Origin of the sequence: Pseudomonas sp. NPDC087612 (assembly GCF_044743505.1) — a bacterium.
Lineage (GTDB): Bacteria > Pseudomonadota > Gammaproteobacteria > Pseudomonadales > Pseudomonadaceae > Aquipseudomonas.
Window position 1 is genome coordinate 190,872 of the sequence record NZ_JBIUWO010000004.1, and the last position, 55,734, is coordinate 246,605.

The 55,734-nt window shown below is 63.1% G+C and carries 52 protein-coding genes (2 of these 52 running past the window's edge); 30 read left to right on the forward strand and 22 right to left on the reverse strand.

Annotated elements, in window-relative coordinates; genetic code table 11:
• From ACIOVF_RS09770 to lpxC, 4 genes are all read left to right on the forward strand, one after another.
• Window positions 1-525, forward strand: the 3' portion of a protein-coding gene (locus ACIOVF_RS09770; RefSeq protein ID WP_038998876.1) for a cell division protein FtsQ/DivIB. Its footprint begins 345 nt before the window's first position; the window shows 525 of its 870 coding nt (coding positions 346-870); its start codon lies beyond the left edge, outside the window; the stop codon is at window positions 523-525.
• 15 nt (window positions 526-540) lie between these two features.
• Window positions 541-1,800 (forward strand): cell division protein FtsA, encoded by a 1,260-nt coding sequence (ftsA, locus tag ACIOVF_RS09775; protein WP_010220793.1) that lies wholly within the window; start codon window positions 541-543, stop codon window positions 1,798-1,800.
• Between the two features lie 56 nt (window positions 1,801-1,856).
• A complete protein-coding gene (gene ftsZ, locus ACIOVF_RS09780; protein ID WP_045197340.1) occupies window positions 1,857-3,044 on the forward strand; it encodes a cell division protein FtsZ in 1,188 nt (395 codons plus the stop codon).
• 112 nt (window positions 3,045-3,156) lie between these two features.
• On the forward strand, window positions 3,157-4,068 hold the full coding sequence (lpxC, locus tag ACIOVF_RS09785; RefSeq protein WP_028943297.1) for a UDP-3-O-acyl-N-acetylglucosamine deacetylase: 912 nt from the start codon (window positions 3,157-3,159) through the stop codon (window positions 4,066-4,068).
• Between the two features lie 123 nt (window positions 4,069-4,191).
• Here lpxC and ACIOVF_RS09790 read toward each other — a convergent pair whose 3' ends face one another.
• Window positions 4,192-4,659 (reverse strand): DUF721 domain-containing protein, encoded by a 468-nt coding sequence (locus ACIOVF_RS09790; RefSeq protein ID WP_195884961.1) that lies wholly within the window; start codon window positions 4,657-4,659, stop codon window positions 4,192-4,194.
• A gap of 283 nt (window positions 4,660-4,942) precedes the next feature.
• Here ACIOVF_RS09790 and secA point away from each other — a divergent pair, with 283 nt between their 5' ends.
• From secA to ACIOVF_RS09810, 4 genes are all read left to right on the forward strand, one after another.
• A complete protein-coding gene (gene secA / locus ACIOVF_RS09795) occupies window positions 4,943-7,675 on the forward strand; it encodes a preprotein translocase subunit SecA (RefSeq protein WP_045197346.1) in 2,733 nt (910 codons plus the stop codon).
• Between the two features lie 126 nt (window positions 7,676-7,801).
• A complete protein-coding gene (argJ, locus tag ACIOVF_RS09800) occupies window positions 7,802-9,019 on the forward strand; it encodes a bifunctional glutamate N-acetyltransferase/amino-acid acetyltransferase ArgJ (protein ID WP_045197349.1) in 1,218 nt (405 codons plus the stop codon).
• A gap of 81 nt (window positions 9,020-9,100) precedes the next feature.
• The gene (locus ACIOVF_RS09805) at window positions 9,101-9,733 is read left to right on the forward strand and encodes a glutathione S-transferase (protein ID WP_401289088.1); all 633 of its coding nucleotides are present in this window, start codon (window positions 9,101-9,103) and stop codon (window positions 9,731-9,733) included.
• Window positions 9,730-10,674 carry a Nudix family hydrolase gene (locus ACIOVF_RS09810; protein WP_045197354.1) on the forward strand — a complete coding sequence of 315 codons (945 nt, stop codon included), beginning with the start codon at window positions 9,730-9,732 and terminating at the stop codon, window positions 10,672-10,674. Before ACIOVF_RS09805 ends, ACIOVF_RS09810 begins: the two co-directional genes overlap by 4 nt.
• A gap of 72 nt (window positions 10,675-10,746) precedes the next feature.
• Here ACIOVF_RS09810 and ACIOVF_RS09815 read toward each other — a convergent pair whose 3' ends face one another.
• From ACIOVF_RS09815 to ACIOVF_RS09825, 3 genes are read right to left on the reverse strand one after another with little or no spacing between them, the layout of a single operon-like run.
• Window positions 10,747-11,307: a cob(I)yrinic acid a,c-diamide adenosyltransferase gene (locus ACIOVF_RS09815; protein ID WP_093379841.1), complete on the reverse strand. Its 561-nt coding sequence runs from the start codon at window positions 11,305-11,307 to the stop codon at window positions 10,747-10,749.
• 2 nt (window positions 11,308-11,309) lie between these two features.
• Window positions 11,310-13,322, reverse strand: a complete 2,013-nt coding sequence (locus tag ACIOVF_RS09820; RefSeq protein ID WP_401289091.1) for an ATP-binding protein — start codon at window positions 13,320-13,322, stop codon at window positions 11,310-11,312.
• Between the two features lie 51 nt (window positions 13,323-13,373).
• Window positions 13,374-14,291, reverse strand: coding sequence for a putative 2-dehydropantoate 2-reductase (locus tag ACIOVF_RS09825; RefSeq protein ID WP_213603338.1), 918 nt, complete (start codon window positions 14,289-14,291; stop codon window positions 13,374-13,376).
• A gap of 113 nt (window positions 14,292-14,404) precedes the next feature.
• Between ACIOVF_RS09825 and ACIOVF_RS09830 the strand changes: the two genes are divergently transcribed.
• From ACIOVF_RS09830 to ACIOVF_RS09840, 3 genes are all read left to right on the forward strand, one after another.
• On the forward strand, window positions 14,405-14,890 hold the full coding sequence (locus ACIOVF_RS09830; protein ID WP_045197363.1) for a YajQ family cyclic di-GMP-binding protein: 486 nt from the start codon (window positions 14,405-14,407) through the stop codon (window positions 14,888-14,890).
• A gap of 116 nt (window positions 14,891-15,006) precedes the next feature.
• Window positions 15,007-15,849: a mechanosensitive ion channel family protein gene (locus ACIOVF_RS09835; protein WP_045197365.1), complete on the forward strand. Its 843-nt coding sequence runs from the start codon at window positions 15,007-15,009 to the stop codon at window positions 15,847-15,849.
• A gap of 166 nt (window positions 15,850-16,015) precedes the next feature.
• The gene (locus ACIOVF_RS09840; RefSeq protein ID WP_045197366.1) at window positions 16,016-17,266 is read left to right on the forward strand and encodes an MFS transporter; all 1,251 of its coding nucleotides are present in this window, start codon (window positions 16,016-16,018) and stop codon (window positions 17,264-17,266) included.
• Window positions 17,267-17,290: 24 nt separating this feature from the next.
• On the opposite strand, the gene ACIOVF_RS09845 is transcribed toward ACIOVF_RS09840, so the two are convergent.
• Entirely contained in the window at window positions 17,291-18,832 is a 1,542-nt protein-coding gene (locus ACIOVF_RS09845; protein ID WP_045197368.1) for an AmpG family muropeptide MFS transporter, read from the reverse strand.
• Window positions 18,833-18,875: 43 nt separating this feature from the next.
• Window positions 18,876-19,229 (reverse strand): MGMT family protein, encoded by a 354-nt coding sequence (locus ACIOVF_RS09850; protein WP_045197370.1) that lies wholly within the window; start codon window positions 19,227-19,229, stop codon window positions 18,876-18,878.
• A 152-nt stretch (window positions 19,230-19,381) separates the two neighbouring features.
• On the opposite strand from ACIOVF_RS09850, the gene ACIOVF_RS09855 reads away from it, so the two are divergent.
• From ACIOVF_RS09855 to groL, 5 genes are all read left to right on the forward strand, one after another.
• Window positions 19,382-20,389 carry a DUF481 domain-containing protein gene (locus ACIOVF_RS09855; protein WP_045197889.1) on the forward strand — a complete coding sequence of 336 codons (1,008 nt, stop codon included), beginning with the start codon at window positions 19,382-19,384 and terminating at the stop codon, window positions 20,387-20,389.
• A gap of 108 nt (window positions 20,390-20,497) precedes the next feature.
• A complete protein-coding gene (locus ACIOVF_RS09860; RefSeq protein ID WP_401289098.1) occupies window positions 20,498-21,229 on the forward strand; it encodes a HugZ family protein in 732 nt (243 codons plus the stop codon).
• Between the two features lie 64 nt (window positions 21,230-21,293).
• Window positions 21,294-21,794: an FxsA family protein gene (locus ACIOVF_RS09865; protein ID WP_045197374.1), complete on the forward strand. Its 501-nt coding sequence runs from the start codon at window positions 21,294-21,296 to the stop codon at window positions 21,792-21,794.
• Between the two features lie 257 nt (window positions 21,795-22,051).
• The gene (locus tag ACIOVF_RS09870) at window positions 22,052-22,345 is read left to right on the forward strand and encodes a co-chaperone GroES (RefSeq protein ID WP_003260750.1); all 294 of its coding nucleotides are present in this window, start codon (window positions 22,052-22,054) and stop codon (window positions 22,343-22,345) included.
• 47 nt (window positions 22,346-22,392) lie between these two features.
• Entirely contained in the window at window positions 22,393-24,045 is a 1,653-nt protein-coding gene (groL, locus tag ACIOVF_RS09875; RefSeq protein WP_045197377.1) for a chaperonin GroEL, read from the forward strand.
• A gap of 62 nt (window positions 24,046-24,107) precedes the next feature.
• Here the strand turns inward: groL and ACIOVF_RS09880 are convergent, their stop codons facing one another.
• Window positions 24,108-24,836, reverse strand: coding sequence for a phosphatase PAP2 family protein (locus tag ACIOVF_RS09880; RefSeq protein ID WP_401289103.1), 729 nt, complete (start codon window positions 24,834-24,836; stop codon window positions 24,108-24,110).
• A gap of 188 nt (window positions 24,837-25,024) precedes the next feature.
• Here ACIOVF_RS09880 and colR point away from each other — a divergent pair, with 188 nt between their 5' ends.
• From colR to ACIOVF_RS09905, 5 genes are all read left to right on the forward strand, one after another.
• Window positions 25,025-25,708, forward strand: a complete 684-nt coding sequence (gene colR, locus ACIOVF_RS09885; protein ID WP_045197381.1) for a two-component system response regulator ColR — start codon at window positions 25,025-25,027, stop codon at window positions 25,706-25,708.
• Window positions 25,698-26,993 (forward strand): sensor histidine kinase, encoded by a 1,296-nt coding sequence (locus tag ACIOVF_RS09890; RefSeq protein WP_401289106.1) that lies wholly within the window; start codon window positions 25,698-25,700, stop codon window positions 26,991-26,993. The genes colR and ACIOVF_RS09890 overlap by 11 nt, the downstream gene beginning before the upstream one ends.
• A gap of 138 nt (window positions 26,994-27,131) precedes the next feature.
• Window positions 27,132-27,812 (forward strand): class I SAM-dependent methyltransferase, encoded by a 681-nt coding sequence (locus ACIOVF_RS09895; RefSeq protein WP_045197385.1) that lies wholly within the window; start codon window positions 27,132-27,134, stop codon window positions 27,810-27,812.
• 7 nt (window positions 27,813-27,819) lie between these two features.
• Window positions 27,820-28,530 carry a lipopolysaccharide kinase InaA family protein gene (locus ACIOVF_RS09900; RefSeq protein ID WP_401289110.1) on the forward strand — a complete coding sequence of 237 codons (711 nt, stop codon included), beginning with the start codon at window positions 27,820-27,822 and terminating at the stop codon, window positions 28,528-28,530.
• The gene (locus ACIOVF_RS09905) at window positions 28,530-28,757 is read left to right on the forward strand and encodes a hypothetical protein (RefSeq protein ID WP_045197388.1); all 228 of its coding nucleotides are present in this window, start codon (window positions 28,530-28,532) and stop codon (window positions 28,755-28,757) included. The genes ACIOVF_RS09900 and ACIOVF_RS09905 overlap by 1 nt, the downstream gene beginning before the upstream one ends.
• A 54-nt stretch (window positions 28,758-28,811) precedes the next feature.
• On the opposite strand, the gene ACIOVF_RS09910 is transcribed toward ACIOVF_RS09905, so the two are convergent.
• The 9 genes from ACIOVF_RS09910 to ACIOVF_RS09950 all read right to left on the reverse strand — a co-directional run bounded on the left by ACIOVF_RS09910 (window position 28,812) and on the right by ACIOVF_RS09950 (window position 42,244).
• Window positions 28,812-31,859 carry a multidrug efflux RND transporter permease subunit gene (locus ACIOVF_RS09910; protein WP_093379860.1) on the reverse strand — a complete coding sequence of 1,016 codons (3,048 nt, stop codon included), beginning with the start codon at window positions 31,857-31,859 and terminating at the stop codon, window positions 28,812-28,814.
• 13 nt (window positions 31,860-31,872) lie between these two features.
• Complete coding sequence (locus tag ACIOVF_RS09915) at window positions 31,873-33,021, reverse strand: efflux RND transporter periplasmic adaptor subunit (protein ID WP_045197392.1); 1,149 nt, start codon at window positions 33,019-33,021, stop codon at window positions 31,873-31,875.
• 125 nt (window positions 33,022-33,146) lie between these two features.
• Window positions 33,147-34,244 (reverse strand): DUF1513 domain-containing protein, encoded by a 1,098-nt coding sequence (locus ACIOVF_RS09920; RefSeq protein ID WP_045197394.1) that lies wholly within the window; start codon window positions 34,242-34,244, stop codon window positions 33,147-33,149.
• A 2-nt stretch (window positions 34,245-34,246) separates the two neighbouring features.
• A complete protein-coding gene (locus tag ACIOVF_RS09925) occupies window positions 34,247-35,311 on the reverse strand; it encodes an imelysin family protein (protein ID WP_045197396.1) in 1,065 nt (354 codons plus the stop codon).
• 15 nt (window positions 35,312-35,326) lie between these two features.
• Window positions 35,327-36,754 carry a di-heme oxidoredictase family protein gene (locus ACIOVF_RS09930; RefSeq protein WP_045197399.1) on the reverse strand — a complete coding sequence of 476 codons (1,428 nt, stop codon included), beginning with the start codon at window positions 36,752-36,754 and terminating at the stop codon, window positions 35,327-35,329.
• 220 nt (window positions 36,755-36,974) lie between these two features.
• The gene (locus tag ACIOVF_RS09935) at window positions 36,975-38,312 is read right to left on the reverse strand and encodes an imelysin family protein (RefSeq protein WP_093387302.1); all 1,338 of its coding nucleotides are present in this window, start codon (window positions 38,310-38,312) and stop codon (window positions 36,975-36,977) included.
• Window positions 38,313-38,462: 150 nt separating this feature from the next.
• Window positions 38,463-40,514: a bifunctional diguanylate cyclase/phosphodiesterase gene (locus ACIOVF_RS09940; RefSeq protein WP_045197401.1), complete on the reverse strand. Its 2,052-nt coding sequence runs from the start codon at window positions 40,512-40,514 to the stop codon at window positions 38,463-38,465.
• Between the two features lie 344 nt (window positions 40,515-40,858).
• Window positions 40,859-41,455 carry a superoxide dismutase gene (locus ACIOVF_RS09945; protein WP_045197403.1) on the reverse strand — a complete coding sequence of 199 codons (597 nt, stop codon included), beginning with the start codon at window positions 41,453-41,455 and terminating at the stop codon, window positions 40,859-40,861.
• Between the two features lie 189 nt (window positions 41,456-41,644).
• Complete coding sequence (locus ACIOVF_RS09950; protein ID WP_045197405.1) at window positions 41,645-42,244, reverse strand: LysE/ArgO family amino acid transporter; 600 nt, start codon at window positions 42,242-42,244, stop codon at window positions 41,645-41,647.
• A gap of 122 nt (window positions 42,245-42,366) precedes the next feature.
• Between ACIOVF_RS09950 and ACIOVF_RS09955 the strand changes: the two genes are divergently transcribed.
• The 3 genes from ACIOVF_RS09955 to ACIOVF_RS09965 all read left to right on the forward strand — a co-directional run bounded on the left by ACIOVF_RS09955 (window position 42,367) and on the right by ACIOVF_RS09965 (window position 45,244).
• Window positions 42,367-43,257: a LysR family transcriptional regulator ArgP gene (locus tag ACIOVF_RS09955; protein WP_401289119.1), complete on the forward strand. Its 891-nt coding sequence runs from the start codon at window positions 42,367-42,369 to the stop codon at window positions 43,255-43,257.
• A gap of 52 nt (window positions 43,258-43,309) precedes the next feature.
• Entirely contained in the window at window positions 43,310-44,314 is a 1,005-nt protein-coding gene (locus ACIOVF_RS09960; RefSeq protein ID WP_045197409.1) for an NAD(P)-dependent oxidoreductase, read from the forward strand.
• A gap of 87 nt (window positions 44,315-44,401) precedes the next feature.
• Window positions 44,402-45,244 carry an ATPase gene (locus tag ACIOVF_RS09965; RefSeq protein WP_401289123.1) on the forward strand — a complete coding sequence of 281 codons (843 nt, stop codon included), beginning with the start codon at window positions 44,402-44,404 and terminating at the stop codon, window positions 45,242-45,244.
• A gap of 61 nt (window positions 45,245-45,305) precedes the next feature.
• Here ACIOVF_RS09965 and ACIOVF_RS09970 read toward each other — a convergent pair whose 3' ends face one another.
• From ACIOVF_RS09970 to ACIOVF_RS09980, 3 genes are read right to left on the reverse strand one after another with little or no spacing between them, the layout of a single operon-like run.
• Window positions 45,306-46,355, reverse strand: coding sequence for an alkene reductase (locus ACIOVF_RS09970; RefSeq protein WP_401289126.1), 1,050 nt, complete (start codon window positions 46,353-46,355; stop codon window positions 45,306-45,308).
• A 17-nt stretch (window positions 46,356-46,372) separates the two neighbouring features.
• Entirely contained in the window at window positions 46,373-47,542 is a 1,170-nt protein-coding gene (locus tag ACIOVF_RS09975; protein ID WP_045197415.1) for an MFS transporter, read from the reverse strand.
• Window positions 47,543-47,555: 13 nt separating this feature from the next.
• Complete coding sequence (locus ACIOVF_RS09980; RefSeq protein ID WP_038998919.1) at window positions 47,556-47,858, reverse strand: helix-turn-helix transcriptional regulator; 303 nt, start codon at window positions 47,856-47,858, stop codon at window positions 47,556-47,558.
• Between the two features lie 154 nt (window positions 47,859-48,012).
• Between ACIOVF_RS09980 and ACIOVF_RS09985 the strand changes: the two genes are divergently transcribed.
• The gene (locus tag ACIOVF_RS09985) at window positions 48,013-48,585 is read left to right on the forward strand and encodes an ACP phosphodiesterase (RefSeq protein ID WP_401289131.1); all 573 of its coding nucleotides are present in this window, start codon (window positions 48,013-48,015) and stop codon (window positions 48,583-48,585) included.
• On the opposite strand, the gene ACIOVF_RS09990 is transcribed toward ACIOVF_RS09985, so the two are convergent.
• Complete coding sequence (locus ACIOVF_RS09990; protein ID WP_401289134.1) at window positions 48,582-49,367, reverse strand: lysophospholipid acyltransferase family protein; 786 nt, start codon at window positions 49,365-49,367, stop codon at window positions 48,582-48,584. The genes ACIOVF_RS09985 and ACIOVF_RS09990 overlap by 4 nt on opposite strands.
• On the reverse strand, window positions 49,367-50,122 hold the full coding sequence (olsB, locus tag ACIOVF_RS09995; protein ID WP_038998922.1) for an L-ornithine N(alpha)-acyltransferase: 756 nt from the start codon (window positions 50,120-50,122) through the stop codon (window positions 49,367-49,369). The genes ACIOVF_RS09990 and olsB overlap by 1 nt, the downstream gene beginning before the upstream one ends.
• 133 nt (window positions 50,123-50,255) lie before the next feature.
• On the opposite strand from olsB, the gene ACIOVF_RS10000 reads away from it, so the two are divergent.
• From ACIOVF_RS10000 to ACIOVF_RS10020, 5 genes are all read left to right on the forward strand, one after another.
• Window positions 50,256-51,143 carry an acyl-CoA dehydrogenase family protein gene (locus ACIOVF_RS10000; protein ID WP_258607942.1) on the forward strand — a complete coding sequence of 296 codons (888 nt, stop codon included), beginning with the start codon at window positions 50,256-50,258 and terminating at the stop codon, window positions 51,141-51,143.
• Window positions 51,144-51,206: 63 nt separating this feature from the next.
• Entirely contained in the window at window positions 51,207-52,283 is a 1,077-nt protein-coding gene (locus ACIOVF_RS10005) for a serine hydrolase domain-containing protein (protein WP_401289434.1), read from the forward strand.
• A complete protein-coding gene (locus tag ACIOVF_RS10010; protein ID WP_401289138.1) occupies window positions 52,280-52,576 on the forward strand; it encodes an amidase in 297 nt (98 codons plus the stop codon). Before ACIOVF_RS10005 ends, ACIOVF_RS10010 begins: the two co-directional genes overlap by 4 nt.
• Window positions 52,577-52,621: 45 nt before the next feature.
• Entirely contained in the window at window positions 52,622-53,203 is a 582-nt protein-coding gene (locus ACIOVF_RS10015) for a YceI family protein (protein ID WP_045197427.1), read from the forward strand.
• Window position 53,204: 1 nt separating this feature from the next.
• A complete protein-coding gene (locus ACIOVF_RS10020) occupies window positions 53,205-54,362 on the forward strand; it encodes a phosphatidylserine/phosphatidylglycerophosphate/cardiolipin synthase family protein (RefSeq protein ID WP_401289141.1) in 1,158 nt (385 codons plus the stop codon).
• A gap of 123 nt (window positions 54,363-54,485) precedes the next feature.
• Here the strand turns inward: ACIOVF_RS10020 and ACIOVF_RS10025 are convergent, their stop codons facing one another.
• On the reverse strand, window positions 54,486-55,734 hold the 3' portion of the coding sequence (locus ACIOVF_RS10025; protein ID WP_045197431.1) for a fumarate hydratase. The gene runs 275 nt beyond the window's last position; 1,249 of the gene's 1,524 nt are visible here — the last part of the coding sequence; its start codon lies off the right edge, out of view; its stop codon occupies window positions 54,486-54,488.

Genomic DNA, 55,734 nt, shown 5'->3' on the forward strand with positions numbered 1-55,734 from the left:
CTGGAGCAGATGCCCTGGATCGCCCACGCCGAAGTGCGCCGGGTGTGGCCGGATGAAGTGGTGATCCGCCTGGAAGAACAGTTGCCGGTCGCGCGCTGGGGTGACGAAGCCTTGCTCAATAACCAGGGCCAGGCCTTTACCCCGCGTGAACTGGCCAACTATGAGCACTTGCCGCAGCTGTTCGGGCCGCAGCGGGCGCAGCAAAAAGTAATGCAGCAATATCAGGTCCTGAGCCAGATGTTGCGGCCGATGGGCTTTTCGATTGCCCGGCTGGAGTTGCGCGAGCGCGGCAGCTGGTTCCTGACCACCGGTGCCGGTAGCGCCGGGCCAGGTATCGAACTGCTGCTGGGACGCGATCATCTGGTGGAAAAGATGCGCCGCTTCATTGCCATTTACGACAAGACACTCAAAGAACAGATCACGAACATCGCCCGCATCGATCTGCGTTATGCCAATGGCCTGGCTGTTGGCTGGCGGGAACCGAATGCACCGACGACGGCCCAACCCGCCGTTGCGAAGAATTAGAGAGAGGCAGGACCCATGGCAAATGCGCATAGCGGCAAAATGATCGTCGGGCTGGATATCGGCACCTCCAAGGTCGTGGCACTGGTGGGCGAAGTCGCCGCCGACGGCACCCTGGAAATCGTCGGTATCGGCACCCACCCATCGCGCGGGCTGAAGAAGGGCGTGGTGGTCAATATCGAGTCCACCGTGCAGTCGATCCAGCGTGCGGTCGAAGAGGCCCAGTTGATGGCTGGCTGCCGGATCCACTCGGCGTTCGTCGGTGTTGCCGGCAATCACATCCGCAGCCTGAACTCCCACGGCATCGTCGCCATCCGCGACCGTGAAGTCAGCGCCGCCGACCTTGAGCGCGTGCTCGACGCCGCCCAGGCCGTGGCCATTCCGGCCGACCAGCGGGTCCTGCACACCCTGCCGCAGGACTACGTGATCGACAACCAGGAAGGCGTGCGCGAGCCACTGGGCATGTCCGGCGTGCGTCTGGAAGCCAAGGTCCACGTGGTCACCTGCGCCGTCAATGCCGCGCAGAACATCGAAAAGTGCGTGCGTCGCTGCGGCCTGGAAATCGACGACATCATCCTCGAGCAACTGGCCTCGGCTTACTCGGTGCTGACCGATGACGAGAAAGAGCTCGGCGTGTGCCTGGTCGACATCGGTGGCGGCACCACCGACATCGCCATCTTCACTGAAGGCGCAATCCGTCACACCGCGGTGATCCCGATTGCCGGCGACCAGGTGACCAACGACATCGCCATGGCCCTGCGTACCCCGACCCAATACGCCGAAGAGATCAAGATCCGTTACGCCTGCGCCCTGGCCAAGCTGGCCGGCGCCGGTGAAACCATCAAGGTGCCGAGCGTCGGCGACCGTCCGCCGCGCGAACTGTCGCGCCAGGCCCTGGCCGAAGTGGTCGAGCCGCGTTACGACGAGCTCTTCACCCTGATCCAGGCCGAACTGCGTCGCAGCGGCTACGAAGACCTGGTACCGGCGGGCATCGTCCTGACCGGCGGTACCTCGAAAATGGAAGGCGCGGTAGAACTTGCCGAGGAAATCTTCCACATGCCGGTACGCCTGGGCGTGCCGCACAGTGTTCGCGGCCTTAGCGATGTGGTGCGCAACCCGATTTATTCCACCGGTGTGGGCCTTTTGACCTACGGCCTGCAGAAGCAGTCCGACGGCTTGACCCTGACCGGTATCAGCAGCAGCAACAACGGCTATGGCGATGAACCGAAGGCTCCAGCGTTCGAACGCTTCAAACGCTGGGTCCAGGGCAACTTTTAAAGTTTCAAAGCAGTAGTAGTAGGCGCAAAAACTAGAGAACTGTAAGGAGAGGGAAAATGTTCGAGCTCGTAGACAACGTCCCGCAAAGTCCGGTCATCAAAGTGATCGGCGTCGGTGGCGGCGGTGGCAACGCCGTCAATCACATGGTCAAGAGCAACATCGAAGGCGTCGAATTCATCTGCGCCAACACCGATGCTCAAGCGCTGAAAAACATCGGCGCGCGCACCATCCTGCAACTGGGTACCGGCGTGACCAAGGGCCTGGGTGCCGGGGCCAATCCGGAAGTCGGCCGCCAGGCCGCGCTGGAAGACCGTGAGCGCATCGCTGAAGTGCTGCAAGGCACCAACATGGTGTTCATCACCACCGGCATGGGCGGCGGTACCGGTACCGGTGCGGCGCCAATCATCGCCGAAGTGGCCAAGGAACTGGGCATCCTCACCGTTGCCGTGGTGACCCGGCCGTTCCCGTTCGAAGGCCGCAAGCGCATGCAGATTGCCGACGAGGGCATCCGTGCACTGGCTGACAGCGTCGACTCGCTGATCACCATCCCCAACGAGAAGCTGCTGACCATCCTCGGCAAGGACGCCAGCCTGCTGTCGGCGTTTGCCAAGGCTGACGACGTACTGGCCGGTGCCGTTCGCGGTATCTCCGACATCATCAAGCGCCCGGGCATGATCAACGTCGACTTCGCCGACGTGCGTACCGTGATGAGCGAGATGGGCATGGCCATGATGGGTACCGGCTGTGCCAGCGGTCCTAACCGTGCACGTGAAGCGACCGAGGCAGCCATCCGCAACCCGCTGCTCGAAGACGTCAACCTGCAGGGCGCTCGCGGCATCCTGGTGAACATCACCGCAGGTCCTGACCTGTCGCTGGGTGAGTACTCGGACGTCGGTAGCATCATCGAGGCCTTCGCATCCGATCACGCCATGGTCAAGGTCGGTACCGTTATCGATCCGGACATGCGCGACGAGCTGCACGTTACCGTGGTTGCCACTGGCCTGGGTGCGAAAATCGAGAAGCCGGTCAAGGTTATCGACAACACCATGCAGACCGCTGCGGCGCAGACCCCGGCTCCGGCCCCTGTACGCAACGAGTCGTCGGTTAACTACCGTGACCTGGAGCGTCCGACCGTGATGCGCAACCAGGCCCACGCCGGTGCTGCGGCTGCTGCAAAACTTAATCCGCAAGACGATCTGGACTACCTGGACATCCCGGCATTCCTGCGTCGTCAGGCCGATTAATGAAATTTATCAGGGGTATAAGGGTGATTGGTGTTCAGCAAAGGCCGGGTCTGGTATTATCCTCAGCCTTTGTTGATACCAGTTCGCAATTTGCGCTGAAGCGGCCAATGCCATGATTAAACAACGCACCCTGAAGAATATTATCCGTGCCACAGGTGTCGGCCTGCACTCCGGGGAAAAGGTTTACCTGACCCTCAAACCTGCACCTGTGGATACCGGCATCGTATTTCGCCGTGCCGACCTCGACCCCGTGGTGGAAATTCCCGCCCGCGCGGCCAACGTCGGCGAGACCACCATGTCGACGACACTGGTCAACGGCGATACCAAGGTAGACACGGTTGAGCACTTGCTCTCGGCCATGGCTGGCCTGGGCATCGATAACGCCTACGTCGAGCTCTCCGCGTCCGAAGTGCCGATCATGGACGGTAGCGCTGGGCCCTTTGTATTCCTGATTCAATCTGCCGGCCTGGAAGAACAGGACGCAGCCAAGAAGTTCATCCGCATCCTGCGCGAAGTGACAGTGGAAGACGGCGACAAGCGCGCTACTTTCCTGCCTTTCGACGGGTTCAAGGTGAGTTTCGAGATCGATTTCGATCACCCGGTGTTCCGCAACCGGACCCAAAGCGCCAGCGTGGACTTTTCCAGCACCTCGTTTGTGAAGGAAGTCAGCCGCGCCCGTACCTTCGGGTTCATGAGTGACATCGAGTACCTGCGCAAGCACAACCTCGCACTCGGTGGCAGTGTGGAAAACGCCATCGTGGTCGACAAGGACGGCGTGCTCAACGAAGACGGTCTTCGCTACGAAGACGAATTCGTCAAGCACAAGATCCTCGACGCCATCGGCGACCTCTACCTGCTGGGCAACAGCCTGATCGGCGAGTTCAAGGGCTACAAGTCCGGACACGCGCTGAACAACCAGCTGCTGCGCAAGCTGATCGAGGAAACAGACGCCTGGGAAGTGGTGACTTTCGAAGATGCCAGCACGGCACCGATCTCTTACATGCGTCCGGTTGCGGCAGTGTAAGTACGAACACTCTCTTCTTTAGTTTTTTTCGGCCACCTTCGGGTGGCCTTTTTTATGCCTGGTTTTTGTGTGGGAGCCGGTCTTGCCGGCGATGGGCTGCGCAGCAGCCCCATGCACGGAATATCAGCCGTCCGCCGCATCCTTATCCCGCGCATGGCTGGCCAACCGCTCCAGCGCCGCCCGCAGCTTCGGATCGCTGATGCCTTCAGCCGTCGCCTGAATACTTTCGGCCGCCCGGCTCGACAGGTCGGCGGTGTGCCCGGCCGCGCGGCTCTGGGTGGTCGGTGGCTGTACCTTGAACACAATCCGCGTCAGGCTGGCAAAGGCTTCCAGGGTCTGCAACTGGCGTTGCAGGCGTTTTTGCTGGTAACGCAGGCGGGTGGCCCAGTGGCCGTCGGTGACGATCAACAACAGCGTGCCCTCGCGCCAGGAAGCGAGGTGGCAATGTTCGCGGGCCGCCGGCTGCAGCTGGCTGTCGAGCAGCTTCTGCAGTTGCGCCAGGCGCTGGGCCTGGCTGAACAGGGCTTTGAGCGGCCGGGCTTCGCGCAGAAGGACAGCGGGAGCGCGGGCTGGCGAGGGGCGAAAAGCCATGAAGGGACACCTGAAGTTACAGAGCTGCCATCTTAGCAGATCGCCACAGGCAGGCCCTGTTTGCGCTGCGAGGGTAAAACTTCATGTTGCAATGGCTTGAAGTTGGCGAAAAAGGCCTTATTTTAACCATGCCCCGTCAAAGCGCTGTGCCAGCATCGTGGAAATCCGCCACTTTCCTCACCATCGTTTCCGGGTAGAATGCTCGTTCGCATGCGGCCATTAGGGCTGCACGGGCGACTTACGGGGCCGCCCTCCATCCCCACGTGTGGAAGATCCTGCCGATATGTTTGCGCCTTTGTTAAAAAAACTTTTTGGAAGCAAGAACGAGCGTGAAGTCAAACGCATGCTCAAGACGGTACAGATCGTCAATGCCTTCGAAGAGCAGATGGTGGCCCTCTCGGACGAGCAGCTGCGCGCCAAGACCGCAGCGTTCAAAGAGCGCCTGGCCAAAGGCGAGACCCTCGACCAGCTGTTGCCTGAAGCCTTCGCGGTCGCCCGTGAAGCGGGCAAGCGGGTCATGGGCATGCGTCACTTCGATGTGCAGCTGATCGGCGGCATGACCTTGCACGAAGGCATGATCGCAGAAATGCGTACCGGTGAAGGCAAGACCTTGGTCGCAACCCTGGGCGTGTACCTCAATGCCTTGTCGGGCAAAGGCGTGCACGTGGTCACGGTGAACGACTACCTGGCCCGCCGCGACGCCAACTGGATGCGTCCGCTGTACGAATTCCTCGGCCTGACCGTCGGTGTCGTCACACCGTTCCAGCCGCCGGAAGAGAAGCGCATTGCCTATGCCGCCGACATCACCTACGGCACCAACAACGAATTCGGTTTCGACTACCTGCGCGACAACATGGCCTTCAGCATGGAAGAGAAATTCCAGCGCGAGCTGAATTTCGCCGTGATCGACGAAGTCGACTCCATCCTCATCGATGAAGCCCGTACCCCGCTGATCATCTCCGGCCAGGCCGAAGACAGCTCCAAGCTGTACATCGAGATCAACAAGCTGATCCCGCGCCTCAAGCAGCACATCGAGGAAGTCGAGGGCCAGGTTACCCAGGAAGGCCACTACAGCATCGACGAGAAGAGCCGTCAGGTTGAACTCAACGAAGCCGGCCACCAGTTCATCGAAGAGATGCTCACCCAGGTCGGCCTGCTGGCCGAGGGCGAGAGCCTCTACTCGGCGCACAACCTGGGCCTGCTGACCCACGTCTACGCCGGCCTGCGCGCGCACAAGCTGTTCCATCGCAACATCGAGTACATCGTCCAGGACGGCCAGATCCTGCTGATCGACGAACACACCGGGCGTACCATGCCGGGCCGTCGTCTGTCCGAAGGCCTGCACCAGGCGATCGAAGCGAAAGAGAACCTGAACATTCAGGCCGAGAGCCAGACCCTGGCCTCGACCACCTTCCAGAACTACTTCCGCCTGTACAACAAACTGTCGGGCATGACCGGTACCGCCGACACCGAAGCGTTCGAGTTCCAGTCGATCTACGGCCTCAACGTGATGGTGATCCCGCCGAACAAGCCGTTGGCCCGTAAGGACTTCAACGACCTGGTGTACCTGACCGCCGACGAGAAGTACCAGGCTATCATCGCCGACATCAAGGAAAGCATGACCCAGGGCCGTCCGGTCCTGGTGGGCACCGCGACCATCGAAACCTCCGAGCACATGTCCAACCTGCTGCAGAAGGAAGGCATCGATCACAAGGTCCTGAACGCCAAGTACCACGAAAAAGAAGCCGAGATCATTGCTCAGGCCGGTCGCCCGGGTGCGCTGACCATCGCCACCAACATGGCCGGTCGCGGTACCGACATCCTCCTGGGCGGTAACTGGGAAGTCGAAGTCGCCGCCATGGACAGCCCGACCGCCGAGCAGGTCGCGCAGATCAAGGCCGACTGGCAGAAGCGTCACCAGCAGGTGATCGAGTCCGGTGGCCTGCACGTGATTGCTTCCGAGCGTCACGAATCGCGCCGTATCGACAACCAGCTGCGTGGCCGTTCCGGTCGTCAGGGCGACCCGGGTTCGAGCCGTTTCTACCTGTCGCTGGAAGACAGCCTGATGCGTATCTTCGCCTCTGACCGGGTGAAGAACTTCATGAAGGCCCTGGGCATGCAGTCCGGTGAAGCCATCGAACACCGCATGGTCACCAACGCCATCGAAAAAGCCCAGCGCAAGGTCGAAGGCCGCAACTTCGACATTCGCAAGCAGTTGCTCGAGTTCGACGACGTCGCCAACGAACAGCGTAAAGTCATCTACCACATGCGTAACAGCCTGCTGGCAGCCGACAACATTGGCGACACCATCGCCGACTTCCGCCAGGAAGTGCTCGACGTCACCGTCGCCCAGCACATTCCGCCGCAATCGCTGCCCGAGCAGTGGGACGTGGCCGGCCTGGAAGCGGCCCTGGCCAGCGATTTCGGGGTCAAGCTGCCGATTCAGCAATGGCTCGACGAAGACGACCACCTGTACGAAGAAACCCTGCGTGCCAAGCTCATGACTGAGCTGCTGGCGGCCTACAACGAGAAGGAAGAGCAGGCCAGCGCCGAAGCCCTGCGTACCTTCGAGAAGCAGATCCTGCTGCGTGTGCTCGACGACCTGTGGAAAGACCACCTGTCGACCATGGACCATCTGCGCCACGGTATCCACCTGCGCGGCTATGCGCAGAAGAACCCGAAGCAGGAGTACAAGCGCGAGTCGTTCAACCTGTTCCAGGAGCTGCTCGATTCGATCAAGCGCGACACCATCCGCGTGCTCTCGCACGTTCAGGTGCGCCGCGAAGATCCGGTCGAGGAAGAGGCCCGTCTGCGCCGCGAAGCCGAAGAGCTGGCTGCGCGCATGCAGTTCCAGCACGCCGAGGCCCCGGGCCTTGAAGCTGAACCGCAGGAAGACGGTGCTGACGTTGCCGTGGCCGCCGCGCCTGTGCGCAACGAGCAGAAGCTGGGCCGCAACGAGCCATGCTGGTGCGGTTCGGGCAAGAAGTTCAAGCAGTGCCACGGCAAGATCGACTGATCATCACGCCGTAGTACCTCGCTGACATCTGAACACCGCGCCGCGACTGGTCCTGACCGTCGCGGCGTTGTTCCATCTCAAGCGCCGGTAATCTCGTCCCGGTGCCTTTTTTCTAGGAGCGCTTTCATGGCTGTTGGTCTTGGTCCTTTGCCAACGTTGCACCCGGTTCCAGGTTTCGAACTCGGCATCGCCTCTGCGGGCATCAAGCGCCCCGGGCGCAAGGACGTGGTGGTAATGCGCTGCGCCGAAGGCTCCAGCGTCGCCGGCGTGTTTACCCTGAACGCCTTTTGCGCCGCCCCGGTGATCCTCGCCAAACAGCGCGTACAGGGTACCGTGCGCTACCTGCTGACCAACACCGGCAACGCCAACGCCGGCACCGGCGCGCCAGGCCTGGCTGCGGCCGAGCGCACCTGCGCCAAGCTGGCCGAGCTGACTGGCGTCGACGCCAGTGCCGTGCTGCCATTCTCCACCGGCGTGATCGGCGAGCCGCTGCCGGTCGAGAAGATCGAAGGCGCCCTGCAGGCAGCCATCGATGACTTGTCGGAAAACAACTGGGCCGCTGCCGCCACCGGCATCATGACCACCGACACCCTGCCTAAAGGCGCCAGCCGCCAGTTCCAGCATGACGGCGTGACCATCACCGTTACCGGCATCAGCAAAGGCGCGGGCATGATTCGCCCGAACATGGCGACCATGCTCGGTTACATCGCCACCGACGCCAAGGTGGCCCCGGCGGTGCTCAAGGACCTGATCCTCGACGGCGCCAACAAGTCGTTCAACCGAATTACCATCGACGGCGATACCTCCACCAACGACTGCTGCATGCTGATTGCCACCGGCAAGGCCGATGTCGCCGAAGTCAGCGAAGCCAGTGGTCCGCTGTTCGAAGCGCTGAAAAAAGCCGTGTTCGAAGTGTGCATGGAAGTCGCCCAGGCCATCGTCCGCGACGGCGAAGGTGCGACCAAATTCGTCACTGTTGAAGTAAACGGCGGCGGCAACCATCAGGAGTGCCTGGACGTCGGCTATGCCGTGGCCCACTCGCCGCTGATCAAGACCGCACTGTTCGCCTCCGACCCGAACTGGGGCCGGATCCTCGCCGCGGTCGGCCGGGCCGGTGTACCGGACCTGGACGTCAGCCTGATCGACGTCTACCTGGGTGATGTGTGCATCGCCAGCCAGGGCGGGCGCAGCGCCAGCTACACCGAAGCCCAGGGCTCGGCAGTCATGGCCCGTGAAGAAATCACCATCCGTATCGAGCTGGGCCGTGGCCAGTGCAGCGAAACCATCTGGACCACCGACCTGTCCCACGAGTACGTGAAAATCAACGCTGAATACCGTACTTAACCTCATCGCCGGGCGAGCCCGCTCCTACCAAACCTGTAGGAGCGGGCTTGACCCGCGAAAAGCCCCTGATGGAGCCGAACCATGAGCTACCACCTGATCATCGGCGACAAGCTGTACTCCTCCTGGTCGCTGCGCGCCGCCCTGGCCCTTGAGCTGGCCGGTGCTACTTACGATGAAACCCTGATCAAGCTCAACCAGCCTGACACCCGCCAGCGCCTGCTCGAGCATTCGCCCACCGCCAAGGTACCGCTGCTCAAAAGCGAGCACGGGGTGATTGCCGACTCCCTGGCGATTGCCGAATACCTGGCCGAGCGTCACCCGCAAGCCAACCTCTGGCCTACCGACGTCGCTGCCCGTGCCCAGGCCCGTTCTGCTTGCGCGCAGATGCACAGCGGCTTCTTCGCCCTGCGTGGCAACATGCCGTTCGACCTGTCTCGCGATCAAGCGCTGGAAAGCAAGCCGCTGGACGTGCAGGTCGATATCGACCGCATCGTCGCGCTGTGGTCCGAATGCCGCCTGGCAGCCAAAGAGGCTGGCCCTTACCTGTTCGGCAGCCTGAGCCTGGCCGATGCCTTCTTTGCCCCGATCGCCGTGCGCCTGCGCACCTACCGGGTCGAAGTGCCGGCAGATGCGGCGGCCTATATCGAGACCATCTACCAGTGGCCAGCCTTCCAGGCCTGGCAACAAGCTGGCCTGGCGGAGCGTGAAGGGTGAAACGTGTGCATGTAGCCGCCGCGGTCATCCGCGGCACCGACGGACGCATCCTGATTGCCCGCCGCGCTGACAGCCAGCACCAGGGCGGCCTGTGGGAATTTCCCGGTGGCAAGGTCGAAGACGGCGAAGCGGTCGAAGTGGCCCTGGCTCGTGAGCTTCATGAAGAGCTGGGCATCGTTGTCACTGCGGCGCGGCCGCTGATCAAGGTCAAGCACGATTACCCGGACAAACAGGTGCTGCTGGATGTCTGGGACGTTAACGGCTTTAGCGGCGAACCCCATGGCGCCGAAGGCCAGCCGCTGGCCTGGGTGACTGCGCGGGAGTTGCCGGACTACGACTTCCCTGAAGCCAACCAGCCAATCGTTGCCGCCGCGCGTTTGCCGGGGCAATACCTGATTACTCCCGAGGGGCTGGAAGTCCCGCAGATGTTGCGAGGCATCCAGAAGGCCATTGCCGACGGAATCAAGCTGGTACAACTACGTGCGCCGAACATGTACGACCCCAAATACCGCGATGTCGCGGTAGATGCGGTCGGTCTGTGCGCGGGCAAGGCGCAGTTGATGCTCAAGGGCCCGCTGGAATGGCTGGGCGACTTCCCGGCGGCCGGTTGGCACCTGACCTCTGAGCAGCTGCGCAAGTACGCCAGCAAAGGCCGGCCGTTCCCCAGGCAGCGCTGGCTGGCGGCGTCGTGTCATAACGCTGAAGAACTGGCACTGGCCGAGCAGATGGGCGTGGATTTCGTCACCCTTTCACCGGTGCAGGCGACCCAGACCCATCCGGATGCCGTGCCATTGGGCTGGGACCAGGCGCAGCAACTGATCGAAGGCTTCAGCAAGCCTGTGTATCTGCTTGGTGGCGTGGGCGCTGCCGAGCAGGAAAAGGCCTGGCAGCATGGCGCTCAGGGTGTGGCGGGGATCCGCGCGTTCTGGCCTGAGCTCTGAATTGATCGCGGGGCAAGTCCGCTCCTACAGGATCGCCACCTGTAGGAGCGGGCTTGACCCGCGATGAGGCCCTCAGGGTTTGGCCGCAGCCTGCCACAACACCTCGGCCACTCCCTGACGCCGTGCTATCAAGCGTGCCGCGACAAACAGCAAATCCGACAACCGATTGATATACGCCAGGCCCACCCCGGCCAGCGGCTCGATGCTGTTCAACTGCTGGCAGCGCCGCTCGGCACTGCGGGCCAGACTGCGGCACACGTGGGCCTGGGCGATCAGCGCCGAACCACTGGGCAGAATGAAGTTCTCCAGCGGCCCCAGCTCTTCGTTCCAGCGGTCGATCGCCGCCTCCAGGCGCTCCACTTCAGCGCTGTTCAGTGCTTGATACGCCGGCATCGCCAGTTCCCCGCCCAGATCGAACAGCCGGTGCTGACAAGGTGCGAGTACCTCAGTGAGCTCATCCAGCCGCTGTTCGGCCAACCCGGCCAGTAACAGGCCCAACTGGCTGTTGAGGCTGTCGACCTCGCCAATCGCTTCGATTCGCGGATGGTCCTTTGGCACGCGGCGGCCATCGCCCAGCCCGGTTTCACCTTTGTCGCCGGTGCGGGTGTAAATCTTCGACAAACGAAAACCCATGCTCAAGACTCCGTTTTGCTTGGGGCAAGCGGCAGGCGCAAGGTGAAGCAAGTACCCTGGCCCGGTGCCGATTGCACTTCCATCTGCCCCTTGTGATTGTTGGTGATGATGAAATACGACACCGACAGGCCCAGGCCCGTGCCCTGGCCGATTTCCTTGGTGGTGAAGAACGGCTCGAAGGTGCGTTTGCGCACCGCTTCGGGCATGCCGATGCCGTTGTCCTCGACCTGGATCTCCGCCCACGGCGGGTTGAGCCGGGTGCGCAGGGTGATGCGCCCGGGCTCACTGTCGTCGTGGCGCAGGTGAATGGCCTGGGCGGCGTTTTTCAGCAGGTTGAGCAACACCTGTTCCAGTTCGTTGGCGGTGCACGGCACCGGGCCCAGGTTGGGGTCGAACTGGCGGACGATGGCCTGGCCCTTGAAGTCGAAGCCGATGGTCAGGTCAAAGTCGTTGCCGGCAATTTCCACCGCCTGGTCGATCAGCGCCGGCAAATCGCAAGGCGCCAACTGGCGGTTGCTGCGTCGGCTGAAGCTGAGCATGTGGGTCACTATTTTTGCCGCGCGGGCGCCGGCCTGCTGGATGCCGTCGAGCAACTGCGGCACTTCGCGGCTTTGCAGGTAGCGGTTGACGGTCGGCAGGTCGATGCCGATCTCGTCGGCCTGTTCGAGGTTCTTGGCAAGGTCCGGCGATAGCCGCCGGCGAATGTTCTGCACGTTGTGCAGGATGGCGCCCAGCGGGTTGTTGATCTCGTGGGCCATGCCCGCTGCCAGGCCGCCGACCGAGAGCATCTTCTCCGACTGCACCATCATCTCTTCCAGCGACAGGCGCTGGGTGATGTCGTCGATGCGGATCACCACGCCGCGGCCGCCACCGCCCATCAGCGGGTAGAAGGTCAGGGCATAGTGGCGGGCGTCGTCGTCCTTGGTCCAGGTTACCCGCTCGATCTTCGCCACCCGGTGCTTCTCGACGCTCTCCTTGAGCTGCGGCAAAAACGGCTTGAGGGGTTCGAAGGCAAGGAAGATCGGCTGGTTCAGCGCTTCGTCTAGCGGCGTTCCAGAGAGCGCGCTGGCTTCCTGGTTCCACTGGGTGACATAGAGCTGCTCATCGAGGGCGATCAGCGCCGAGGGCATGGAGTCGATGATGCTGTTGAGATAGTTCTGAAAACCGGTGAGTTTTTTCTCGATCTTGCTGCGCACCTGGACTTCCAGCTCCAGTTTGCGGTTGGTGTGGCGGGTTTCTTCGGCCAGGCCCTGGGCCTGGTCGTAGGCGTCCTGGAATTCGTCGCGGGTGCGCTTGAGCTGCTGCTCGCGGGCTTCGATGCGCGAGAGCATGGTGTTGAAGGCGTCGGCCAGGCTGCCGATCTCGTCATCGTTGCCGCGCTTGGCGCGCAGGGCGTAGTTTTCTTCGCGGGTGACCTGGCGCGAGAGTTCTTCAAGCTGGTAGATCGGCTGGGTGATCAGGCGTTTGATCTGCCGGGCGATGATCATCCACAGCAGGATGCTGAACACCAGGATGCCCAGGCTGGCGGTCAGGGTGCCGGTGTAGAAGGCCATCGGCAGCTCGCTGCTGGCCACCAGCAGCAGATGGCCGGGCGGGCCGCCCGCGCGCGGCAGGCTCACCAGTTGCGTGCTGCGAAATTCGGTCAGGCGCCAGTTGTCGATGTTGCGGTAGCGCTTGGGCAACGGCAGGGCTTCGCCGTGCTGCAATTGCGCAAGCATCTTGCCGTCGCTGCCGTACAGGGCGGCGGCGCGCAGCGGGGTGTAGCTGTCGAGTTCCTTGAGCAGGGCCTTGGCGGCCTCCGGCGAATCGCTGGCCTGTTGCGCCAGTTGCGGGTTGGACACCAGCCGGCCAATGGTCTGCAGGGCCTGCGGGGCCATGCTCTCCTGGGAAATCCAGTAGGCGGCGCTGATAAAAGTCAGGTTGGCCACCAGCAGGATAGTGATCAGCAGCACCAGTAGGGCGGCCAGCAACTTCTGGCCGACCGGCAGGTTCTCCAGGCGTTCGCGCAAGGTCATGTGAAAGGCGTAGTCCCGGTCTGTAGGTGAAGGGGCAGGGTAGCGCCGTGCTCAGTCGCTGGGCAATCCGCGCGTGTTCAGGTGTTCGACCAGGCGCCGGTACAGCCGTTCCAGGTGCGGCAGCTGCCGGCCGTGGCGGCTGGCGGTGCGGCAGGCATGGCCGAGCAGGTAGTGGATTTCGGTGCGCCGGCCGTGGCGAACATCCTGGTACATGGAAGAGTAGTTGGCCGCCGTGGCATGGATCACCCGTTCCACTTCATCGACCAGGCCCTCGGCCGCTTGCGGCTGGCCGCAGTATTGCAGCAGCTCGGCAAGTTCGGCGCACAGGGTCGCGACTTCGCACTGATGCGCCTGCAGGCCGCCATTGCGACAGTCATGCAGCACGGTCAGCGGGTTGATCGCACAATTGAGCGCCAGCTTGCGCCACAGGCGGGTGAGGATGTCCGGGGTCCACTGGTGGGGAATGCCGGCTTCGCTCAGGTCATCGAGCCAGTCCGGGGCGCCGGGGTTGGCCGGATCGCCCAGCCAGTTGAAGCCGTGCCCGGCGAAATTCACCTGCCAGTCCTGCTCGCGGAACGCGCCTTCGGTGCTCGAGGCGGACACGCAGCGGGCGTGGGGTACGCGGTTGGCCACAGCTTCCTGGCTGCCCAGACCGTTCTGCAGCAGGATCAGCTCGGCATCTTTAGCCAGGCGCGGTGCCAGTTGCGCCACCGCCTGTTCGGCGTCGTAGGCCTTGCAGGCCACCAGCAAGCGGTGGATCGGCGTGTGGTCGTCGGCCAGTTGTGCGGGGATCGCCTGTAACTGCGCCTTGCCCTGTTCAACCAGGGTCAGGCCGCCTGCGGCTTCATAGGCCTGCAGCCGCGCCTTGTCGCGCAGGATCAGCCGGACCGGTTTGCCGGCGCGGGCCAGCCGGCAGGCCCAGAGGCTGCCCAGACTGCCGGCGCCGAGAATATGCCAGGTGCTGCTCATCAGCGTTTCGCAACCGTTATAATGATCCGGTATTTTAACCGTCAAACCCTGCGCGCTCCATCGCGCTCTTTCAGCAGAGCCGCGAGGGTGCCTTTATTTTTTGGAGAAAAGGTATGCCGTCGTTCGACGTGGTATCGGAACTGGACAAGCACGAAGTCACCAACGCCGTGGAAAACGCGGTCAAGGACCTGGACCGTCGCTATGACCTCAAGGGCAAGGGCAGCTTCGAGTTCAAGGAAAAGGAACTGACCGTCAACCTGACCGCCGAGGCCGAGTTCCAGCTCGAAGCGATGATCGAGATCCTCAAGCTGGCCCTGGTCAAGCGCAAGATCGACGTGCAGTGCCTGGAAGTGAAGGACGCCTTCGCTTCGGGCAAGGTCATGAAGCAGGAAGCGGTGCTCAAAGAGGGTATCGATAAAGAACTGGCGAAGAAGATCGTCGCCCACATCAAGGACGCCAAGCTCAAGGTCCAGGCCGCCATCCAGGGCGAGCAGGTGCGCGTCACCGGCAAGAAGCGCGACGACCTGCAAGAAGCGATCGCCGCCCTGCGCGCCAAAGAGTTCGGCATGCCCCTGCAGTTCAACAATTTCCGCGACTGAAGTCGCGGAGCCCGGAACCTTGGCGCCTTTTTGGCGTCCGAGGGCCGAGGTGCCGCTGAAACGTTTGCGGCAGGTCTTTTTCAGCTCTTTGCCGCTCGGCATCAGGAGAACATACGATGGATTTCAACGCTGAGGTCGACCAGCTGGTCAAGGCTTCGCAAACCTGGCTTCCGCTGATCATGGAATACGGCAGCCGCCTGTTGCTGGCGCTGCTGACCCTGGCCATCGGCTGGTGGCTGATCAACAAAGTCACTTTCCGCCTGGGCAAACTGCTGGCCCTGCGCAATGCCGACCAGGCCCTGCAAGGCTTCATCAGCAGCCTGGCCAACATCATCCTGAAGATCCTGCTGATTGTCAGCGTGGCTTCGATGATCGGCATCGAAACCACCTCCTTCGTCGCCGCCATCGGTGCCGCAGGCCTGGCCATCGGCCTGGCGCTGCAGGGCAGCCTGGCCAACTTCGCCGGTGGCGTATTGATTTTGCTGTTCCGCCCGTTCCGCATCGGTGACTGGATCGAAGCCCAGGGGGTTGCGGGTACCGTCGACAGCATCCAGATCTTCCACACCGTGCTGCGCACCGGCGACAACAAGACCGTGATCCTGCCTAATGGCAGCCTGTCCAACGGCATCATCACCAACACCAACCGCCAGCCGACGCGCAAGGTGGTGTTCGATGTGGGCGTGGACTACGACGCCGACCTGCAAAAGGCCCGCAACGTGCTGCTGGAACTGGCCCAGGACCCGCGGGTGCACCAGGACCCGGCGCCACAGGCAGTGATTTCGACCCTGGGCGACAGCTCGATCACGGTATCGCTGCGCATCTGGGTCAACACCGCCGACTACTGGGACGTGCTGTTCATGCTCAACGAGCATGCCCGTGACCGCCTCAAGGCCGAAGGCATCGACATTCCCTTTCCGCAGCGGGTGATCCGCGTGGTGCAGGAAGCGGCGGTGCAGTAACGACCGAGGCCATCGCGGGGCAAGCCCGCTCCTGCACAATGCTGCAGGAGCGGGCTTGCCCCGCGATGCTTTCAGCAGTCATTACACTTGTTCACGTCTTCGCGCTACCTGCGCCCGGTGCTTTCTGGCATATAGGCTCGCTTACTTCTGTTTGCCCGGTCTTATCATGCTTACCCCCCTGATCAACATCACGCCGTTGCGGGCGTTTTGTTTCGCCATGACCCTGGCGCTGTTCGAACTGCTCACTTACCTCGCCAGTGACGTGGTAATGCCGGCGATGCCGGTGGTGGTCGGTGACCTGAACGCCAGCCCCGAATTCATTCCCCACGCGCTGAACCTCTACCTGCTTGGCGGCGTTGTCCTGCAATGGCTGATCGGCCCGCTGGCCGACCGTTACGGGCGGCGACCGCTGCTGCTGGGTGGCTGCGCGTTCTTCTGCCTGGCCTGCATCGCTACCTTCTGGGTGCAGGGCATCGAGTTGTTCAACCTGCTGCGCCTGCTGCAGGGCATCGGCCTGGGCTTTGTCGTGACCGTCAGCTACCCGGCGCTCAACGAGGCGTTCAGCGAGGCCGACGCGGTGCGGATGATGGCCTTGCTGGCCAATATTGCCTTGCTCTCGCCGCTGCTCGGGCCATTGGTCGGCACCCTGCTGCTGGAGTGGGTGTCCTGGCGCTGGCTGTTCGTGCTGTTCGGCGCGGCGGCGGTGCTGGCCTGGTTTGCCCTGTACCGGTTCATGCCGGAAACCCTTGGCGTCGAGCGCCGCGACGGCTCACGCCTGGCGTTCCAGCCGATCCACCTGCTGCCGTTGCTGGCCGGCTACGGGCAACTGCTGAGCAACCGCCGCTTTGTCGCCGGCAGCGCCGCCCTGGGTCTGGTCGGCTTGCCGCTGATCGGCTGGATCGGCCTGTCGCCGGTGCTGCTGATCCATGACGAGGGCCTGAGCACCCTGGATTACGCCCTGTGGCAATTGCCAGTGTTCGGCGGGTTGATCCTCGGCAACCTGATCATCAACCGCATCGCCGACCGCTACGCGCTGACTACCCTGGTACGGCGGGCGCTGTGGCCGTTTCTGATCGGTTTGCTGGGCATGATGCTCGGCACCTGGCTGCTGCCTTCGGTGCTGAGCCTGGTGGCCGGCCTGTCGGTGTACGCCCTGGGCCTGGGCATCGCCAACGCGGTGCTGTACCGCATGACGCTGTTTTCCAGCGAGCAGAGCAAGGGCCTGGTGTCGGCGATGCTGGGGATGATCACCATTGCCCTGCTGGGCCTTGGCGGGGCGTTGCTGGCGATGCTCGGCGCGGGTGCCAGCCTGGTGCACTTCGCCCTGGCGGCGGGCGCTGCGGGGATTCTTGCGCTATGGCCGCTGAGGGTCGTTCTGAGCGCTTCCAGCAACCTGCCAGAGGCTATCCCGGAGTAATCCCGGCGATAGCCTCAGCGCGGTTCAGGGGCGTTCTGCAACCTGATGCTCGACCGGCTCTGGCTTGCCGCGCTCCTGACGCCATTGCAGGGCGATCAGGATCAGGGTCGGCACGCCGAGCAGGGCGGTGATCAGGAAGAAGTCGTGGTAGCCGAACTTCTCGACCATGACCCCTGAATAGCCGCCGATCAGCCGCGGCAACAGCAGCATGATCGAGCTGAGCAGGGCGTACTGGGTCGCCGAGAACTTCAGGTTGGTCAGGCTCGACAGGTAGGCGACAAACGCCGAGGTGGCCAGGCCCGAGCTGAAGTTGTCCAGCGAGATGGTGACGATCAGCATCTGCAGGTTGGCGCCCATGTCGGCGAGCATCAGGAACAGGATGTTGGTCGCCGCCGACGCCACGCCGCCGATGAACAGGATCGGCAAGATGCCGAAGCGCACAATCAGCAAGCCGCCGAAACCGGCACCCACCAGGGTCATGATCAGGCCGAAGATCTTGCTGACGCTGGCGATCTGGTCCTTGGTGAAGCCCTGGTCGATGTAGAACACGTTGGCCATTACGCCCATCACCGTGTCGGACATCCGGTAGGTGGCGATCAACCCGAGCAGCAGCAGGGCCTGCCAGCGATAGCGGGTGATGAAGTCGTTGACCGGCGTCAGCACCGGTGCCAGGCCGCGGCGGCCCATGGACGACAGGCACAGGGCGGTGAGGGTGATATAGAGGATTGCGCGCAGGAAGGCGCGGTCTTCGAGCAGCAAGTCGAGCAGGCTCACGCCTTCGAACAGCACGCTGGCGAAATCGGTGTTGTACAGCTGGGTGAAGGTAGCCGGTACCGACACCAGCAGGATGATCAGCACGAACACCGACACCAGCTGGTGGGCCAGGCCGTAGCGCGCCGCCGACAGCTGGGTGCGCAGTGGCACCGGCGGTTCGCGCATCAGCAGGGTGGTGATCAGCGCCGGCAGCATCATCACGCCGAACAGCACGTAGGTGCCGGTCCAGGCCTTGTGCAGGTAGCTGAAGCCGGTTGAGCCGAAGCCTTCGGCGAAGAACAAGGCACCGGCGGTAGCCAGCAGCGCGGCAACCCGGTAGCCGGCCATGTAGCTGGCGGCCAGCGCGGCCTGGCGCTGGTCATCGGCGATTTCCAGGCGGTAGGCGTCGACAGCAATGTCCTGGGTGGCCGAGGCAAAGGCCACCAGCACCGCCAGGGCAATCAGCCAGGACAGGTGCTTTTGCGGGTCGCAGAAGCCCATGCCGATCAGGCCGATAACCACCAGGATTTGCGACAGCACCAGCCAGGAGCGGCGGCGCCCGAGTTTGCCGAGCAACGGCAGGCGCCATTGGTCGAGCAGCGGCGACCACACCCATTTGAAGGCATAGGCCAGGCCGATCAGGCTGGCATAGCCGATGGTTTCACGGGCCACGCCGGCCTCGCGCAGCCATACCGACAGGGTCGAAAACACCAGCATGTAAGGCAGGCCGGCGGCAAAGCCGAGCAACAACAGCACCAGTGTCGACGGGCTGGCATAGGCAGCGAGCGCAGCGCGCCAGGTTTTACGGGGCATGGGCCAACATCTGCCTCAAGTTTACGAAAACAAAGCGCGCACTCTAACCGCTGTGCTCCATCGGGCGCCAGCCATGGCGCAACATATCCACACGATTATTGTGCAAGGTGATGCCTTCTGCGCGCAGCCGGGCCCGCTGTTCATCGCCTGAAGGGGTGCCCAGGGCCAGGCTCAGGCGTCCGCCGGCGCCCAGCACCCGGTGCCAGGGCAACTGGGTATCGCTGGGCAACTGGCTGAGGGTACGCCCGACCCAGCGCGCCGCACGGCCTAAACCTGCCAGTTGCGCCAGTTCGCCGTAGCTGATCACCTTGCCCGCGGGCACCTGGCCAAGCACCAGGTAGAGTGCCATTCGTCGGGCTTCGGCGCTTTCGGTCGGATCGCCGGGAATCCCGTTCATCGCGGGATTCGCTTATTGCGCGCTGCACGCGCAGGTTTGTTCGAGCAAATAAGAATTGAACTCATCGACATGGGGCAGGTCAGTCCTTGCTCTGATGGCGGGTATCTGGATAATGCCCGACTTTTTTCGCGAACCCGAGTCCGTTGCCGCTTATGTTTCCTAGAGCCTTGTTGTGCGTTGCCCTCGCTGCTGCCTGTTCCCCCGCCCTTGCCGACACCGTGTGGATGAAAAACGGTGACAAGCTGAGCGGCAAGATCAAGGTTTTCGATGGCGGCAAACTGTTGCTCGAAACGCCTTATGGCGGCTCCATCGCCCTGGACTGGAAGCAGGTGCAGACCCTGGAAAGCGATCAGGAGTTGCTGGTCAAGCAAGACGCCTACAGCGGCGAAAAAGCCAAGTCGCTGCAGGCTGCCGAAGACGGCAAGGTCGTTCTGGCCAACGGCGAGGCCCCCAAGACTGTCGAACTGGCCAGCATCCAGCAGATCATGAAGCCAAAGCCTGTGGTCGAGGACCTGTCGTGGAAGGGCAATGTCGACCTGGCCATGGACTATAAGCGCGCCGAAACCGACAGCGACGACTACGACATCGACTTCAAGACCACCGCCCGTCACGGCCGCTGGCGCCATCAGGCCGAAGGCGAATACAACCGCGAAAGCAAGGACGAGGTCACCACCACCAACAACTGGAGCGCCGAATACGCGCTGGACCGCTTCATCACCGAGAAGTGGTTCTGGCAGGGCCGTCTGGAATACAAGCGTGACCACATCGAAGACCTCGCCCGCCAGCGCACCGTGGGTACCGGCCCGGGCTACCAGTTCTGGGATGACGAACTGGGCGCGTTCTCGCTCGGTTCGCTGGTCAACCGTACCGACTATGAATACGCCGACGGCGGCAAGGACAACTTCTACTCGCTGGCCATGAAGTGGGACTACAACCGCTACCTGATTGGCAAGCGCGTCGAGTTCTTCACCAACGGCGAAGTCGGCAAACCGCTGGGCGGCGTCGCCGAGTACGCCCTGGATGCCGAGGTCGGCCTGCGCTACAAGGTTACCGAGTGGGCCTCGCTCAACCTCAAGGCCGAGAAAGACATCATCAGCGGCACCCGCGACAGCGACCTGGACAAGACCCGCTATACCGCAGGTTTCGGTGTGGCCTGGTAAGCACGCTGGCAACACCGGGCGATAATGATTATTTTGTCGGTTAACTAGCCTGGGCGTGCGCGCATGCACGCTCGGCATTACGACGATTATCGAGCGGGGAGTCATACAGTGAGCGCTAAAGCCGCAACACAGGCACGGGAGCTGCTGCTCAAGGAATACCGCGGGGTGCTGTCGACCCATTCCAAATCGATGCCGGGCTTTCCGTTCGGATCAGTGGTGCCCTATTGCCTGGATGCCGACGGCAACCCGTTGATCCTGATCAGCCGCATTGCCCAGCACACCCACAACCTGCAAAAAGACCCCAAATGCTCGTTGCTGGTGGGCGAGCGCGATGCCGAGGACGTCCAGGCGGTGGGCCGCCTGACCGTGCTGGCCGAGGCGCAACAGCTGGTCGAGGGCGAGGCGATCGAAACCGCAGCAGAGCGCTACTATCGCTATTTCCCCGAATCGGCCAACTACCATAAAGCCCACGATTTCGACTTTTGGGTGCTCAAGCCGGTGCGCCATCGCTACATCGGCGGCTTCGGCGCAATCCACTGGATCGATCACCTGAACCTGGCCAACCCCTTTGCCGGCAAGGCCGAACAGAGCATGATCGAGCACATGAACAGCGATCATGCCAACGCCATCGAGCACTACGTCCAGCTCAGCGGCCTGCCTCAGGGCACGGCGGCGCAGATGGTCGGCATCGACAGCGAGGGCATGCACCTGCGCATTGGTCAGGCGCTGCACTGGCTGCCGTTCGCGGCGCCTTGCAACACTCCGATACAAGTGCGCGAAGCCCTGGTTTTTCTGGCGCGCGCCGATCAATGGCCGCAGCGTGAGAGCGCCGAGGCTTGAAATGGCGAGGGATCGCATCCATTAAAGGTCTACTGCAAGGACATCTTGCGCAGAGGAACCGTTGATGCGTGCTTTTCTATTGCTGTTTCTGATTTTTCCGGTGCTGGAGCTGTATGTGTTTTTCAAGGTCAGCACCGCGATCGGCTTCTTTCCGGCGCTGCTGCTGATCATCGCCGGCTCCGCCCTGGGCGTGCTGGTGGTGCGGGTGGCGGGCCTGGCCACCGCCCTGCGTGCCCGCGAGAGCCTGCAGCGCGGCGAGCTGCCGGCCGAGGACATGTTCCACGGCCTGATGCTGGCGCTCGGTGGCGGCCTGCTGCTGTTGCCCGGCTTCATCAGTGACGTGATCGGCCTGGTCTGCCTGCTGCCGTTCACCCGTCGCTTGCTCGGGCGCAAGATGCGCGAGCGCGCCGAGGCCCAGGCCATGCGCCAGCGCGCCTTTGGCGATGATCCGTTCATGGCGCGGCCGGGCCAGCCCGGTGGCCACCAGCCAACGGTGATCGAAGGTGAAGTGGTCGGTCGTGAAGATCCTGCTCAGCCTAACCTGCGCAATCCACGGGACTTGTAAAGGTTACCTGTGCTTTGCCAACGGCCCCTATCGGGGCCGTTTTGCTTTGTGCAGCGCCGATCGCTAAAAATTTTCACAGCCAAGCCTTGTAATTGCTCTTGGCGACCTCATGTATGGGTCACCGCAAGGTTTCTGGTGATTTGCACCAGACATTACATGTGTGGTCCGCCCCGCGGGCTACGAGCGGCTACGCCGCAAGCATCAACCCGCCGGTGTCTATACCGGCCGATGAAAACCACAATTAGGAGAGATCGACAATGAAGCTTCGTCCTCTGCATGACCGCGTCGTTATCCGTCGCAGCGAAGAAGAATCGAAAACCGCTGGCGGTATCGTTCTGCCAGGTTCGGCCGCTGAAAAACCTAACCGTGGCGAAGTCGTCGCTGTAGGTACCGGTCGCATCCTGGACAACGGTGAAGTGCGTGCGCTGGCCGTGAAAGTGGGTGACAAGGTGGTTTTCGGCCCTTACTCGGGCAGCAACACTGTGAAAGTTGACGGCGAAGACCTGCTGGTGATGGCTGAGAACGAAATTCTCGCTGTCATCGAAGGCTGATTCCGCTGGTTTCCCGTTACTCCAAAGTATTCAAGGATTAAACGATCATGGCTGCTAAAGACGTAAAATTCGGCGACTCCGCCCGTAAGAAAATGCTCGTTGGTGTCAACGTTCTGGCTGACGCTGTAAAAGCCACCCTGGGCCCGAAAGGCCGTAACGTTGTTCTGGCCAAGAGCTTCGGCGCTCCAACCATCACCAAAGACGGTGTGTCGGTTGCCAAAGAAATCGAGCTCAAAGACGCCTTTGAAAACATGGGCGCCCAGCTGCTGAAAGACGTTGCCTCCAAGGCCAACGACGAAGCTGGTGACGGCACCACCACCGCTACCGTTCTGGCTCAGGCCATCGTCAGCGAAGGCCTGAAAGCCGTTGCTGCCGGCATGAACCCGATGGACCTCAAGCGTGGTATCGACAAAGCCACCATCGCCATCGTCAAAGAGCTGAAGTCCCTGTCCAAGCCATGCGCCGATTCCAAGGCCATCGCTCAGGTCGGCACCATCTCGGCCAACTCCGACAACTCCATCGGTGACATCATCGCCGAAGCCATGGAAAAAGTCGGTAAAGAAGGCGTGATTACCGTCGAAGAAGGCTCGGGCCTGGAAAACGAACTGTCGGTCGTAGAAGGCATGCAGTTCGACCGCGGCTACCTGTCCCCTTACTTCGTCAACAAGCCAGACACCATGGTTGCCGAGCTGGATGGCCCGCTGCTGCTGCTGGTTGACAAGAAAATCTCCAACATCCGCGAACTGCTGCCAGTTCTGGAAGCCGTTGCCAAGGCCGGCCGTCCGCTGCTGATCGTGGCTGAAGACGTCGAAGGCGAAGCGCTGGCCACCCTGGTGGTCAACAACATGCGCGGCATCGTCAAGGTTGCTGCAGTCAAGGCCCCTGGTTTCGGCGATCGCCGCAAGGCCATGCTGCAGGACATCGCTGTCCTGACCGGCGGTACCGTGATCTCCGAAGAAATCGGCCTGAGCCTGGAGTCCGCTACCCTGGAGCACCTGGGTAACGCCAAGCGTGTGACCCTGTCCAAGGAAAACACCATCATTGTCGACGGCGCTGGTGTTCAAGGCGATATCGAAGCGCGCATCACCCAGATCCGCGCTCAGGTTGCCGAGACTTCCTCGGACTACGACCGTGAAAAACTGCAAGAGCGTCTGGCCAAGCTGGCTGGCGGTGTTGCCGTGATCAAGGTCGGTGCTGGCACCGAAGTCGAAATGAAAGAGAAGAAAGCCCGCGTTGAAGACGCCCTGCACGCTACCCGTGCAGCCGTCGAAGAAGGCGTGGTGCCTGGCGGTGGTGTTGCCCTGGTTCGCTCGCTGCAAGCTATCTCCGAGCTCAAAGGCGACAACGAAGACCAGAACGTCGGTATTCAGCTGCTGCGTCGCGCTGTTGAAGCGCCACTGCGTCAGATCGTTGCCAACGCCGGCGACGAGCCAAGCGTGGTTGTCGACAAGGTCAAGCAAGGTTCCGGCAACTTCGGTTACAACGCTGCTACCGGCGAGTACGGCGACATGATCGAGATGGGTATCCTCGACCCTGCCAAAGTAACCCGTTCGGCCCTGCAAGCTGCAGCTTCGATTGGCGGTCTGATGATCACCACCGAAGCCATGGTTGCTGACGCTCCAGTGGAAGCTGGTGCTGGCGGCGGCATGCCAGACATGGGCGGCATGGGTGGTATGGGTGGCATGGGCGGCATGATGTAAGCCAGCCTTACCCGCTCGATAAAAAGCCCCGCCTTGTGCGGGGCTTTTTTATGCCTGCGTTTTTACTTTGCAGCAACCAGCGCGTCCTGCTTGACCTCAACCGGCCGGCGATACAGCACCCAGTAGTAACAGCCAAGGCTGATCAGCCAGCAAAACACCGCCGTCCATACGTTGTGCGAAAAAAAGTGCGCGCCCTGCAGCATGCGCCCCACCGAAAACAGCGTACCCAGGCCAAAGGCGAATACCAGCGCGGCCCTGGCCAGGCGCGGGCGCCGATCACGCAAAACAAAAAACAGTGCAAACAGGGTAAAACCGGTTGCCGCATGGCCGCCTGGCCAGCAGCGTCCGGGCTTGTCGGTAGCCGGGCGCGGGCTGAGCAGCTCGCTGTAGGTTTCCTTGCCACCAAACTCGCTCAGGCTCCACGGGCACTGCACCGCAGTTACTGCCTTAACCGGGGTGACAAAGCTGGTCGACAAACCCATGGCCAGCACCAGGCAACCCAGTTCCCGCCGCCAGCTGAACAGCCGCGACCAGAAGAAACTCACGGCGAAGGCGACAATCGCCAGCAAACCGAGGGCGATTACCGCCTGTTTGGCCCGGTCGTGCAGGATATCTTCGAGAAAATAGCTGTGCCGGCCGATGAACTGCCCGGCTACCGGATCGAACGCCAGCTTGGCCAGGTCCATGTCCAGCGAGGTCAGCTCCAGCAGGATCAATATGAGTGCGGTAATGGCGGGAATGCCCAGGGCGATCCAGAAATTCAGCGGACGGGAGTAGGCGGGTAGTGACATGGCAAGTCCAGGCAGGTCAAAGGGGAGTCCGACCGGCAATTCTCGGGCAGCCGCCATCACCTGTCCGTGAAGGCTCGGTGAAAAAAACGTTAACCTGCAATAAAGTCGCGCCGACCTAGCCTGGCGGCGCTGATGGCCTTAAGCTGCGCCTGCCAAGCAGGCAAAAGCGTCGGACCGGAGACACCCCAATGCGAATTCTACTGGTTGAAGACAACCGCGATATCCTGGCCAACCTGGCCGACTACCTGGGCCTGAAGGGCTACACGGTGGATTGTGCCCAGGATGGCCTGTCCGGCCTGCACCTGGCCGCTACCGAGCACTACGACCTGATCGTGCTCGACATCATGCTGCCCGGCATCGACGGCTACACCCTGTGCAAGCGTCTGCGCGAAGATGCCCGGCGTGATACCCCGGTGATCATGCTCACCGCCCGAGACCAGCTCGATGACCGCTTGCAGGGTTTTCGTTCTGGCGCTGACGATTACCTGCTCAAGCCGTTTGCGCTGTCGGAGCTGGCCGCGCGCATCGAGGCAGTACTGCGCCGGGCCCAGGGCGGCGGTCGCCGGACCTTGCAGATCAGCGACCTGATCTACGACCTGGACACCCTGGAAGTGACCCGCGAAGGCAAGCTGCTCAAACTCAACCCGGTGGGCCTCAAGCTGCTGGCTGTGCTGATGCAGAAGAGCCCGCACGTACTGCGCCGCGAAGTGCTCGAAGAGGCGCTGTGGGGCGATGACTGCCCGGACAGCGACAGCCTGCGCAGCCATGTTCACCAGTTGCGCCAGGTGATCGACAAACCCTTCGAAAAACCCCTGCTGCATACCGTCCACGGCGTCGGCTATCGTCTGGCCGAGGGCCGTGATGGAGTTTAGACAGAGCCTTGCCCAGCGCATCATCATTGCTTTTGCCCTGATGAGCGCACTGGTGGCCGGGGCGTTTGCCTTTGGCATCGTCGCCACCGTGCACCTGGTCGAAGAGCGGCTGATTTCCGCGGTACTGGGCGGCGATCTGCAGCGCTTGCTGCGCATGGACAGCGTCGGCGACTGGAGCCACCGGCCACGGCCGGACCAACTGTTCTATTTCAGCGGCGGGCGCGACGAATTCGAACTGCCCAAGGATTTGCGCCATCTCGAACGAGGCTTTCACGAAGTGTTTCGCGAAGACTTGTCCTACCACGCGATGGTCGAAATCGTTGATGGCCGGCGCTATGTCCTGCTCCAGGACCAGAGCGATTTCGAAGAACGCGAGCGGGTGCTGTTCGCCGTCGTGGTGGTCGGCTTCGTGTTGAGCCTGGCGCTGGCAGTGTTCCTCGGCTGGGTCCTGGCCCGCCGGGTTATGGCGCCGGTGATCCGCCTGGCGCGCCAGGTCCGTCATCGCGACCAGTTGCTCGGCCTGGCACCACCTTTGGCACCAGATTACGCCGCGGATGAAGTCGGCCAGCTGGCGGTGGCCTTCGACGACACCCTTGGGCGTCTGCGCGATGCCCTGACCCGTGAACGCCTGTTTACCAGCGACGTCAGCCACGAGCTGCGCACGCCGCTGATGGTGCTGGCCAGCTCCTGCGAGCTGTTGCTGGTCAACCCCAACATGGAGCCCCGGGCGCGCTCCCAGGTCGAACGTATCGCCCGCGCCACTGAAGAGATGCAGGAACTGGTGAAAACCTTCCTGATGCTTGCCCGTGCCCAGCGCGACGAAGGCGCAGTGGCCTCGCAGGCAACCATGAAGGAAGTCGCCGATGACCTGATTGGCGTCTGGCGCGACACCATCGAGCAGAAAGGCCTGACCTTGCTGTACGACCCCAAGGCCGCAACCTCGACCTTGTTCAACGCCACCTTTCTGCAGGCGGTGATGGGCAACCTGCTGCGCAACGCCGCGCACTACACCGACCAAGGCTTTATCCGCCTGACCCTGGAGCCTGCCGGGTTTCTGGTCGAGGACAGTGGCGTGGGGATTCCCGAAGAGCAGCGCGAAGCCATGTTCCGGCCGTTCGTGCGCGGCGACGAACGGCGTGGCGAAGGCCTGGGCCTGGGCTTGTCGCTGGTGCAGCGGATCTGTGACGACCAGGGCTGGACGGTCAGCCTTAGCGCCATGGTGCCCCACGGCTGCCGCTTCCATGTCGACCTGAGCCTGGCGCCCGAGCGGCCGCTCGAGGGGTAACAGGGCATTGGCCCGGTGTGAAAGTTTGTAATTTGTTGAAACCTTTACCGTGAAAACTAACAAATTTTTCACACCAGCATGACCTGACGCCAACGCTTGCCTGCCTAAGGTGAGCGCATTGGAGTCAGGAGATGCACAATGCGTAGCCCTATCAAACTCGAGTTTTCGGAAAAGTACGACCAGCAGCACGCCCAGGAATACTTCCTCAAGCACCAGGATGGCCTGGCGCGGCGGATGTCCCACCAGCGTGACGAGCAACTGGCCCGTCGCGCCCTGGCGCTGGCTGGCGAGCCCGGGCTGGTCCTCGACCTGCCGTGCGGCGCCGGGCGTTTCTGGCCGTTGCTGGCAGAAAAACCCAACCGGGTGATCATCGGCGCCGACAACTCCGAAGCCATGCTCGAAACTGCACGCGCCTCGCAGCCGGCCCATGTGGTGGAACGGGTACGTACCTTGCAGACATCTGCCTTCGCCATCGATTTACCGGATAACTCGGTCGACAGTATTTTTTGCATGCGGCTGATGCATCACATCGGTGAAGCCGCCCATCGCAAGACATTACTCTCGGAATTTCAACGAGTTACCCGCGACAGCGTGATCGTTTCGCTGTGGGTGGATGGCAACTTCAAAGCCTGGCGGCGCAAAAAGCTCGAGCAACGGCGTTACGCCGAAAGCGGGCAGGGCAGTTACCAGAATCGTTTTGTGTTACCAGCTGCTACGGTTGAAGAAGAATTCGAAGCCGCAGGGTTCCGCATTCAGGAACGATTGGACTTCTTGCCGTTCTATGCCATGTGGCGAGTCTATCTATTGCGTAAGGGGTGAGCGGGGCATGGGGTTTGAGCGCACAGCAGCAACGACGAACAAGGATCAGTTCGATCATTTCTGGCAGCAGCAGGGTGAATGGGTCGAGGAGCCCAATCAGCGTCGCGGCGGCGAGAGTGGTGTACAACGCCTGAGCGACGACACGGGCCATACGTTCTATGCCAAGCGTCAGATCGGCCATATCTACCGCAGCCTTTTGCACCCCTTCGGCCGGCCCACCGTGCTCCGTGAGTACGAGGCCCTGAACAGTTTCGAGCAGCTTGGCGTGCGGGTGCCGCATATCGTCTATTGCGGCGTCGAGCGCGATGCCCAGCATCAGTGGCGGGCGTTGTTGGTCAGCGAGGCGCTGGAAGGGTTCGAGGACATCGACAGCTGGTTCTCCGCAGGCGCCCGTGAGCGCTTTCACCCGGCGTTACACGAGCGGGTCCTGCTGGACCTGGCGCAGAACCTGGTGCGCATGCACCGTGGCCACTGGCAGCATGGTTGCCTGTATGGCAAGCACGTGTTCGTCAAGGTCGTCGGTGAGGGCGCCGAGGCCAGGGCCGAGGTGGCCCTGCTGGACCTGGAGAAATGCCGCCGACGCATCAGTTGCCAGCGCGCCGCCGCCAACGACCTTAAACAATTGCGCCGCCATTCGTCTTTCACTGACGCAGAGTGGCAAAAACTGCTCTATTTTTACCAGATGGCGTTTGGCAGCGCTGTCAAAGGTTTAGAGTAATGAAACTAGAAATAGCTCGAGGTGTGTTCCTGCTGATGGCGCTGGGCGTGGCAACTGTCGCCGTGGCCGCGTGGGAAGAGCCACGCCCGCAAATAGTCAGCAAGGTCGACGCCGGTGCGCAATGTCCGTTGCCCCGGGTGGTCAAGCCCCAGGTCGATGCCAAACCCGATCACGATCTGCTGTTGTTGCTGTTCGGGTTGAGCCAGGGCGTACGCGCCAGCGGCTGAAACCTTGCAAGTCGTTCGGGCAAAGGCCTCGTCATCGACGAGGCCTTTTGCATTTCATACCGTTTGCGTGGCGGCTTGCGGCGCATCGGCCTTGGCCAGCAAGGTATAGATGCACGGCAGCACGAACAGGGTGAACAAGGTGCCCACCGACATGCCGGTGGCGATCACCGTGCCGATGTCGAAGCGGCTGACCGCGCCGGCGCCGGTGGCAAGGATCAGCGGCACCATGCCAAATACCATCGCCGCAGTGGTCATCAGCACCGGGCGCAGGCGGATGGCTGCGGCTTCTTCCACCGCTTCGCGGGCGCTCAGGCCTTTTTGCTGGCGCAACTGGTTGGCGAACTCGACGATCAGGATGCCGTGCTTGCTGATCAGCCCGATCAGGGTCACCAGGCCCACCTGGGTATAGATGTTCATGCTCGAGATCCCCAGGAACAGGGGAATCAACGCCCCGCAGATCGACAGCGGCACAGTCACCAGGATCACCAGCGGGTCGCGCAAGCTTTCGAATTGCGCCGCCAGTACCAGGAAGATGATCGCCAGCGCCAGGCCGAAGGTTACCCACAGGGCGCTGCCTTCCTGAACGAACTGACGCGCCGCGCCGCCATAGTCAAAGCCGTAGCCCTCCGGCGCTTCCTCACGGGCAATCGTGCGCACGGTATCCAGCGCCTCGCCCATGCTGACCATCGGGAAGCCCTGGATGATCGCCGAGTTCAGTTGCTGGAACTGGTTGAGCTGACGCGGGCGGGCGCGGTCGCTGATGCTGATCAGGGTCGACAACGCCAGCATCTGCCCCTGCTGGTTCTTCACGTAGTAGTTGTTCAGCCAGTCGGGGTTGTCGCGGTAGGGCCGCTCGACCTGGGCAATGACCTTGTAGCTGCGCCCGTCGATAGTGAAGCGGTTGATCTCCGCCTCGCCCAGCAGGGTCGCCAGGGTGCCGCCCAGGGCGTCCATGGACACGCCCATCTGCGCCGCCTTGGCGCGGTCGATATCGACCACCACCTCGGGCTTGTCGAAGGCCAGGTCGATGTCGAGGAAGGCGAACTTGCCCGACGCCTGGGCACGCGCCTTGACCCGTTCGGCCACCTCCAGCAACGAGGCGTAGTCGTTGGCGGTGTTGATCACGAAGGCGAACGGCAAGCCTTCACCGGTGCCCGGTAGCGAGGGCAGGTTGAAGCCGAAGATCTGCAGGCCGCTGATGCCTTCGAGCTTGGCCTGTACCAATGGCAGCAGCTGCATCTGGGTGCGCTCGCGTTCGTTCCACGGCTTGAGCAAAAAGCCGCCGATGCCCGATTGCACGCCGTTGAAGCCGTTGATCTGGAACGACGAATAGTACTCGGGGAAGTCTTTGAAGATCTTGATGAACTCGTCGGTGTAGCTGTTCAGGTAATCGAGGTTGGTTGGCTGCGGGGCGGTGGCCATCATGAAGATGATGCCCTGGTCTTCATCGGGCGCCAGCTCGTTCTTGGTGAACATCAGAAACACCGGAATCAGGCACAGCACGATCAGCGCGAACACCAGCACCACCGGCCGGGTGTTGAGGGTGCCATGGAGGGTTTTCTGGTAGCGCAGTTTGAGCCGTTCGAAGAGTACATCCAGACGGTGGGCCAGGCCGCTGGGGTTCTGCTCGTGCCGCAACAGCAGGGCGCACATCATCGGTGACAGGGTCAGGGCGACGATCCCGGAAATCACCACGGCGCCGGCCAGGGTCAGGGCAAACTCCTTGAACAGCGCGCCGGTGAGCCCCTGCAGAAAGCCGATAGGGGCGTACACCGCCGCCAGAGTGATGGTCATCGACACCACCGGCATGGCAATTTCGCGAGCGCCTTCCAGGGCCGCGTCGTAGGGCGATTTACCTTCTTCGATATGACGGTGGATGTTTTCCACCACGACGATAGCGTCATCGACCACCAGGCCGATGGCCAGGACCATGGCCAACAAGGTGAGCAAGTTCAGCGAATAGCCCATCAACTGCATGAAAAACAGCACGCCGATCATCGACAGCGGGATGGTAATGACCGGGATCAGCACCGAGCGCAAGGCGCCGAGGAACAGGAAGACCACGACGATGACGATCAGCACCGCTTCGACCAGGGTCTTGACCACTTCGTCGATCGAGGCCTGGATGAACAGCGTGGCGTCGTAGGCGATCGAGGATTTCAGGTTCGGCGGTAGCTGGCTTTCAAGCTCGGGCATGAGCTTGCGCACCTCCTTGATCACTTCCAGCGGGTTGGCCCCGGGGGTGGCCTTGATGCCGATGTACACCGACGGCGTGCCGTCGAAGGAGCTCACGGTGTCGTAGTTCTCGGCGCCCATTTCAACCCGCGCCACGTCGCCGAGCAGCACCCGGCTGTCGCCACTGGTCTTGAGCGGGATATTGGCGAAGGCTTCGGCGCTCTTGAGCTCGGTGGTGGCGTTGATACTGGTGACGATGTACTCGCCCTTGAGCTCGCCGGCCGCCGAAAGGAAGTTGTAGCCGCGCACCGCCTGGGTCACGTCGTTGGCGCTCAGGCCGTAGCCGGCAAGCTTTACCGGGTCGATCCACAGGCGCATGGCGAACAGCTGGTTGCCGAGGATCTCGGCTTCGGCCATGCCCGGCAGGGTCGCAAGCTTGGGCTGGATGACCCGCGACAGGTAATCGGTGATCTGCGGGTTGCTCAACTCGCTGCTGTAGAAGCTTACGTACATCAGCGCCGAGGCGTCGGCGGCCTCCTTGCTCAGCACCGGGTCTTCGGCGTCCTGGGGCAGCTTGTTCTTGACCTCGTTGGCCTTGGCCAGCAACTCGGTGAACAGCCGGTCGCTGTCCGAGCCGATGCGCGCATAGATTGAAATCACCGAGAAGTTCTGCCGGCTCACCGAGGTCATGTAGTCGATGCCTTCGGCGCTGGCCAGGCTTTGCTGCAGCGGCTGGGTGATGTAGCCCTGGATGGTTTCGGCGTTGGCCCCGGGGTAGGCGGTGGTCACCGTGATCAGGGCGTTTTCCATTTGCGGGTATTGGCGGATCGGCAACTTGCTCCAGGCCTGGAAGCCCAGCAGCACGATCAGCAGGCTGACCACGCTGGCCAGCACCGGGCGGCGGATGAACGGATCGGTAAAGGCCATGACGGTTCCTTGATCAGTTGCTGCGCGGCGGGCTGTCGGGGGCTTGCAGGGCTTTGTCCGGGCTGATGCTGATCGGCGCGCCCTGGGTGAGTTTCAACTGGCCGGCGGTGACCACCGTTTCGCCGGCCTTGAGCCCCTTGCTGATGATCACCAGGCCATCGCGGCGCTCGCCGGTCTCGACGAAGCGGCGTTCGGCAATCAGGGTTGGCTGGGCGTCGGCGTTGTCTGGCACTTTGCCGTCTTCAGGCTTTTTCGCCGTGGCGACATACACCGAGTTGCCATACAGGGTGTAGGTCACCGCGCTTTCCGGCACCACCACCTGTGGCTGCGGGTCGGGCAGCAAAACCTGCAGGCTGGTGAACATGCCGGGCAGCAGCTTGCCGTCGGGGTTGGCCAGGGTGGCGCGGACCTGCACGTTGCGGGTGCTGTCCTCGACCTTGGGGTTGATCGCGCTGATGCTGCCGGGGAAGTGCTCTTGCGGGTAGGCGGCGACGCTGACCAGCACTTGCTGGCCAATGCTCAGCTTGGGAATCGACTGCTCGGGGACGAAGAAATCGACGTAGAGGCTGCTCAGGTCTTGCAAGGTGGCGATCACCGTGCCGCTGGCCAGGTAGTCGCCAACGTCCACCTGGCGGATGCCGATGGTGCCGCTGAAGGGCGCATTGATGCTCTTTTTTGCCAGCGCCGCCTTGAGTTGATCGACCACTGCCTTGTTGCGCTTGAACTGGGCGCTCAAGCGATCGAACTCACCCTTGGAAATCGCCTGGCTGCCGACCAGCTGGCTGCCGCGGTTGTAGTCGACCTGGGCCAGGCCCAGGTCGGCGAGGGCGGTACCCAGCAATGCGGTTTCGACATCGCTGTCCAGTTGCAACAACAACTGGCCCTTGCTGACTTTCTGCCCGGACTCGAATTGCAGGGCCTTGACCGTGCCGGCGATCTCCAGGCTCAGGTCGACCCCTTGCAGCGCCTTGAGGCTGCCCACGGCCGGCAGGCGGTTCTGCCAGGCACGTTCGCTGGCCTCGGTCGCCGCCACGCTGATCGGCGGCTTGGGGGCCGAGAACATCTGGATCTGCTGATAGATGGCAAAGGCCTTGTAGCCCCCCAGGATCAGCACGAGCAGCAAGACAACACCCAACATGATCAGCATGCGGCGGCGCAGCATAGTCCAGTTCCTTGGAGACGAATTATTGTTCGCTTGGCACGACGACGGGCGATCCTGCCCACGTGCGATGTAGCCGAATATTACTCTGTTGACCGGGCCTGGGAAGCCTGTGTTCCCGGCTATTTTCAGGCCAGGTGCAGGTGGTTGTCCCAGAGCCCGGACGGCAATTGCAGGGGCTGGCCGATCAGTTCGGGCTTGCGGCAATCGTACAGGCGGCAACGGCCTTGGCCTGAGGTCACGACAAAACCGTCGGCCACCGCGCCGACACCGGCGCAATCGGGCATCGGTGCATCAAGGCGTACCTGGGCGCTGTCCAGGTCCCAGATAAACAGCCGGTTGGCCCGTGGCGCGGTCAGGGCCACCAGGCGCAGCTCGTTGTGAATGGCGACGCTGGCGGTGTAGTGGGCCATGGACTGCAATTGCTGCTCGGGCACCGGGAAGGCTTCAAAGGCCTGGCCCGGGCGCTTGATCGCCAGCAGCTCGGCAGTCTCGTGGCTGGCGCCCATGAACTGCTGGCCGGCGACGATGGTGCCGTCGGCGGCAATCGCCAAATGGCGCACGCTGTTCATCTGCTGGCTGAGTACTTCTTTGCTCAGCAGTGTGCCGTCGCGCTGCATCAGCACCAGGCTCGGCTGCATGGCATCGAGGTTCATCTCCACCCGGCTTTCGGCCTCGGTGCGGATGCCACCGTTGGCCACCACCAGGGTTTCGCCATCGGGCATCCACGACACCTGGTGCGGGCCGATGCCGTGGGTCGAGATTTCGCCAGCATGGCTCAGGCGCTCGCCGTCGAAACGGTAGACACCGAGTACGCCACGGCCAGGGTCGGTGGTGTCGTTCTCGGTGGCGTAGAGCCATTCGCCGCTCTTGTGGATCACCGCATGGCCGTAGAAATGCCGGTTCGGCTGCGAGGTGATGGTCTGCAGCAAGCGGCCATCGCGCAGGTCGATCAGGTAGCTCTCGGTGCCGGGGCGGCGGGCGACGAATAGGGCAATTGGCTGTTCGGGATGGTTGATGATGTCATGGCAACGCTGGCCCACCTCGGTGGCGAACACCTGGGTGCCGTCCAGGCGGTAGCCGACGGCGTAGTGCTTGCCGTCGCCATCGTCACGCGCCGAGAGCAGCAGCGGCGTGCCGGCCTTGTTGCGAAACAGGGTCCAGCCGCCGAGGGTGAGGGCGCTGAGCACAACGCTACCGAGTTTGAGAGCCTGGCGTCGCAACATGATCAGTCACCGTCGTTGGCGTTGAAGCCCAGCTGGATGCCCAGCGCCTTGGCCAGCTCGCCTTCGTGCAGGCGGTGAACGGCGTTGAGGCTGTCGTAAATAGTGTTCAGCTGCTGGCGGCCGGCTTCGTCGTCGAGCAACTCGCCGAGGGTTTTCTGGTTGCCGGCCAGCAGCTTGGAGGCGTTGGCGTAGGCGGCGTCGATCTTGTCCGCCAAGGCTTGCTGGTCTTTGCCCAGCAGGCCGCGCAGGCCTTTGTTGTCGACCCCGACCCAGACGGTCTGGGCAGCATTGAGGCTGGCTTCCAGGCTTTTCAGCGAGGAGTGGCTGCGCCAGGCCTCGGCCTGCAGCGGCTGCGGGATACCCTTGCTCAGGCGGCCCATGGGCGCGCCGAGTTTCTTCTTCAGGGTATCCAGGGCGGTAACCTGGGCCCGCAGCAGGTCGGCGATGGCCTCGTGGGAATCGGCGTAGCGCTGGTTGGGGAACTTGGTCATCTGCGCGAGCATGCCGTCGGTGCTGTTCCAGCCTTTGAGGATTTCCTCGGCCAGGGCCTTCTGGTGCTCGCCGATGGCCACCAGCAGTGGGCAGTAGCGGGCTTTCTGTTCGGCGTTGGCGGCATCCGGCTTGCTGTCGAAGAGGATGTACTCGTAGGCCGACAGGCCGCGCACGACGACACTGGATTTGCCCAGGGTTTCGGCGTCGAGTGGCTTGTCACCGTTGACCAGTTGCTCGACCTGACGGCCGACCAGGTTCTTCTTGTCGGGCCAGAACTGCACCTGCCAGGCACGGTTGCCTTCGGCCAGCGGGCCGATCAACAAGGGCTGCAACTCGGCCCAGGCTTTTTGCGCATGGAGAAAATCGGCGCGGGCAGTGGCCAGGTCCGCCTTGCCTTCACAGAAGGCCAGGGCGCTGACGGCCAGCTGGCGGTCGGCTTCGACCCAGCGGCTGTAGGTCGGCAGGATTACCTGTTTGGCGATCGCCGCCGAGGTCACCGCTTGCGGGTCTTGCGGCGAGCAGGCGCCGAGGGCGAGGGCGGCAAGGCTGGTGAACAACAGTTTGGGACGGAACATGCCCGGCTCCTTTGCTTAAAGTGAATTCAGGAAAGCCAGCAACGCGGTGCGTTGCCCGGCGTTGAAGCTCAAGACGTACTGTTTGGCCGCTTCGGCTTCGCCACCGTGCCAGAGCACAGCTTCGAGCAGGTTGCGGGCGCGGCCATCGTGAAGAAACTGGGTGTGACCGCTGACGGTCTCGTTCAGGCCGATACCCCACAGCGGCGCGGTGCGCCAGTCCTGGCCGCTGGCGGCGAACTCGCTGCGGTTGTCGGCCAGGCCCGGGCCCATGTCATGCAGCAGCAGGTCGCTGTAGGGGCGGATCAGCTGGTTGGCCAGCTCCGGCTCGGCGGCGTCGCTGGCGGTGGTGAACTGTGGCGTGTGGCAGCCTTGGCAGCCAGCCTGGTGGAACAGGTTCTTGCCGGCCAGCACCTGGGGCGAATCGACGTCCTTGCGCACCGGCACCGCCAGGTTGCGGGTATAGAACAGCACCAGGCGCAGGATGTTGTCGCTGACTTCCTGCTCGCCGTTGGCACCGTTGCCGTTGGCGGCGTTGAGGCAGTCGGTCTGCGCCGGGGTGCAGTCGTCCATTGGCCGCAGGCTGGTGGTCAGGCCCATGTCACCGGAAAACGCATGGACGTTCTGCTGATTGAGGTTCGGCTGCCCGGCCTTCCAGCCGAAGCGGCCGACCACGGTCTTGCCCTGGGCATCGTCCCAGACCCGGTTGGCGCGGCCGCGGATGCCATCGCCGTTGCGGTCGTCGGGGTCGGCATTAGCCAGCAGCGCCGCCTCGGGGATGGCCTCGAGCAGACCCAGGCCGATCATCGGCGGGGCGACCCGGGCCGAGAAGCGCGTATCGGGGTGCATCGGCCCGTAGCCCAGCTGGGTGATCTGCAGGCGCGGCTTGCGCAGCTCGACCTGGGTGCCGTCCTTGAAGGTGACCTGTTGCGTATCGTACTCGACCCGCACCTTGCCTTCGGGGGCGACACCCGGCACCGCCATGTCCTGCAACTGACCGCCATACACCGGCTCCGGGACGATGCCCAGTTGCTCGATAACCTTGGCGTACTGCGGCTGATCGGGGATCGACAGGCGCACCAGCATCGACACCGCGTTGGCGGCGTTGGGCCCGGGCGGGTGGCCGCGGCCGTCCTTGATGTGGCAGTTCTGGCAGGCATTGGTATTGAACAGCGGGCCCAGGCCGTCGCGGGCGGTGGTGGTCGACGGGGCAATCACCCAGGGGCTGCGGAAAAAGCTGTTGCCGACACTGAAGTCCAGGCGCCGGCTCGGCGGCAGGTTGGCCGAAGGCATGGAATAGGCGTTCTGGTCGCGCTTGTTCACCGTCGCCTTGCCACCGGCCAGCGCTTCACCGGGCTCGGCCTGGGTGAATCGCGGGGCGTCGTCGCAACCGGCCAGAACGGCGACCAGAAGCAGGGGGCTGAGACGGGGAAGCAACGAGGACATCAATAATCCTGGGGCTTGGGCAAAAAACCGGCGTGCAAGCTTAGCAGGCTCGGGGTAATTGAATAAGAGGGATTTGCGTTTGCTCGATGAAATCTATCGCGGGGCAAGCCGGCTCCTCCAGTGGACCTGCCTGCACCAATCCTGTGGGAGCGGGCTCGACCCGCGATGATGCGCATAAAGAAGGCGACCCGAAGGTCGCCTCTATCAAGCCGCCGCTGAATCAGAACTCGTGATCAGCGGTGTCCGGTGCCAGGTTGGCGATGCCCAGTTTGCTTGCGGCCTGTTCGATCGCACCGGTCTGCTTGACGAGGGCGGCGATGGCGTCACGCACGATCTGGTTGCCGGCAGCGTTGTCGGCCGCGATCAGCTGGTCGTAGTGCTCGCCTTTGGCGGCATGGTCGACCATCACCTGAATCTTGGCTTCGGTTGCTTGCAGGTCGGCCTTGAGGGTGGTGTCGGTGGCGGCGTCGATCTTGGCCACCAGCGACGACAGGCTCGGGCCGCTCAGCTTGGTGCCGTCGGTGCGGGTGTACTCGCCCAGGTAGACGTTGCGGATGCCCTTGGCGTCATAGAAGTGCGAGTTGTGGGTGTTGTCGCTGAAGCAGTCCTGCTCGTCTTCAGGCGAATTGGCTTCCAGGGAAACCTTCATGCGCTCGCCAGCCAGTTCGCCCAGCGACAGGCTGCCCATGCCGAACAGCATCTTGCGCAGGCCGTCGGCCACTGGCTCGGCTTCGAGGGTGGCACGGTAGTTGGTGGCAACGTTCGGTGCCCAGTTGCCGACCATTTCCTCGAGGTCGTTGACCAGCAGTTGGGTCACGGCTTTGAGGTAGGCACGGCGGCGCTCGTTGTGGCCGCCGGTAGCGCCCTGGCCTTCCAGGTAGTCGGAGGCAGGACGGGCGCCGGCGCCCGGGCCGGTGCCGTTGAGGTCCTGGCCCCAGAGCAGGAATTCGATGGCGTGGTAACCGGTGGCAACGTTGGCTTCGGAGCCGCCCAGCTCGTTCAGGCTGGCGAGCTTCTCCGGGGTGATGTCCTTGACGTCAACCTTGTCTTCGCCGACCTGAACCTGGGTATTGGCGATGATGTTGGCGGTCGCGCCAGGGTTGCCCAGAGCATGCTCGTAGCTCTTGTCGACATAGTCGATCAGGCCTTCGTCCAGCGGCCAGGCATTCACCTGGCCTTCCCAGTCGTCGATGATGGTGTTGCCGAAGCGGAACACTTCGCTCTGCAGGTATGGCACACGGGCAGCGACCCAGGCGGCTTTGGCAGCGTTCAGGGTTTCGTCGCTGGGCTTGGCAAGGAAGGCGTCGATCGCGGTTTGCAGGGTCTTGGCGGTGCTCAGCGAGTCGCTGTAGACGGCGTGGACCATGTCGGCGTAATGCTTGACCACGGCCTTGGCCGCTGCCTCGTCGACGGCGCCAGCGGCAGCAGGGGCGGTAGCCGAGGTGGTGGCCGGGGCTTGCGGTGCGGCGGCTTTGTCCTTGTCCTTGCTGTCGCCGCAACCGGCGAGAGAGATGGCAATGGCCAACAGACTGGCGGTGGCCAGAGGCATACGAATCATGGCGAATTCCTGCGTCGAGAGGTTGGACAGGCGTACCGGGGGGCACGCAAAACTGCAACATAATGCGAAAGATTTGCATTTTGTGTAAAGGGGCAGTCACGTAAATATTCAAATGCGTGGGTTGACCGCTTCGAGCAATGCGTACAGGGGTTAGAGAATCGAAACCTGGTTGCGCTGGGCCTGTTTGAGGAACGCAGTCAGCTCCCGGGCCGGCAAGGGTTTGCTGTAGTGGTAGCCCTGACCTTCATGGCAACCCTGGGCGATTATGTAGGCTTCCTGTTCCGCCGTCTCGACCCCTTCGGCAATGACTTGCATGCCCAGGCTCTTGCCCAGCTGGATGATGGCGCGGACGATGGTGGCATCGTCGTCGTCATCGAGCAGGTCCTGGACGAAGCTCTTGTCGATCTTGATCTTGTCCAGCGGCAGCGACTTCAGGTAGCTGAGCGACGAGTAGCCGGTGCCGAAGTCGTCAATGGCAATCAGCGCCCCGGATCGGCGCAGGCTCAGCAGGTGCTGGGCAGCGGTGCTGATGTCTTCCATCAGGCCGGTCTCGGTGACTTCCAGCTCCAGGCTGCGCGGCGGCAGGCGGTAGATCTGCAGCAGGTTGTTGACCACTCGCGGCAACTCGTTGTGGTGCAGTTGCACGGTCGACAGGTTGACCGCCATGCGCAGTTCGCTGAAGCCCTGATCGTGCCAGTCGCGTAGTTGCCGGCAAGCCTGGTCGAGCACCCATTCGCCGATGCTGATGATGTTGCCGTTCTGCTCGGCCAGGGGGATGAACTGGTCCGGCGGGACCATGCCCAGTTCCGGATGCTGCCAGCGCAGCAGCGCCTCGACACCGACCACGCGATGGTCGCGGTAGCTGATCTGTGGCTGGTAGACCAGGAACAGCTGGTTGCGCGGTAGCGCTTCGCGCAGGTCTTTTTCCAGCTCGCGGCGCCGGCGCATCTCGCTGTCGACACTGGCGATGTAGAACTGGTAGCGGTTGCGCGAGCGGGCCTTGGCCAGGGTCATGGTCTGCTCGGCCTTTTGCAGCAGCTTCTCGGTGCTGTCGCCGTCTTCGGGGAACAGGGTGATGCCGATGGTCGCGCGCAGGCGGATTTCCTGATGGTCGAGGGCGAACGGTGCTTCGAGGTCATCGAGAATGCTCTGGGCCAGCTCCGCCGCTTCGTAGGGCTGCTCGATATCGGCCTGGACCAGGGCGAACTGGTCGCCGCCCAGGCGGGCCAGGGCACCGAGGCGGCCACTGTGGGCGCGCAGGCGGTCGGCCAGGGCCAGCAGCAACTGGTCGCCGGCCTGGTAGCTGAACTGCTCGTTGATGCCCTTGAAGTCGTCAAGGCCCACGCACAGTACCGCCACCCGGCGTTGCAGGCGCCCGGCGTCGACGAGGATCTTGTCCAGTTGCTGCTGCAGTTGCTGGCGGTTCGGCAGGCCGGTGAGAAAGTCGTACTGGGCCATGCGCAACAGGCTGTTCTCGGCTTCATGGCGCAGGTGGGTATTGCGCTCGATCGAGGCCAGCAACTGGTTGGCGGTATTGACCCACAGGCCCAGCTCGTTCTTTTCGTGGCCCTTGATCAGCGGCAACTGGTGCTGGCTGGGACGGTCGGGGTTGATCTGGGTGAGGTGCTCGATGATCTTCGACAGCGGCTTGGTCAGCATCCAGTGATAGACCAGGTACAGCACCAGGCCCATGGCCAGGGCGCGCAGCACGCCGGAAATGAAGATGATCACTGAACTGACCAGGAAGCCCTCGCCGTAGGAGGCGGTGTCGAGGGTGATGCTCAGGTCGCCGTAATATTCGCTATAGGGGCCACGGCCGACCAGCTGGGTGGTGAAGTTGCGCTCCTGGCCGAGAATCAGGTCGGTCAGCCAGCGGCTGGAAACCTCCTGCAGCGGGCGGGATTTTTCCGCCAGCATGGTCTCGTTGGGATGGCCGATGGAGGCCATGCGCACGGACTCGTCCTGGAACAAGCCCTCCATGACCTGCATGCCCATTTCCTTGTCCAGGCTGTACACCGCCTGGGTCGAAGGGTCGCGGAACATGTCGAGGATCCGTTGGGCGTCATTGGCGACGGCCTGGCGGGTCTTGTAGGCATCAAAGACGATCTGCGCACAACTGAGAACTACACCGACGACCAACGCCGAGAGCAGTACTACCCTGAGCAACTTGACCGATAAGCTGTTCTTGAGTTCCAGCTTCAATGGGGTTTCCTTAATCCATGCGCATGGCATCATTTTGCCATCAAACTTGGCAATCCACTATCGGCCGTCAACAGGACTTCTCCAGCTCCTTGACGGTGCATTTTGCACCAGGAGCAGGTTGGCTGCCTGCCGTCACTGTATCGGTTGCCCGGCCTCGCGACTTTAATCCGTGGCAACGAGTTTCCCAACGTTTGATGTTAGCGTGCTCTGCGTGCGCGGCAAGATGCACGGCGCCTGAATAGGATGAAAAATGTTGCAGCGCAGACGCGCATAAAAAAGCCCACCGCTAGGGTGGGCTTTTCGCGCGCTCAATACCTTGTGCAAGGTATTGCTCAGCAGCCGGCTCAGGCAGTGAAGGTTTTGCCTTCGAACTGCTCGGCGACGAACTTCCAGTTGACCAGGTTCCAGAACGCCTCGACGTACTTCGGACGCACGTTACGGTAGTCGATGTAGTAGGCGTGTTCCCAGACGTCGCAGGTCAGCAGCGGAGTGTCGCCGTTGGTCAGCGGGTTGCCGGCGCCGATGGTGCTGGCCAGGGCCAGGGAACCGTCGGATTTTTTCACCAGCCAGCCCCAACCGGAACCGAAGGTGCCGACCGAAGTCTTGGTGAACTCTTCCTTGAACTTGTCGAACGAACCGAACGCGGCGTTGATGGCTTCAGCCAGGGCGCCGGTTGGTTGGCCGCCGGCGTTTGGCGCCAGGCAGTTCCAGTAGAAGGTGTGGTTCCAGACCTGAGCGGCGTTGTTGAAGATACCGCCCGAGGAAGTCTTGACGATCTCTTCCAGGGTCTTGCCTTCGAACTCGGTGCCTGGCACCAGGTTGTTCAGGTTCACGACATAGGTGTTGTGGTGCTTGTCGTGGTGGTATTCCAGGGTTTCCTTGGAAATGTGCGGCTGCAGGGCGTCGTGGGCGTAAGGCAGCGGCGGCAATTCAAAAGCCATGGTGATTCTCCTAATCAGGTCTGTTGCGGTGAGCGCAAGGCCGATCACGGGCGGCCGGTGTGCGTCGGCGAGTTTGTACTCTTTGCGACGCAAGGGCTGGATCATAGCACCGGGCCCGGTGCATAACCACGCAACAAGTGTACGGGAAAGAGGTTCCAGAGCCTTTGCCGGTGCCGGACGAGCGGCGCCTCAGGTAAAGATCAGCTGCGCCGCCACGGCAAACATCATCACCGCCACCATCAGGTCGAGCAGCCGCCAGGTGCCTGGGCGCGCCAGCCACGGGGCCAGCCAGGCGGCGCCCAGGGCGAGGGTGAAAAACCACAGCAGCGAGGCGCTGGCGGCGCCGGCCACGTAAGCGCCGGGCACGGTCTGCTGGGCGCCCAGCGAGCCGATCAGCAATACCGTGTCGAGGTACACATGGGGGTTGAGCAGGGTTACCGCCAGGGCGCTGAGCAGCACCGCCCGACGCGAACGCAAGCCCTGGCCTTCGCCCTGTTGCAGGCTTTGTTGCGAGCAGGCGCGCAGCAGCGCCTTGGCGCCGTACCAGATCAGAAACACCGCGCCACCCCAGCGCGCCACCGCCAGCAGGGTCGGGTTTTGCGCCAGCACCGTGGCCAGGCCAAACACGCCCGCGGCCACCAGGATGGCATCGCAGACCACGCACAGCGCCGCCACCGGCAGGTGATGTTCGCGGCGCAGGCTCTGTGCCAGGACAAAGGCGTTTTGCGTGCCGATCGCCATGATCAGGCCGAAGGCGACCAACAGGCCGTTCAGGTAGCTTTGCCACATAAGGGGAACTCCACAAGACACCCGCAGGGCGCGGGCGCAAATACAAAGAAGATGCTGGCCATTGTGGGGATTTCCTCTGTATAAGAAAAACAAATAAAGCTGATCTGGCATTAGGAAAAATAATGTTCGATTACAAACTGCTGTCTGCCCTCGCCGCCGTAATTGAACAGGCCGGTTTCGAGCGCGCCGCCCAGGTGCTGGGCTTGTCGCAGTCGGCGATTTCCCAGCGCATCAAGTTGCTCGAGGCGCGCGTTGGCCAGCCGGTGCTGGTGCGCGCCAATCCGCCGAGCCCCACCGATGTCGGCCGGCGCCTGCTCAACCATGTGCAACAGGTGCGCCTGCTTGAGCGTGATCTGCAGAGCCAGGTGCCGGCGCTGGATGCAGAGGGCATGCCCGAGCGCTTGCGCATCGCCCTCAATGCCGACAGCCTGGCGACCTGGTGGGCAGGCGCTGTGGGCGAATTCTGTGCCGATCAGCAGGTGTTGCTCGACCTGGTGGTCGAAGACCAGGAAGTCGGCCTCAAACGCATGCGCGCCGGCGAAGTGGCAGCCTGCCTGTGCGGCAGCGAGCGGCCGGTGGCCGGCGCACGCAGCCTGTTGCTCGGCGCCATGCGCTACCGGGCGCTGGCCAGCCCGGCGTTCATGGCGCGCTACTTTCCAGCCGGTTTCGCTGCCGCGCGGCTGTCGCGCACGCCGGCGCTGGTGTTCGGGTCGGATGACTTTCTTCAGCACCGTTACCTGGCCTCGTTAGGTATTCAGGACGGTTTCCTCCATCACCTGTGCCCGTCATCCGAAGGCTTCTTGCGCATGACCGAAGCGGGCCTGGGCTGGGGCCTGGTGCCGGAACTGCAGGTGCGCGATCAGCTGGCCAGCGGGCGCCTGGTAGAAATATCCGCGGATAAACCCATCGACGTGCCCTTGTACTGGCATCATTGGCGCAATGGCGGGCAGTTGCTCGGCCAACTGACGGATCACCTGCGCCTGACGGCCGGGCAGTGGCTGGTGCCCTTGTAGGCATTGGCGGCGTCAGCAGTATCTGAAAAACCTGTTTTAGGCGGAGTGCTACATGCAAATTCTGGTCACCGGCGCGAGCGGCTTCATAGGCGGGCGCTTTGCGCGCTTTGCCCTGGAGCAGGGCTTTGACGTTCGGGTCAACGGCCGCCGCGCCGAAGGCGTCGAGCACCTGGTGCGACGCGGCGCGCAGTTCATCCCGGGTGACCTTGGCGATCCGGACCTGGCCCGACGCCTGTGCCAGGGCGTCGAGGCGGTGGTGCATTGCGCCGGTGCGGTGGGCAACTGGGGGCGTTACCAGGACTTTTACCAAGGCAACGTGGTGGTCACTGAAAACGTTGTCGAGGCTTGCCTGAAGGAGCATGTACGGCGCTTGGTGCACCTGTCTTCGCCGTCGATCTATTTCAATGGCCGCTCGCAGCTGGGCATTACTGAAGACCAGGTGCCACGGCGCTTTCATGACCATTACGGGGCCACCAAGCACCTGGCCGAACAGAAGGTCTTCGGCGCTCAGGAGTTTGGCCTCGAAGTGCTGGCCCTGCGTCCGCGCTTTGTCACCGGCGCGGGTGATGTGAGCATCTTCCCGCGCTTGCTGCAGATGCAACGCAAGCGGCGCCTGGCGATCATCGGCAATGGCCTGAACAAGGTCGACTTCACCAGCGTGCAGAACCTCAACGAAGCGCTGATCAGTGCCTTGCTCGCCGATAACGCGGCGCTTGGCCAGGCCTACAACATCAGCAACGGTCATCCCTTGCCGCTGTGGGATGTGGTCAATTATGTGATGCGGCAAATGCACCTGCCGCAAGTCACCCGCTACCGTTCCTACGGCCTGGCCTACAGCCTTGCAGCCTTGAACGAAGGCGCCTGCCTGCTCTGGCCGGGCCGCCCGCAGCCGACCCTGTCACGCTTGGGGATGCAGGTGATGAGCAAGGACTTCACCCTCGACATCAGCCGCGCCCGGCAGTTTCTTGATTATCGCCCCAGCGTCAGCCTGTGGTCGGCACTGGATGAGTTCTGCGGCTGGTGGAAAGCCCAGGACCTTGCGTCCGGCCAGCACTGAACCCGATCACGGCTTTGCGGTCGATCAGTGCGCAGATCAGGCTTTATACTAATGACCATTTGCTATCACCGTGGTTGAAGGGATCCCATGCGTAACAATGCCCCAGATGATTTCGATAACGTACCGACCTTGAGTGCCGGTAGCCGTGACGACGATGATGTTGTCCCGGTCGCCGGCGTGCGTCGTGGCGGTGCGGCGGCTGTGCATGCTCAGCCCAAGGCGGCCAGCAGCGGCCCGTTGTGGGCATTGCTCGGCGCCTCGTTCATTGCCCTGGCGGGCCTTGGCTGGTGGAGCTTTCAGCAGATTTCGCTGATGGAACAGCAACTGGTTGCCACCCAGGAAAGCTTTGCCCGCATCAGTGAAGAAGCGGCGGGGCGCCTGCAGGCAATCAGCGGCAAGGTGGCGGCCAGCGAGAGCAGTGTCAGCACCGACAGCGAAGCCCTGAAGCTGCAGATCAGGCAGTTGCAGGCGAGCCTGACCGAGCAGGGCAAGCAACAGCAGGGTGTAGCCGGGCAGACCGGTGACCTGGGTAAGCGCCTGGAGCAGGTGCTGGCGCAGGCCAGCGAACAGCAGGCGGCCAATGCCAAATTGCAGGAGCAGTTGCAGGCCCAGCTCAAGCGTGTGAACGAGGAGCTGGCCGCATTGAAGACGGCCCAGGTGGATGGCGGCAAGCTTGAAGGTGAGCTCAAGAGCCTGAACGCTGATGTGGCGGCGTTGAAGAAGCAGGGCAACCCTTCGGCGGCGATTCAGCGCCTGGAGCAGGACCTGATCGTGCTCAAGAGCGAGCAGGAGAACCGCCCGGCGCCGGCGGCCAGCAGCGGTGCCTCGACGGCGGAGTTCGATGCGTTTCGTGGCCAGGTGACGCGCAGTATCAATACCCTGCAAAGCCAGGTGCAGAACCTGCAACAGCAGATCAACGCCCGGCCTTGAGGGCCTCGTCGCGGGACAAGTCGATGCGACGCCTCGACTTGCCCCGCGATGCGTTCGGCACCTACAGCCGCGGATAATCGATGTAACCCACTGGCCCCTTGCCGTAAAAGGTCTCCGGACGCGGTTCGTTCAGTGGCGCATCCGCCGCCAGCCGCGCCGGCAGGTCCGGGTTGGCAATGAACGGAATGCCGAAGGCCACCGCATCGGCTTTACCGCTGGCTAGCGCTGTGTTGGCGCTGGCCTTGGTGAAGCGCTCGTTGACGATATACGGGCCGCCAAAGGCTTGTTTGATCAGTGCGCCGATGCTGTCGTCGGCTTCCTTCTCCCGCGAGCAGATGAAGGCGATGCCGCGCTTGCCCAGTTCGCGCGCCACATAAGTGAAAGTCTCGGCGCGGTTGGCGTCGCCCATGTCATGGGAGTCGGCGCGCGGTGCCAGGTGTACACCCACCCGTTGCGCACCCCAGACTTCGCTCACCGCGTCAGTCACTTCCAGCAGCAGCCGAGCACGGTTCTCCAGCGAACCGCCGTACTGGTCATCGCGCTGGTTGGTGCTGCTCTGCAGGAACTGGTCGATCAGGTAGCCGTTGGCCGCGTGCACTTCAACGCCATCGAAACCGGCCGCCTTGGCATTCTCGGCGCCGGTACGGTAAGCCTCGACAATGTCGGCGATTTCTGCGGTTTCCAGTGCCCGCGGGGTGGGGTAATCGGCCAGTGGACGCACCAGGCTGACATGGCCTTTTGGCTGGATGGCGCTCGGCGCGACCGGGGTTTCACCATTGAGGTAGCTGGGGTGGGAGATCCGCCCTACGTGCCACAGCTGCAGGAAAATCCGCCCGCCGGCGCCATGCACGGCCTTGGTCACGTTGGTCCAGCCACGCACCTGGTCGTTGGACCAGATGCCCGGGGTGTCCGGGTAGCCGACGCCCATGGGCGTGACCGAGGTCGCTTCGCTGAGGATCAGGCCGGCGCTGGCGCGCTGCACGTAGTACTCGGCCATCAGTGCGTTGGGCACCCGGCCTTCATCGGCGCGGCAGCGGGTCAGCGGGGCCATGATGATGCGGTTCGGCAGCACGAGGTCGCCGAGGGTGATCGGATCAAAAAGCGTCGTCATAAATACCTCAAGGCTTATCAGTGAGTGGCAGGTGCCAGTTCGGCTTTTTTGCCGCCCTGGCTGAAGGTGATCAGGGTGACAATCAGCGCCAGTACCGCCAGCGCTGCGGCGGCCAGGGGTACGCGGGTCAGGCCCAGGCCCTGGGCGATGACGGTGCCGCCGACCCAGGCGCCGAGGGCGTTGCCCAAGTTGAAGGCGCCGATGTTCAGGGTCGAGACCAGGTTCGGCGCGGCCTTGCCGAAGGTCACCACGTTGACCTGTAAGGCGGGTACGGCGGCAAAGGCGGCGGTGGCCCAGAGGAACAGGGTGATTTCCGCCGGAATCAGCGCGACGCTGGTCCAGCTCAGCACGGTGGAGACCACCGCCATGCTGGCGAACACGCCGACCAGGGTGGCGCCCAGGCGCTTGTCGGCCAGCTTGCCGCCGACGATATTGCCCAGGGTCAGGCCGACGCCGATCAGCAGCAACGTCCAGGTCACGCCCCGTGGCGAAACGCCGGTGACATCACCGAGCAGCGGCGCAACGTAAGTGAACAGGGCGAACATCGAGGCCGAGAACAGTACGGTCATCGACAGCGACAGCCAGATGCCGGCGCCTTTGAGCGCAGCCAGTTCGGCGCGCATGTCGAGTTTTTCTTCGTCATGGCGAAACGGCAGGAAGCGAATCAGGCCGATCAAGGCAATCACGCCGATCACGGTTACCGCCCAGAAGGTCGAGCGCCAGCCGTATTCCTGACCCAGCGCGGTACCCAGCGGCACGCCAAGGACGTTGGCCAGGGTCAGGCCGGTGAACATCAGGGCCACGGCCGAGGCGCGGCGGTTGGCCGGCACCAGGCTGGCCGCGACCACCGAGCCGATTCCGAAGAAGGCACCGTGGCACAGGGCGGTCACCACCCGGGCGAACATCAGCAGGTTGTAGTCGCTGGCCACCGCACACAGCAGGTTGCCGACGATGAACACGCCCATCAGCGCAATCAGCGCCGCTTTACGCGGCAGGCGCGAGGTGGCCAGGGCCATGAACGGCGCACCGATGGCCACGCCCAGGGCGTAACCGGTGACCAGCCAGCCGGCACCGGGAATCGACACACCCAGGTCTGCCGCCACGTCGGGCAGCAGACCCATGATGACGAACTCGGTGGTACCGATGGCGAAGGCGCTGAGCGCCAGGATTATCAGCGAAAGGGGCATTGCAAGGTCCTTGTCAGAGCTCTTGGCTCATCTGCTGGAGGAAGGCCTGGATGGTTTCCTCGTTGCGTTTGAAAAAATGCCACTGGCCAATCTTCTGGCTGCTGATCAGGCCCGCGCGCTGCAAAGTCGCCAGGTGGGCAGAGACGGTCGACTGCGACAGGCCGCAGCGTTGATCGATCTGCCCGGCACACACACCGTGTTCGGTGCTGTGGTGCTGGTCGGGGAACTGCGCGTCGGGGTCCTTCAGCCAGTTGAGGATTTCTCGCCGTACTGGGTGGGCCAGGGCTTTTATTATTTCGTCGAGATCGAGAGGCATGGTTGGGCTCGTGGTTGTGTAGCGGTATATCGCGATTTGGCGAAATATAAATCGGTATTTCGCGATATACAAATATGATGTGGTTCTGAGCTCAGCGTAAATCGCTATATCGGGTTATAACGATACAGATGGCGGGGTGCTAGAATCCCAGTCCATGAACTACCTCGCACACCTTCACCTCGGCGGTCAGCAGCCCGAGCAATTGCTCGGCAGCCTCTATGGCGATTTCGTCAAAGGGCCGTTGCAGGGGCGCTTTGCCCCGTCGCTGGAAGCGGCGATTCGTTTGCACCGGCAGATCGACGTCTACACCGACAGCCATCCACTGGTGCTGGCGGCGCTGGCGCGTTTTCCGCCGCAGCGGCGGCGTTATGCGGGGATTATCCTCGATGTTTTTTTCGACCACTGCCTGGCCTTGCACTGGCAGGATTACGCTGAGCAGCCATTGGGCCAGTTCACCGACCGCGTGTACCAGGTCCTCGCCGCCGAACCGGCCTTGCCCGGGCGCCTGGCGCAGATAGCGCCGTATATGGCCGCCGATGACTGGTTGGGGTCTTACCGCGAATTCGCGGTGCTTGAGCAGGTGTTTCGCGGTATCGCCCGGCGCCTGTCGCGGCCCGAAGGCATGGACGGCGCGCTGGAGGAGGTGGCCGCGCTGTATCAGCTATTGCTGGATGACTTTCGCAATTTCTACCCAGAGCTGCAGCGCTTTGCCAGGGCCAATACCTAGGCGGCCCTGGCCCGGCGTTGTGGCTGGGCAACCGGTTCGCTACCGAACAATGCCTGCTGGATTACCTGCTGCGCCTTGAATGCCAGAGCGGCGCGTTCTTCGCCGGCGCTGGCAATTGGCGCGAGCAGATGGATCTCGACCTCGGCGCAGTCATTGGCAAACAGCCGGAACAGGTGCGAGAGCAAATCGTCATTACCGATAAACGGTGCGATCGCATCGCTCTGGCCGTTGCGCAGGTAGCGCAGGGCGACCGGCTGCAACGGGGTTTGCGTATCGATGGCACTGGCCAGCAAGCGCCCATGGAAGGTGCGCAGGCTGCGCCCGTCGGTGGTGGTGCCTTCGGGGAAAATCAACAGCGCGCTGCCGTGTTGCAGGTGCTGGCTGATCTGCTGGCGTAGCAGCTGGCTGTCGTTGCCGCCACGGCGGATGAACAGGGTCCCGGCCTTGAGCGCCAGCCAGCCGGCAATCGGCCAGGTGCGCACTTCGGCCTTGGACAGGAACGACAGCGGCGCAAGCATGCCCAGCAACGGAATGTCGGTCCACGACACATGGTTGCTGACCCACAGCATCGGTTGCTGCGGCACCTGGCCCACCACCCGCACCTTGAACGGCAGGGCGTTGCTCAGCCTGCCCATGAACAGCTGCGACCAGCGCTGCCGGCGCTCGGTCGAGGCCGGTACGCGCAGGCGCTCGTAGAGGGTGAACAGCGCGGCCATGGCCAGGCCGAACAGCACCACCAGCAGCACCCGAATTACGCGCCCATAGACGCGCAGGCGCTGCATCAGACCGCCGCCTTGAAGTGCCGGGCATAGCGCGGGCACAGCTCGTCGCGCTTGAGCAGGATGAACACGTCGGCGACCTGGAAGTCTTCGTCCCAGCACGGCTCGCCGCAGATCTTCGCCCCCAGGCGCATGTAGGCCTTGAGCAGCGGTGGCATCTCGGCGATGACGTTACCTGGCAGGGCCAGGCTTGGCAGCGGGTTTTTCGGTTCGGCGCGCAGGTGCTCGGTGCACAGGTAACGTTCGCGCAGGCGTTGCATGATCGCATGGGCCTGCACGCCGCCATCCTGCATGGGGATGCTGGCGCAACCCATCAGGTAGCTGTAGCGGCCCTCGTTGAGCACTTCGGCGAGTTCCGCCCAGAGCACGGCGATGGTGCCGCCGTTGCGGTAGGCAGGGTCGACGCAGGTGCGCCCCAGTTCGAGGATCGGCCCTTGCAGGTGGCCGAGGCCGTGCAGGCTGAACTCCTCTTCGCTGTAGAAGCGCCCCAGGCTGCTGGCAGCCTGATGGTCGAGCAGGCGGGTGGTGGCGACCAGGCGCCCGCTGCTCAAGTCGCGCACGCCGATGTGGCGGCAATGAATGTCGTAGTCATCCATGTCCAGGCCCAGTTCGGCGCCTTTGAGCTTGGCCTTGAATTCACCGCTGAATACGCTGAACCTCAGGGCCTGGGCTTCCTGCAGGGCTGCCGGGCCGACCAGGCGTTCGGCTTGCAGACGGCGTTCAGTGCTGTTGTCGCCAGAGCGAGCGATCCGAGTCATTGCGTGTCTCCATAAGCCAGCCATGGGGTTGCGGCCGGTCGACTTTGTTGTGCAAAGTCAGCCTAGGTAGATGCGGTGTCACCCCCGTGAACAATTGGTGATGCTTGTATGACAGCCCCCAAGGAGTGCTTCGATGGCCTGGCTGCAACGACTCAACGACCGACAGCGACACCCCCAGGCGGCCACGCTGGCCGATACCTATTCCACTTTGCTGGCACGCCTGGGCACGGTCAGCCCGTTCGAGCTGGCGGTGCTCGGCGCACGCGCCATGGCCACCCCGGGCCTGGCGTTTCTGCTCGGCTACCAGGCGGCCCTGCGGGTACTGTGGCCGAGCGCGCCGCCGAGCCTCGGCGCCCTGTGCGCCAGCGAGCGGCGCAGCGTGCGTCCGGCCGACATGCAGGTGCGCCTGGATGACCTGCGCCTGAGCGGCAGCAAGGACTTCGTCACCGCCGGGCTGGATGCCGAATGGCTGCTGGTGGCGGCGCGCTGCGAGCCACAAGGGCAGGCGCCTGAGCTGAGCCTGGCGGTGGTTTATGCCGGCGAGCCCGGGGTGCGCCTCGAACCGCTGCCGGCCTTGCCATTGATGCCGGAGGTCGGCCATGCCCGCCTGCACCTGCAAGGGGCGTTGTGCGAACGGCTGGCGGGCGATGGTTGGGATGCCTACGTCAAACCCTTCCGCTCCTTGGAAGACCTCTACGTGCTCAGTGCCCTGTGCGCCTGGCTGTATGGCGTCGGCCAGGAAACAGGCTGGGCGCAAAACCTGCAACTGCGCCTGATCGGCTTGCTCGGCGCCTGTGCCGAAAGCACCCGCCAATGCGCGGAGGCTTCAGCCAGCCATTTATTGCTGGGCGGCCTGTTTGCGCAGTTCAACGCCATGAAGGAGGAGATCAACCAGGCGCTGCTGGCCAGCCCTGGTGAATGGGCAAGCCTGTGGCAGCGCGACCAGGGCCTGCTGGAAATCGCCAGCGCCGCCCGGGCCAAGCGTTTGGCCAAGGCCTGGGCTGCCGCCGGACTGTCATGAAACGCTGGCAGGCTGGGCAAACCCTGGCCTTGAGTAAGCGGCATGAGCAACGTGGCGTGGTGGATGCTGGCGCTGTTGGCCTTGAGCAAGGCCGTGCCAGCGCAGGAGTTGTGGCCTGTACCTGACTGGACCGTTGCGCCCGCGGCCAACCGTAGCGCCTGGCAGGCGGTGGAGCGTTATGCCTTCGCCCCTCGCGATGATCAGCAGCGCCAGGGCGTACGCACCGACGCGCTGCTGGTGATCGCCGACGGGCGCATTGTCTATGAACGCTATGCCGCGCCCAGCAGCGCTGCAACCGCGCACCTGACCTGGTCGATCAGCAAGAGCGTGCTGGCGACCCTGCTCGGCGTCGCCCACGCCGAAGGCCGCTTTGACCTGCACGATCCGCTGGCGCGTTTCTACCCGCCGATGCGCGCCCATCCCCAGGGGCGCATCGAAGACCTGCTGCACTGGGCCAGCGGCCTGGACTGGCAGGAAGACTACGAGTACGCGCCGCTCAAGTCCTCGGTGGTGGCCATGCTTTACACCCGCGGGCGCGGCGACATGGCCGGCTACGCCGCAGCCAGGCCGCAAGCGGCGAGTCCCGGGCAGCGCTTTCTCTATTCCAGCGGCGACAGCAACCTGCTGGCGGCGGCCCTGCGCGGCATGCTCGGCGAAGCTGACTATGCGAATTATCCCTGGCACGCCTTGTTCGAGCCCCTGGGTATCAGCAGTGCGGTCTGGGAGCGTGACGGCAAGAACACCCTGGTGGGTTCCTCCTACCTGTACATGAGCGCCCGCGACCTCGCCCGTATCGGCCTGTTGATGCTGCGCGAAGGCCGCTGGCAGTCGCGTCAGCTACTGTCCAGCGACTGGGTGGCGTTCAATCGCCAGCCGTTCCTGCAGGTCACCGCCCAGCCGGGTGAAGCCAACCCGGGTGGGCACTGGTGGCTGAACCAGCCGTTGCCCGGCAGCCCGCGACCCTGGCCGGATGCGCCGGCCGATACCTACGCAGCCCTCGGGCACTGGGGTCAGGCGCTGTATGTGCTGCCGGCGCAGAAGCTGGTGATCGTGCGCTACGCCGATGATCGCGATGCCAGTTATGCCCACAACGAACTGCTCAAGCGGGTACTGGCTGCGGTCAACGAGGTGCGGCCATGAAGCGCGTGTTGCTGGTGCTGGTGCTGCTGGCAGGCGCCTGGGCCTGGTATGAGCGCCAGGCACTGATGGATTTCCCTGGCATTCTCAGTGCCTACTCGGCCAAGGAGTACTGCTCGTGCCGTTATGTCATGGGTTTCGACCCGCAGCACTGCCGCAGCTACGTGCAGCAGTACCTGCCGCTCAGCCGCCTGGACGAACACGCGCAGCAGCGGCTGATCAATGCTGCCGGGCTGGGGGTGGAGAATCGTGCGCAGTGGCTGGGCCCGCGCGAAGGCTGTCGCTTGCTGCCGTGAAGGCGGCCGGGTAAGGTTGACGACCATTGTGTTACAGGATTTCACATGTTCAGTCTGCCGCGTCTTCTGCTTGCCCTGCTGGTCGTCTTGAGTCTCCCTGCCCAGGCCAACTGGCACCTGGACGGCGAATCGTCGCGCCTGTCGTTCGTCTCCAGCAAGAATGGCGACACCGCCGAGGTGCATCGCTTCCTCGTCCTGCATGGCAAGGTCGATCGCAAGGGCGCCGCCGAGCTGCTGATCGAGATGGACTCCAACAGCAGCAGCGTGCCGTTGCGTGACGAGCGCATGCGCAAGGAGCTGTTCGAGTTCAGCAAATTCCCCGAGGCCAAGGTCAACGCACAGATCGACCTGCGTCCGATCAACGACCTGGCCAATGGCGCCCAGGTCGAATTGCGCCTGCCGGTGACGGTCAGCCTGCATGGCAAGCAGCACAGCTACAGCGCCCTGTTGCTGGCGACCCGCCTGGATGAGCGGCGCTTTCAGGTGGTCACCCTGGAGCCGTTGATGCTGCGCGCCGATGATTTCGATCTGCTCCCAGGCCTTGCCACCCTGCGCAAGTTGGCCGGGCTCAAGTCCATCAGCCCGTCGGTGCCGGTGGCTGCGGTGCTGATCTTTACGGCGCGCTGATATGGCCGGACCGGTCTTTCCCTGGCGCGATGGCAATCAGTTCGAGCTATTGATCGACGGTCCCGAGTTCTTCCCGCGCATGCTCACCGCGATCGTGCGCGCCGAGCACCAGGTCGACCTTGAGCTGTACCTGGTGGAGGCGGGCGCCTGCGCCGAAACCATGGTCCAGGCCCTGGTGCAGGCCGCCGAGCGCGGTGTACAGGTGCGTTGTCTGTTCGATGACTACGGCTCGCTGGCTTTTACCCTGAGCCTGCGCCAGCGCTTGCTGGCCGCTGGCGTCGAGCTGCGCTGGTACAACCGCCTGCGCTGGCGCCGGGGCTTTCGCAACCTGTATCGCGACCACCGCAAGCTGCTGCTGGTCGACCAGCGCTGGGCGGTGGTGGGTGGCACCGGCGTTACCGACCAGTTCTGGACCCCCAACGAAGACGTCAGCGAATGGCACGAAGTGATGGTGCAGATGCAAGGCCCGCTGGTGGCCGACTGGCAGATGCTCTTCGACCGCCAGTGGCGGGCCAACCTGCGCCGCACCGCCTGGCGGCCGCCAACCCACTTCGGCCTGCCGCGTTTGCCGCCGATCCCGCTCAGTGGCGCCGGCCTGGGCCGCGTGGCCTATGCCGACGCCCGCCAGCACCGGGACATTCTGCAGTCGCTGGTGCGCGCGCTGAACAGCGGCCAGCGGCGCATCTGGCTGGCCACGCCGTACTTCTTGCCGACCTGGAAAGTGCGCCGCTCCCTGCGCCGCGCCGCCTCCCGGGGCGTCGATGTGCGTTTGCTGCTGACCGGGCCGCGTACCGATCACCCGTCGGTGCGGTATGCCGGCCATCGCTATTACCCGCGGCTGTTGCGCGCCGGGGTGAAGATCTTCGAGTACCAGCCGTGCTTCCTGCATCTGAAGATGGTGCTGGTGGATGACTGGGTGAGCATCGGCTCGTGCAACTTCGACCACTGGAACCTGCGCTTCAACCTCGAAGCCAACGTCGAAGCCATCGACCCACCCCTGACCGCCGACGTGACGGCGAGCTTTGAGCGCGACTTTGCCCAGAGCCTGGCCGTGGACCTTGCCCACTGGCATGCGCGACCGTTGTGGAAGCGGGTGCAGCAACGCTTGTGGGGCTGGCTCGACCGGTTGGTGGTCAATATGCTCGATCGGCGCGATTGAGCCTGAGGCCGGTTGGCGGTCTATGGTGACCTTGTTCGCCAGCGATGAGGCCCGTACAGGCAATAAAAAAGCGGCAGGGGAGTAATCCACCTGCCGCTTTCTTGTACCAGCAAACCCTGAGGCTTACTTCACTTCCACCGCCAGGCTTTCAGCGATTTTGTGCTGCCAGATCGCAGGGCCGGTGATGTGTACCGACTCGCCGTTGCTGTCGACCGCGACGGTGACCGGCATGTCCTTGACCTCGAACTCGTAGATCGCTTCCATGCCCAGTTCGGCAAAGGCCAGGACCTTGGACTTCTTGATCGCCTGGGCCACCAGGTAGGCAGCGCCGCCGACGGCCATCAGGTACACGGCCTTGTTGTCCTTGATCGCTTCGATGGCGGTCGGGCCGCGCTCGGATTTGCCGATCATGCCCAACAGGCCGGTCTGCTCGAGGATCTGCCGGGTGAACTTGTCCATCCGCGTTGCGGTGGTCGGGCCGGCCGGGCCAACCACTTCGTCACCGACCGGATCAACCGGGCCGACGTAGTAGATGAAGCGACCCTTGAGGTCGACCGGCAGTTCTTCGCCCTTGTTGAGCATCTCGACCATGCGCTTGTGCGCAGCGTCGCGACCGGTGAGCATCTTGCCGTTGAGCAGGATGGTCTCGCCCGGCTTCCAGCTCTGCACGTCTTCCGGGGTCAGGGTGTCGAGGTTGACGCGGCGGGCCGATGGGCCGGCTTCCCAGACGATCTCCGGGTAGGCGTCCAGCGATGGCGCTTCCAGGTCGGCCGGGCCGGAACCGTCGAGCACGAAATGGGCGTGACGGGTGGCGGCGCAGTTGGGGATCATGCACACCGGCAACGAGGCGGCGTGGGTCGGGTAATCCATGATCTTGACGTCGAGCACGGTGGTCAGGCCGCCCAGGCCCTGGGCGCCGATACCCAGCTGGTTGACCTTGTCGAACAGTTCCAGGCGGATCTCTTCGATGCGGTTCTGCGGGCCACGGGCCTTGAGCTCGTGGATGTCGATGGACTCCATCAAGACTTCCTTGGCCATCACCGCGGCTTTCTCGGCGGTACCGCCGATGCCGATACCGAGCATGCCCGGTGGGCACCAGCCGGCACCCATGGTCGGAACGGTCTTGAGTACCCAGTCGACAATCGAGTCGGACGGGTTGAGCATGGCCATCTTCGACTTGTTCTCGGAGCCGCCGCCCTTGGCCGCTACGTCCACTTCCACGGTGTTGCCCGGGACGATGGAGTAGTGGATCACCGCCGGGGTGTTGTCCTTGGTGTTCTTACGCGCGCCGGCCGGGTCGGCCAGGATGGATGCACGCAGGACGTTTTCCGGCAGGTTATAGGCGCGGCGCACGCCTTCGTTGATCATGTCG

Excerpts from the sequence above, each read along its gene's own strand:
- olsB (WP_038998922.1), bottom strand. The coding sequence starts at position 50,122 with ATGACTCGGATCGCTCGCTCTGGCGACAACAGCACTGAACGCCGTCTG.
- ftsA (WP_010220793.1), top strand. The coding sequence starts at position 541 with ATGGCAAATGCGCATAGCGGCAAAATGATCGTCGGGCTGGATATCGGC.
- lpxC (WP_028943297.1), top strand. The coding sequence starts at position 3,157 with ATGATTAAACAACGCACCCTGAAGAATATTATCCGTGCCACAGGTGTC.
- ACIOVF_RS09845 (WP_045197368.1), bottom strand. The coding sequence starts at position 18,832 with ATGCCCCGTAAAACCTGGCGCGCTGCGCTCGCTGCCTATGCCAGCCCG.
- ACIOVF_RS09985 (WP_401289131.1), top strand. The coding sequence starts at position 48,013 with ATGAACTACCTCGCACACCTTCACCTCGGCGGTCAGCAGCCCGAGCAA.
- ACIOVF_RS09900 (WP_401289110.1), top strand. The coding sequence starts at position 27,820 with ATGGGGTTTGAGCGCACAGCAGCAACGACGAACAAGGATCAGTTCGAT.
- ACIOVF_RS09855 (WP_045197889.1), top strand. The coding sequence starts at position 19,382 with ATGTTTCCTAGAGCCTTGTTGTGCGTTGCCCTCGCTGCTGCCTGTTCC.
- ACIOVF_RS09825 (WP_213603338.1), bottom strand. The coding sequence starts at position 14,291 with ATGAGCAGCACCTGGCATATTCTCGGCGCCGGCAGTCTGGGCAGCCTC.
- colR (WP_045197381.1), top strand. The coding sequence starts at position 25,025 with ATGCGAATTCTACTGGTTGAAGACAACCGCGATATCCTGGCCAACCTG.
- ACIOVF_RS09950 (WP_045197405.1), bottom strand. The coding sequence starts at position 42,244 with ATGTGGCAAAGCTACCTGAACGGCCTGTTGGTCGCCTTCGGCCTGATC.
- ACIOVF_RS09865 (WP_045197374.1), top strand. The coding sequence starts at position 21,294 with ATGCGTGCTTTTCTATTGCTGTTTCTGATTTTTCCGGTGCTGGAGCTG.
- ACIOVF_RS09975 (WP_045197415.1), bottom strand. The coding sequence starts at position 47,542 with ATGCCCCTTTCGCTGATAATCCTGGCGCTCAGCGCCTTCGCCATCGGT.
- ACIOVF_RS09815 (WP_093379841.1), bottom strand. The coding sequence starts at position 11,307 with ATGGGTTTTCGTTTGTCGAAGATTTACACCCGCACCGGCGACAAAGGT.
- ACIOVF_RS09915 (WP_045197392.1), bottom strand. The coding sequence starts at position 33,021 with ATGCTGCGCCGCCGCATGCTGATCATGTTGGGTGTTGTCTTGCTGCTC.
- ACIOVF_RS10015 (WP_045197427.1), top strand. The coding sequence starts at position 52,622 with ATGTTCAGTCTGCCGCGTCTTCTGCTTGCCCTGCTGGTCGTCTTGAGT.
- ACIOVF_RS10000 (WP_258607942.1), top strand. The coding sequence starts at position 50,256 with ATGGCCTGGCTGCAACGACTCAACGACCGACAGCGACACCCCCAGGCG.
- ACIOVF_RS09980 (WP_038998919.1), bottom strand. The coding sequence starts at position 47,858 with ATGCCTCTCGATCTCGACGAAATAATAAAAGCCCTGGCCCACCCAGTA.
- ACIOVF_RS09880 (WP_401289103.1), bottom strand. The coding sequence starts at position 24,836 with ATGTCACTACCCGCCTACTCCCGTCCGCTGAATTTCTGGATCGCCCTG.
- ACIOVF_RS09930 (WP_045197399.1), bottom strand. The coding sequence starts at position 36,754 with ATGTCCTCGTTGCTTCCCCGTCTCAGCCCCCTGCTTCTGGTCGCCGTT.
- groL (WP_045197377.1), top strand. The coding sequence starts at position 22,393 with ATGGCTGCTAAAGACGTAAAATTCGGCGACTCCGCCCGTAAGAAAATG.
- ACIOVF_RS09960 (WP_045197409.1), top strand. The coding sequence starts at position 43,310 with ATGCAAATTCTGGTCACCGGCGCGAGCGGCTTCATAGGCGGGCGCTTT.
- ftsZ (WP_045197340.1), top strand. The coding sequence starts at position 1,857 with ATGTTCGAGCTCGTAGACAACGTCCCGCAAAGTCCGGTCATCAAAGTG.
- ACIOVF_RS09850 (WP_045197370.1), bottom strand. The coding sequence starts at position 19,229 with ATGAACGGGATTCCCGGCGATCCGACCGAAAGCGCCGAAGCCCGACGA.
- ACIOVF_RS09965 (WP_401289123.1), top strand. The coding sequence starts at position 44,402 with ATGCGTAACAATGCCCCAGATGATTTCGATAACGTACCGACCTTGAGT.
- ACIOVF_RS09970 (WP_401289126.1), bottom strand. The coding sequence starts at position 46,355 with ATGACGACGCTTTTTGATCCGATCACCCTCGGCGACCTCGTGCTGCCG.
- ACIOVF_RS09890 (WP_401289106.1), top strand. The coding sequence starts at position 25,698 with ATGGAGTTTAGACAGAGCCTTGCCCAGCGCATCATCATTGCTTTTGCC.
- ACIOVF_RS10010 (WP_401289138.1), top strand. The coding sequence starts at position 52,280 with ATGAAGCGCGTGTTGCTGGTGCTGGTGCTGCTGGCAGGCGCCTGGGCC.
- ACIOVF_RS10005 (WP_401289434.1), top strand. The coding sequence starts at position 51,207 with ATGCTGGCGCTGTTGGCCTTGAGCAAGGCCGTGCCAGCGCAGGAGTTG.
- ACIOVF_RS09840 (WP_045197366.1), top strand. The coding sequence starts at position 16,016 with ATGCTTACCCCCCTGATCAACATCACGCCGTTGCGGGCGTTTTGTTTC.
- argJ (WP_045197349.1), top strand. The coding sequence starts at position 7,802 with ATGGCTGTTGGTCTTGGTCCTTTGCCAACGTTGCACCCGGTTCCAGGT.
- ACIOVF_RS09835 (WP_045197365.1), top strand. The coding sequence starts at position 15,007 with ATGGATTTCAACGCTGAGGTCGACCAGCTGGTCAAGGCTTCGCAAACC.
- secA (WP_045197346.1), top strand. The coding sequence starts at position 4,943 with ATGTTTGCGCCTTTGTTAAAAAAACTTTTTGGAAGCAAGAACGAGCGT.
- ACIOVF_RS09790 (WP_195884961.1), bottom strand. The coding sequence starts at position 4,659 with ATGGCTTTTCGCCCCTCGCCAGCCCGCGCTCCCGCTGTCCTTCTGCGC.
- ACIOVF_RS09830 (WP_045197363.1), top strand. The coding sequence starts at position 14,405 with ATGCCGTCGTTCGACGTGGTATCGGAACTGGACAAGCACGAAGTCACC.
- ACIOVF_RS09955 (WP_401289119.1), top strand. The coding sequence starts at position 42,367 with ATGTTCGATTACAAACTGCTGTCTGCCCTCGCCGCCGTAATTGAACAG.
- ACIOVF_RS09870 (WP_003260750.1), top strand. The coding sequence starts at position 22,052 with ATGAAGCTTCGTCCTCTGCATGACCGCGTCGTTATCCGTCGCAGCGAA.
- ACIOVF_RS09925 (WP_045197396.1), bottom strand. The coding sequence starts at position 35,311 with ATGTTCCGTCCCAAACTGTTGTTCACCAGCCTTGCCGCCCTCGCCCTC.
- ACIOVF_RS09905 (WP_045197388.1), top strand. The coding sequence starts at position 28,530 with ATGAAACTAGAAATAGCTCGAGGTGTGTTCCTGCTGATGGCGCTGGGC.
- ACIOVF_RS09920 (WP_045197394.1), bottom strand. The coding sequence starts at position 34,244 with ATGTTGCGACGCCAGGCTCTCAAACTCGGTAGCGTTGTGCTCAGCGCC.
- ACIOVF_RS09820 (WP_401289091.1), bottom strand. The coding sequence starts at position 13,322 with ATGACCTTGCGCGAACGCCTGGAGAACCTGCCGGTCGGCCAGAAGTTG.
- ACIOVF_RS10020 (WP_401289141.1), top strand. The coding sequence starts at position 53,205 with ATGGCCGGACCGGTCTTTCCCTGGCGCGATGGCAATCAGTTCGAGCTA.
- ACIOVF_RS09945 (WP_045197403.1), bottom strand. The coding sequence starts at position 41,455 with ATGGCTTTTGAATTGCCGCCGCTGCCTTACGCCCACGACGCCCTGCAG.
- ACIOVF_RS09895 (WP_045197385.1), top strand. The coding sequence starts at position 27,132 with ATGCGTAGCCCTATCAAACTCGAGTTTTCGGAAAAGTACGACCAGCAG.
- ACIOVF_RS09990 (WP_401289134.1), bottom strand. The coding sequence starts at position 49,367 with ATGCAGCGCCTGCGCGTCTATGGGCGCGTAATTCGGGTGCTGCTGGTG.
- ACIOVF_RS09805 (WP_401289088.1), top strand. The coding sequence starts at position 9,101 with ATGAGCTACCACCTGATCATCGGCGACAAGCTGTACTCCTCCTGGTCG.
- ACIOVF_RS09935 (WP_093387302.1), bottom strand. The coding sequence starts at position 38,312 with ATGATTCGTATGCCTCTGGCCACCGCCAGTCTGTTGGCCATTGCCATC.
- ACIOVF_RS09910 (WP_093379860.1), bottom strand. The coding sequence starts at position 31,859 with ATGGCCTTTACCGATCCGTTCATCCGCCGCCCGGTGCTGGCCAGCGTG.